This window comes from Xenophilus arseniciresistens (assembly GCF_028023875.1).
Classification (GTDB): Bacteria; Pseudomonadota; Gammaproteobacteria; order Burkholderiales; family Burkholderiaceae_C; genus Xenophilus; species Xenophilus arseniciresistens.
The window spans coordinates 615265-671202 of record NZ_JAQIPB010000002.1 but is presented as its reverse complement, the minus strand read 5'-3'; the positions used below and the strand labels follow the sequence as shown (position 1 = coordinate 671202).

The window sequence follows — 55938 nt, the reverse complement described above, 5'->3', positions numbered from 1 at the left end:
ATGACGTTGAAGCGCTGCTCGGTCCAGAGGTCGCGCAGGATGCACCACAGCTCCTCGCGCGTGAAGGCGTCGAGCGCGCCGAAGGGCTCGTCCAGCAGCAGCATCTTGGGCTCGTGGATGAGCGCGCGGCAGATGCTGGCGCGCTGCTGCATGCCGCCCGAAAGCTGCCAGGGGAACTTGTCCTCGTAGCCGCCCAGGCCCACCTTCTGCAGCAGGCGGCGCGCGCGTTCCTCGTATTCCTTGCGCTTTTGCTTGAAGGTGGAGCGGTAGGGCTCGACGATCTCCAGCGGCAGCAGCACGTTGTCGACGGTGGTGCGCCAGGGCAGCAGCGAGGGCGCCTGGAAGGCCATGCCCGAGATCTTCAGCGGCCCCGTGACGGGCTTCCCGTCGATCAGGATCTTGCCCATCGAGGGCATGCGCAAGCCCGTGGTGAGCTTCATGAAGGTGGACTTGCCACAGCCCGAAGGCCCGACGATGGCGATGAATTCGCCCTGCCGGACCTTCAGGTCGATGGCCTCCACGGCGAAGTGGTTCGCTCGCAGCAGTTCTTCGTTGTAGGCCAGCCAGACGTCGCGGAAGTCGACGAAGTAGCCGGTGTCAGTGGGGGGAGCCGTCATGGAATGGGGTTCCTCTTTTTTCTTTCGTGATGTCAGCGCTTGGGCAGCACGTCCAGCTCGGCCGCGCCGGGCAGGAAGCTGCCGTTCCACACCGCGTTGGCGGGCACCGGGTTCTTGGTGGCGTAGGCCTTGGCCACCTGCTCGGCCATGCGCTGCAGGCGTTCGGCGCGCAGCTGGCCGAAGCCTTCGGCGCGCGCGCCCGCGCCGTCCACGGCCGTCTCGATGGTCAGCTTCAGCCGCTTGACTTCCAGCGGCACGTTCACCAGGCCGTCCTTGGCCTTGAGCGAGGCGATGGCCGCCTCGGGATTGGCGATGGCCTCCTTCGTGCCCTTGGCAAAAGCCTTCAGGAAGGCGCGCACGGCTTCGGGCTTCTCGGCGATCAGCTTCGGGCTGGCGATGATCACGTTGCCATAGAGCTGCACGCCATGCGTGGCATAGGGCAGCACCACGATGTCCTCGCGCTTGACGCCGCGCGCTTCCAGGTTCAGTAGGCTGGTGAAGGTGTAGCCGGTCACGGCATCCACGTCGCCGCGCACCAGCATGGTCTCGCGCAGCGGCGGGTCCATGGTGGTCCACTGCACCTCGCCCACGCCATTGGCCTGGGCAAAGATGGGGAAGGTGCGGCGGCCCGCGTCGAAGATGGGCGCGCCCATCTTCTTGCCGGCCAGGTCGGTGGCCTTGGTGATGCCCGACTTCTTGAGCGCCATCACCGAGGCCGGCGTGGTGTTGTAGATCACCATGACCGCCACCGGCTTGATCGGCGCGTCGGGGTTGTTGGCATGGAACTCCATCAGCGCCGCCAGGTCGGCGAAGCCCAGGTCGTGCGTGCCGGAGGCCACGCGCTGGATGGCGCCGGCGCCGCTGGCGGCTTCCACGCTCACGTCCAGCCTCACTTCCTTGAAGTAGCCCTTCTGCTCCGGATGCACGAAGAAGGCGGCCGGGCCTTCGAAGCGCCAGTCGAGCTGGAACTTCAGCGGCGTCAGCGATTGGGCAAGGCTCCAGGAGGAAGCGGTGAGGGCCAGCGCAGCGGTGGCGGCTTGGAGGAAGGCGCGTTTGTTCACGGGAGTCGGCGGAGAAAAAGGGGGCGATGAGGGCGGGCGAGAGGCAGCCCCCGCGCGGCCAGGGCTGCGCGAGGACGGGGGCAGCGTGCTGCTGTGTGCGCTTTACTTCCTGGGCAGGATGTCCAGCTCCGCCTTGGTGGGCAGGAAGCTGCCGTTCCACACGGCTTCGGGGTTCACGCGGGTCTTGGTGCCGAAGGCGTCGGACACCTGCGAAGCCATCAGCGACAGGCGGGCCGGATCGACCTGGCCGAAGCCTTCGGCGCGCGCGTTGGGGCTGGCCACCACCGTGTCGATGGCCAGCTTGAGGCGGCGCGTCTCGAGCGTGGTGTTGATGATCCCGTCGCGCGCCTTGACGTGCTCGATGGCGGCGGCCGGGTTGGCGATGACTTCCCTGGCGCCCTTGGCGAAGGCCGCGAGGAAGGCCTTCACGGCTGCCGGGTTCTCCTTGACCATCTTGGGCGAGGCGATGACCACGTTGCCATACAGCTTCACGCCGTATTGCGGGTAGGGCAGGATCACCACGTCTTCGGTCTTGGCGCCGCGCGCCTCGAGGTTCAGCAGCGAGGTGAAGGTGAAGCCCGTGATGGCGTCGATGTCGCCGCGCACCAGCATGGTTTCGCGCAGCGGCGGGTCCATCGCGGTCCAGGCCACGTTGCTCACGTTGTTGGCCTTGGCAAAGATCGGGAAGGCGCGGCGGCCGGCGTCGAAGACCGGAGCGCCGAGCTTCTTGCCAGACAGGTCGGCCGGCGTCTTGATGCCGCTCTTCTTGAGCGCCATCACCGAGGCCGGCGTGTCGTTGTAGACCATCATCACGGCCACGGGCTTGTTGGGCGCGTCGGGGTTGTTGGCGTGGAACTCCATCAGCGCGGCCAGATCGGCGAAGCCCATGTCGTAGGCACCCGAAGCCACGCGCGTGACGGTGCCGCCGGAGCCGTTGCCGGCGTCGATGCTCACATCCAGCCCGGCGGCCTTGAAGTAGCCCTTGGCCGCAGGTTGCAGGAACAGGGCCGCGGGGCCTTCAAAGCGCCAGTCCAGCTGGAACTTGATCGGCGTGGTGGCCTGGGCATGGGCGCCGCCGCCCAGACCGAAGCTCAGGGCCGACGCGGCAAGAAGAGACTGGATCAGCTGTCTTTTGTTCATGTTTGCTCCTGCGGAATGTGATGAGTTTCCAAGTGTGAGCAAAAATGGGGCCGCCCCGAGTCGGTGCAAACGCGGGCGGTTCTGCGCGCATGGATGGGCGATGGCGCCCGCTTTTTGGGTGTTTCGCACTAAAGAAGCGCGTGCCTGGGGCAGTGGATGCATGGATGTGGTGCGGGTCGGCCGCCCGGCCGTTGGGCAGCCAGCTGAAGATGCTGCGTGCGGCGGCATGCGGCTTGCGTGCCGGGTGCGCACGGCCCACGCCTTGTTGCATGCGCCTTCCTGCCCGCTTTTTTTCTGCCTTCATGACCGAGATCGACTTTTCAGAACTGGACACCCATGCGCGCTACAAGCTCATGGCCAGTCTCATCGTGCCCCGTCCCATCGCGCTGATCACCACGCTGGCGCCCGACGGGGCCATCAACGCCGCGCCCTTCAGCATGTTCAACATGCTGGGCGAAGACCCGCCGGTGCTGATGGTCAGCATCAACAAGCTCGACAAGGGCCAGCTCAAGGACACGGCCGCGCACATCCTGCGCACGGGCGAATTCGTGGTCCACATCGCCGACGAGCCCATTGCCGCCGCGATGCACCGCTGCGGCGACCGCCTGCCCGTCACGCAGAGCGAGCTGGCCTACACGGGCCTGACGGCCGTGCCCTCGCGCACCGTGGCGCCGCCGCGCATTGCGCAAGCGCCCGTGGCCTTCGAATGCGTGCTGCACGAAACGATGCAGACCGCCAGCCGCTATGTCTTCATCGGCCGCGTGAAGTGGCTGGCCGTGCGCGAAGGGCTGGTGGACACTGAACGCTGGCGCGTGCGGCTGCAGGAGTTCTTCCCCGTGGGCCGCTTCGGCGCCAGCTTCTATGTGGATTGCCGCAACCGCTTTGCCATCGAGGCCGATGAAGGGCTGGCGGTGGAGAAGCGCGGGGGGGCGAGTACCTCGATTGATGAGATGTGAGCTTGTTGGTTGAAGCTCTTTGGGTTGCCTGTGGGCTGGGGGCGGGATTGCCCGCCCCCGCAACGTGACATTTGCTGACGCATCGGTGCAATAAAGCGCCATGCGCGCCCACTATGCTCGCCTGCACGCCCGGGGCGAAAGGCCCCGGATTCCTGACCGTTTCAAAGGAAGATCCGAGGCATGCGTCGTTTCGAGTTGATCGAGGGCAACTCCAGCAAGTTCTGGGAGATCGAGCAGGCAGACAAGGAACTGAACATCCGCTGGGGCCGCATCGGCACCGCGGGGCAGAGTCAGACCAAGTCCTTCGACGACGCCGCCAAGGCCCAGACGGCCATGGGCAAGCTGGTCACTGAAAAGACCGGCAAAGGCTACAAGGAGGCCGGCGTGGCAGCCGATGCGAGCATCGGCAAGACAGAGGCCAAGCCCAAGGCCGCGGCCCCTGCTGCTGCCGCCGCGGCCGCGCCTGCAACCGCCGCAACGGCCGGCAGCGAGGCACCGGCCGCACCCGAGGCTGGCCCCGCCACCGAAAGCCTGGATGCGCAATGCGAGCGCGTCTTCGAAGCCGTGCGCGCGCAGATCGCCGATGGCGCGCTCAAGCTCGGCGACAAGCTGTCGGCCGCAGTCCTGAAGCGCCAGCATGGCGTGAGCGAGCAGGGCGCCGCCATGGCCTTTGACCGGCTCAAGTCTGGCGGGCTCATCTACGGCTGGGGCAGTACGGCTCAGGTGCAGGACCGGGCCCAGGCCTATGCCAAGGCACTGGGCGAACGCGCCGCCGCCGCCCCGCTGGCCGCGCAGGCCAGCACGTCGGCCGAACCCGTGCCCGAAGGCACGCCGCCCTGGCTGGCCCAGGGCGAGCCCCTGCGCCTGACGCCGCAGATGCAGGGCCTGATCTATGCCTCGCGCCGCTTTCCGCAACCCGTTCTGAAGACCAGCGTCAGCGCCGCCTGGCTGCTGGTCAGGCAGAAGGCCGAACTGTCCATCGACCTGAGCGCCAGCGATGCCGCCCTGCGCCCCGCGGCCGAGCGCATGCTCGCGCGCAGCCAGCAGATCGAGCCGGCCGAGGACCCCGAAGCCGACGCGCTGCTGCTCACCCTGGCCCTGCACACCACCGGCTACTACGGTGAAAGCGAGCCCGGCGAAGCCGTGGTCGACTACCTGGTGGCGCGCTACGGCCTGCCGCAGGCCGTGGACGTATGGCTGGCCGCGCAGCGCGTGCAGGTCGTCACGCACTACGACCACAAGACCAGGAGCCGCAGCAGCAGCTTCCAGGCCCAGGTCACCCATGCCGTGAGCAACGGCTGGCGCGGCCCGCTGGGCCAGGGCGAAGCGGCGCTGCGCCGCCACCTGGCCGCGGCCAGCGAGGACGACTGGCGCGCCAGCGCCGAGCGCATCGAAGCCGGGATGCCCCAGCTTCTGCCAGCCCGCCAGCCCGTGTTGGCGCTGCTGCTGCCCGACCGGCCCGAGCTGTCGAACGCGCTGGCCCTGCGCCTGGGCGCTGAGAAGGACACGCCCGAGACCCTGCACTGGCTGCTGCTCACGGCCACCGAGCCCTCCGCGCTGGCGCAGGCGGCCAAGGTGCGCATCAGCTATTCCACCGGCTTCTGGGGCCACAGCCAGATGGTCGCCACCGCCGTGCGCGAGCGCGGCATGCAGGCCGTGGCGGTGCTCGAAAAAGGCGCCGCTGCCGACGAGGCCGGCGAGGCGCTCGCTGCCATCGGCACGCCCGAGGCCGTGACCGCGCTGGCCAAGGTGGCCAGCGCCTCCAAGGGTGCGCTCGCGCGGCTGTCGCTGGCGGTGGACCGCTGGCCGCAGGCCGCACTGGTGGCGCTCTCCAGGCTCGTGGCCGCAGGCGGCAAGGACGCCGGCCTGCTCACGCCCAGCCTCACGCGCCTGCTGCGCGCGCATGGCAGCGCGGTCGACGCGCTGCGGCCCTGGCTGGACGCCGGCGCGCAGGGCGCCATCGACCGGCAACTGGCCCTGCTGGCCGGGCCCAGCGAGGTGGCCGATGCGGTCGAGCTGCCCGGCGTGCTCGCCGCGCCGCCCTGGCTAGCCAAGGTGCAGAAGAAAGCGGCCGGCACGCTGGCCCTGGAACCGCTGGCCCTGGCGGCCGTGGAGCAATGGCCGGAGGGCGCGCGCGAGCAGGCGCAGCGCCCGGCGTCGAGCTGGCAGCAAAACCGCTATGCCTCGGCGCGCAACGATGTGGAAGTCATGCTCAAGGAGCTGGGCTTCGAGAGCAAGGCCAGCAAGCTCGCGCAGGAGGAACAGCAGAAGCTGCTGCAGGCCGCCTTCGAGCAGGGCAACTACGACCCGGCGCTGATCGAAGACATCCAGACGCGCAGCGAGGCGCGCGAGAAGGAGTTGCTCGCCACGCTGAAGGACCCGATCCGCGACACCGCGCGCCAGGGCATCCAGAACGGCGATGCTTCCAAGCTCATCGCCGCCTGGCGCGCCATGCTGGCGGCGCGCAAGAAGGAGCGCTACTACTTCTTCTGGTTCGACGCGAGCTACACCGCGCAACTGCCGCCCGCCCTGGGCGTGCCGCTGTGGAACGCCATCGCGGGCGAGGCCGAGACCCAGGGCGCCGAGTACGTCATGGCGCACTTCGGCCTGCCTGCGCTGGCGGGCCTGCAGTCGGTGGTGCGGGCCAAGCCGGGCGACAACCTGCGCGTGGCACTGAACTACGGCGCCGTCGAGCTGGCGGCCCCCGCCGCGCGCGCCTTTGCCAAGCTCAAGACGGTGCGGCAACTGGGCCGCGAATGGCTGCTCAAGTTCCCCGAGCACGCCGCCTGCGGCCTGATCGCGCCGGCGCTGGGCAAGGCCGGCGAGGTGCGCGATGCCGCCGGCGCGGCCCTGCGCCTGCTGCAGGCCGAAGGGCATGGGGCTCTGCTGCTCGAAGTGGCCGGCCGCTACGACAACCCTGCAGTGGTCGACGCCCTGCGCGCCGTGCTCGACGAAAGCCCGCTCGACCGCTTCCCCACCAAGCGCGTCAAGTTGCCCGAGTGGTGGCAGCCGCGCGGCTGGCGCCGGCCCGAACTGCTCAATGGCAAGGCGCTGCCCGACGAGGCGCTCGATGCGCTGGGCCAGATGCTCACCTTCCCGACCAACGAGGAGGTCTACGGCGGCATCGCCGTCGTGAAGGAGGCCTGCCGGCCGGCCAGCCTGGCCGACTTCGGCTGGGACGCCTTCAGCGCCTGGCTCGAGGCCGGCGCCGTGGGCAAGGAGAACTGGGCGCTGACGGCACTGGGCTTTCTCGGCAGCGACGACACGGCGCGCAAGCTCACGCCGCTGATCCGCGAATGGCCGGGCGAGGCGGCCCATGCGCGCGCCGTCACCGGGCTGGACGTGCTGGCCGGCATCGGCTCCGACGTCGCGCTGATGCTGCTCAACGGCGTGGCGCAGAAGGTCAAGTTCAAGGGCCTGCAGGACAAGGCGCGCGAGAAGATCGACGCCATTGCGCAGGCGCGCGGCCTCTCGACCGAGGAACTCGAAGACCGCCTGGCGCCCGACCTGGGCCTGGACGAGCAGGGCACGATGGTGCTGGACTTCGGGCCGCGGGCCTTCAAGGTGGGCTTCGACGAAACGCTCAAGCCCTATGTGCGCGAAGTCGATGCCACCGGCACGCCCGGCGCGCGCCTGCCCGATCTGCCCAAACCCAAGAAGACCGACGACGCGGCCCTGTCCAAGGAGGCCACCGAGCGCTTCAAGCTGCTCAAGAAGGACGCCCGCACCATCGCCAGCCAGCAGCTGCTGCGCCTGGAAGTGGCCATGTGCGCGCGCCGTCGCTGGACGCCCGAGGTGTTCCGCCTGTTCCTGGTCGAGCATCCGCTGGTGCGCCACCTGGTGCAGCGGCTGATCTGGGGCGTGTACCAAGTCAGCGGCGACAGCAGCTACGGCGGCGAGCTCGAGGCCTGCTTTCGCGTGGCCGAAGACGGCAGCTTCACCACGGCCGAGGACGACCCCTTCGAGCTGCCCGAAGGCGAGCACGTCCGCATCGGCGTGCCCCATGCGCTGGAGCTGCCGGCCGCCGACGCCGCGGCCTTCGGCCAGGTTTTTGCCGACTACGAATTGCTGCAGCCCTTTGCGCAGATCGGTCGCGACACCTACACCCTGACCGAAGCCGAGCAGAAGGCCGACAAGCTCGAGCGCTGGAAGGGCGCCAAGGTGCCCACGGGCCGCGTGCTGGGCCTGGTGAACAAGGGCTGGCGCCGGGGCCAGGCGCAGGACGGCGGCGGCATCTGGTACTTCCTCAAGCCCCTGGGCGCGAGCAAGGTGATCGAGCTGTACCTGGACCCGGGCATCATCGTCGGCATGGTGGACGAATACCCCGAGCAGGAACTGGGCGAGATCAAGGTCGGCCCGCCCGGCAGCTGGGGCGAGATCCAGGCGCCCGAAGCCTTCAGCGCGCTTGATGCGATCTCGGCCAGCGAACTGATCCGCGACCTGGAGGCGCTGCGCGCATGAGGCGCGAGCCGCCTCTCCAGAAAAAGCCCAACTGATTCGAAGGAAGAACCCGCCCATGGCGTCTTCACGCAAACCCGGTGCTGATGCGGCTGCCGCCGCGCTGCAGCGCCCACCGGCCGAAATCCTGCATGCGCAGCAACTCGCGCAACTGAAGGCGCAGGACGGCGCCAACCCGCGCCCGCCGGGCTGGCAGCTGAGCCTGAAGGCGGCGCGCAGCTTCATCCTGGGTGATGCGGCGCTGGGCATCGCGCCCAAGATCGTCGCGCCAGTGGCCAGCATCGAGCGCATGCTGGTTACCCTGGCCACGGGCCGCGGCCTCATGCTGGTGGGCGAGCCCGGCACGGCCAAGTCCCTGCTGTCGGAGCTGCTGGCCGCCGCCATCAGCGGCAGTTCCACGCTCACCATCCAGGGTGGCGCCTCCATCACCGAGGACCAGATCAAGTACGGCTGGAACTACGCGCTGCTGATCAACGAAGGCCCGAGCCCGCGCGCGCTGGTGCCCGCGCCGCTGTACCAGGGCATGCACGCCGGCCAGGTGGTGCGCTTCGAGGAGATCACGCGCGCGCCGCTGGAGGTGCAGGACTGCCTGCTGGGCATGCTGTCCGACCGTGTGATGGCCGTCCCCGAGCTGGCCGGCGAGCACGGCATGCTCTATGCCCGCGAGGGCTTCAACATCATCGCCACCGCCAACACGCGCGACCGGGGCGTCAACGAGATGAGCGCCGCGCTCAAGCGCCGCTTCGACTTCGAGACCGTCTTCCCCATCATGGACTTCGAGCGAGAGCTGTCGCTGGTGCAGGAGTCTTCCGCCCGGCTGCTGGCCCAGAGCGGCATCCCCAGGACCGTGCCGCAGCCGGTGCTGGAGCTGCTGGTCACCACCTTCCGCGACCTGCGCGGCGCGGCCGAGCACAAGGGCGCCGCCGCGGGCAGCGATGGCGCGATGGACCGCCTGACGGCCGTGATGTCCACCGCAGAGGCCGTCAACGTGGCCCATGCCGTGGGCGTGCGCGCCTGGTTCCTGGAGCAGCGCGAAGGCTCGCCGCAGGACCTGGTCGATTGCATTGCCGGCACCGTGGTGAAGGACAACGCCGACGACCGCGCCAAGCTGCGCCGCTACTTCGAGCAGAAGGCCGCCAAGCGCGAGGGCGCGCACTGGCGCGCCTACTACGAAGCGCGCCACCGGCTGCCCTGAACCCGGAGCCGACCGATGCTGCCCCACATCATCGGCGTGCGCCACCACAGCCCGGCCTGCGCGCGGCGCGTGGCCCAGCGCATCCGTGCGCTCAGGCCGGCCTACGTGCTGATCGAGGGCCCCGCCGATTTCAATGCGCGCCTGGACGAGCTGGCCTTGCCGCACCGTCTGCCGGTCGCGATCTACAGCTACCTCAGTGCAGACGAAACGCACCGCGGATCATGGTCGCCGCTGGCCGAGCATTCGCCCGAATGGCAGGCACTGGCCGTGGGCCGCGAGGTGGGCGCGCAACTGCGCTTCATCGACCTGCCGGCCTGGCACGAAGCCTTCTCGCATACGGAGAACCGCTACGCCGACGTGGCCGACGCCGAGCATGAACGGCGCGCTGAGGCCTACGAAGAGGCGCTGACCGAGGCGCTGTCGGTGCAGGGCCGCGACGCGCTGTGGGACCACCTGTTCGAGGACGGCACCGAGGGCGAGGCGCTGGACCAGCGTCTTGACACCTACTTCGATCACCTGCGCCCGGCCGGCGATCCGGGCTCGCTGGGCAATCAGGCGCGCGAGCAGATGATGGCGCGCTGGATCGCCTGGGCCATGGCGCAGCGCCGGGGGCCGGTGCTGGTGGTCTGCGGCGGCTACCACGCGCCGGCACTCGCGCGCCTGTGGCAGGGCCTGCCCGGCGAGCTGCCGGACACGCCGCAGCCGCAGTTGCCCTCATCGTCCTCGCCGGACCAACCCGCGCAGGCGCCGCTGCGCTTTGGCTCCTACCTCGTGCCCTACACCTTCAAGCGCCTGGACGCCTTCGCGGGCTACGCCTCGGGCATGCCTTCGCCGGCCTACTACCAGTGGGTGTGGGCGCATGGCGCCCAAGGCGCTGCGGCCCTGGCGCTGGCGCGCGTGATGCAGCGCCTGCGCGAGAAAAAACTGCCCGCTTCCACCGCCGACCTGATGGCCGTGCACCTGCGCGCGCAAGGCCTGGCGCGGCTGCGCGGCCATGCCCAGCCCTTGCGCTGCGACTGGCTCGACGGCCTGGCCGGCGCGCTGGTGAAGACCGCGCTCGATGCGCCGCTGCCCTGGACCTACCGCGGCCCCATGCGTCCCGGCACCGACCCGGTGCTGGTGCAGGCCATGGACGTGCTGGCCGGCGACGTGGTGGGCCAGCTGGCGCCCGGCACGCCGCAGCCGCCGCTGGTGCAGGCCGTGCGCACCGAGCTGGAAGCCATGGACATCACGCTGCGCGGGGCGCTGCAGCTGGACCTGCTGCAGGACACCGACCGCGCCAGGAGCCGCGTGCTGCATCGCCTGCGCATCCTGGGCCTGCCGGGCATCACGCGCAGCCGCGGGCCGAAGCAGGCGCTTTCCGGCGAGCGCACCGAAGTCTGGCAGCTGGGCGAGCCCTTTGAACAGCAGGCAGCCTTGATCGAAGCCGGTGCCTGGGGCGCCACCTTGGTCGATGCCGCGCGTGCCAGGCTCGAAGACGATTTGCGCCGCGCCAATGGCCGCATCTTGCCGCTGGCCGAAGGGCTGAACCAGGCCGCCTGGGCCGGCCTGGCCGCACTGAGCGACCGGCTGCTGCGCGAGCTGCAATCGGCCATTGCGCGCGAGCCGCACTTCGAAGCCTTGGCCCCCGCGCTGGGGCTGCTGCACACCTTGCTGCGCCATGGCCAGATGCTGGGCATGGCCGATGCGCCCGTGCTGCGCGTGGTCATCGAGGCGGGCTTCGACCGCGCGCTGTGGCTGCTGGAGCCCGCGGCCGCCATCGCGCCCGCCGACGTCGACGAGCATCTGCAGGGCCACATCGCGCTGCGCCGCATCGTGGCCGACACCGTGGCCGCGCTGGCCGACGGCACAGGCGATGCGCCCTTGAACATCGAACCCGCCCGCGCGCTGGCCGTGTGGCAACGCAAGGCCGCTGACCCGGGCGCAGCCCCGGTCAGCCGCGGCGCGGCCTTGGGTGCTTCGATGAGCCTCTCCTCACTCCTTGCACCGCTGGGGGCGGGCCGGGCTGGGGGCCCGCACACCCCCAGCATCGAAGACGCCATGCACCTGCTCCGGGCCATGCCCGCCCCCGTGCTCGGCGATGCGCTCACCGGCCTGCTGGCCCTCGCCCGCGAAACCCTCTCATCCGAACCCGCCTTTGCAGCGGGCATGGACCGCCTCGTGCAGGCGCTGGACAACGCCGACTTCGTGCAGGCCCTGCCCAGCCTGCGCGCCGCCTTTGCCTGGCTGCCGCCGCAGGAGCGCGGCGCGCTGGCCGATCAGGTGCTGGTGCTGCACGACGCCACGACGCTGTCGCGACGCGCCCTGACCCAGCAGTTCACGGCCCAGACTTCGTCTGAAGAATGGGCGGCTGCGAATGCGGCAGAGACGGCGGCGCTGGAGGTCTTGCGGGCCTGGGGCATCGCGCTGGAGCCCGAAGATCCAGGTTCACTCAAAACGCATTGAATGGACTGAAAAAAGACTATATTTAGTCTCTCAAGGATTCTCCCCCATGCAGTACTCCACCCAAGTCAAGCCCATCAGCTACCTCAAGGCCAATGCTGCCGAGGTGTTGACTCAGATCGCCGAGGCGCGTGAGCCTCTGGTCATCACGCAGAACGGCGAAGCCAAGGCTGTGCTGCAGGACGTTGCCAGCTACGAAGAGACGCAGCAGACGCTGGCGCTCTTGAAAGTGCTGGCGCTGGGTCAGCAGGATGTGGAGGCCGGCCGCGTCAAGCCCGTGGCTGATGTGGTCAAGCGCTTGCGCGCCAAGCGCTCCGAAGGCTGATGCCAGGCTCCGCCCGCCACGAGGTGCTGCTCACGGCCGGTGCCGAACAGGATCTCGAATCCATCCACAGCTACATCGCCGAGTTCGACTGCGAAGAAAACGCCGGCCGCGTGCTCGACCAACTGATGGACGTCGTGGAGCGTCTGGCGCAATTCCCCGAACGCGGCAGCTATCCGAAAGAGTTGATTGCATTGGGCATCCGGGACTACCGCCAGACCCACTTCAAGCCCTGGCGCGTGATCTACCGCGTCATGGAGCGGCGCGTGGTCATCTACCTGATCGTCGATGGCCGGCGCGACATGGCCTCGGTGCTGGCGCGCAGGCTGCTGGGCCATTGAGCCGCGCCACATCGTTTTTTTCAAGGCATGCGCAGCTCCCTCGACTTCAGCGCCCGGTCCGGCACTGTCACCACCTGGCCGGGCCTGATCCTGATCTTGCTCGAAGTTGCCCCTTCGCATGGCAGGCCGCGGGGCCGCGCCAGCGCGGGGGGCTGAAACACATGGCGCTGGACATTCCCTCCCCCCTGCAACGCTGGCGCCTGCTGCTGGGCGAGCCGGCCGAGCCCGCCTGCGGGGCACTGAGCGCCGAATGCCAGGCCGCCGACGCGGCGCTGGAGTGGCTCTATGGCCGCGACGGCGACCGCGCCGCGCGCGGCGAGCGCAGGGCGGGCCTGGGGCCTTCGGCGCTGAGCACGCCGGACTGGATCAACACCATCCACGAACTCTTTCCCAAGGAAGTGATCGAGCGGCTGGAGCAGGACGCGGTGGAGCGCTTCGGCATCGACGAGGTGGTGACCAACCTCGAGGTGCTCGAGCGCATCGAGCCTTCGGAATCGCTGCTGCGCGCCGTGCTGCACACCAAGCATTTGATGAACCCCGAGGTGCTGGCCGCGGCGCGCAAGCTGGTGGCCGAGGTGGTGCGCCGCATCATGGAAAAGATGGCCACCGAAGTGCGGCAGGCCTTCAGCGGCACGCGCGACCGGCGCCGGCGCTCGCGCATGAAGATCGCGCGCAACTTCGACTTCAAGCGCACCATCGCGAGCAACCTGCACCGCTACGACCCGGCGCGCAGGCGGCTGTATCTGGAATCGCCCATCTTCAACAGCCGCACGCGGCGCCATCTGGAGCCCTGGGACATCATCCTGCTGATCGACCAGAGCGGCTCGATGGTCGATTCGGTGATCCACAGCGCCGTGATGGCGGCCTGCCTGTGGCAGTTGCCGGGCATGCGCACGCGGCTCGTGGCCTTCGACACGGCGGTGGTGGACCTGACGGCCGACGTGTCCGACCCCGTCGAGCTGCTGATGAAGGTGCAGTTGGGCGGCGGCACCGACATCGCCAAGGCCGTGGCCTATGCGCAGTCGCTCGTCGCCAACCCGGGCCGCAGCGTGGTGGTGCTGGTCAGCGACTTTTATGAAGGCGGCAGCGGAGGCGAGCTGGTGCGGCGCGTGAAGGCGCTGGTGGAATCCGGCGCCAAGGTGCTGGGCCTGGCCGCGCTCGACTCCAGGGCCGAGCCGGCCTTCGACCGCGAGATGGCGGCGCGCCTGGTCCGCGAAGGTGCGCAGATCGGCGCAATGACCCCGGGCCAGCTGGCCGGCTGGCTGGCCGATGTGATTCAGGCCTGAGCGTTCCAGAAAAGATGCCCCGCCAAGACCTGCTCGAACTGACGCCCGAAGCGCTCACGGCGCTGGCCAATGCAGGCTTCGTCAAGCGTGCGCAGAAGGATGTGGCCGCAGGCCTGCTGCCGCGTTTGGAAGAAGCCGCGGACGGCACGGTGACGGCGCACTTCGACGATGGCGTGCTCACGCGGCTGGCGCCGGGGCGCACGCTGCGCGATGCGGCCTGCAGTTGCCCGGCCAGCAGCATGTGTCGCCACCGCGTGATGCTGGTGCTGGCCTATCAGGCGCAGGTCGGCGATTTTGCACCGCCGTCCGCCGAAGACGCGCCCGCCGAACCAGCCGCGCCCGCAGGCTGGAGCCCTGCGCAGTTCGACGATGCCGCGCTGGCGGCCAGCTTCGCGCCTTCGGTACTGGAGCAGGCGCTGCGCCTGGCTGCGGCAAGGCCCGTGATCGCCGTGCAGGCCGGGCAGGGCGCCGATGGCGCGCCCGTGGCGCGGCTGCCCATGTGCAGCGTTCGCTTCTTCTCGCGCAGTTCGCTGGTGCATGCGCGCTGCGACTGCAGCCAGGGCAGTGGTTGCGCGCACGTGGTGCTGGCCGTCTGGGCCTTCCGCGAGGCCGGCGCGCTGCCGCGTGCCGATGGGGGGGGCGGCGAGCGCATGGTGGCCCTCGCGCCTCGCAGCGCCGAAGGCCAGGCCGCTGCGCACGACGCTGCGCCCCGCTGGCTGGCCGGCGAGCCGGCACAGGCCGCGCGCGCCCAGCTCGACGCGCTGCTGCTGGCGCTGTGGCTCGATGGCTCGGGCCAGGCCCTGCTGGCGCTGACGGCGCGCGTCGAGGCGCTGCGCGCGCAGGTGCAGGCGCTGGGGTGGCGCTGGGTCGATGACGGCATCGACGAACTCTGGATGCTGCTGCAGGCCCAGCACGCGCGCAGCAGCCGCTTCGACGCGCGCCGCCTGCTGGCCGTGACGGCCGAGCTGTGGGCCCGGCTGCAGGCGGCCGCGCATGTGGAATCACCTCCGGCTGAATCCACGTCGCCGCCGCCGCTGCACGGCAGCCAGATCCTGGGCCTGGGCGTGAAGGGCGAGGTGGCGCTGGACCATCTGCGGCTGGTGTCGCTGGGCGCCGTGCTGTGGTCCGACGACGACGGCGAAGGCGCCGACGTGCTGCTGGCCGACCCCGACACGCAGACCGTGATGGTGCTCGAGCGCAACTGGCCGCGCACGGCCGATGCCGCGGCGGGCGGCACGCCGGCAACGCTGGCGAGCCGACGCGTGGCCGGCTTTCCGCTGCGCCAGGTGGCGGCCGGCCAGGTCCTCACCAAGACCGCCTCGCGCCGCGCCAATGGCCGCATCGAGATCACTGCCGGCGCGCGGCAGACCGGCGTGATGCCGCTGTCACCCAGTGCGTGGGACGAGCTGCGCGCGCCGCTGCGCCAGGCCTCGGTGCGTGGCCTGATTGCGCAGCTGCAGGCCAGGCTGCCCGAGTTCGTGCTGCCGCGCCAGGCTGCCAGCGGGGCGGCGGCGGGCTCGGCCGGCGCGCTGCACGTGCTGGCCTGCGACGAGGGCCTTCAGGTGCAGGGCAGCCATTGGGATGCGGCGGCGCAGGTGCTGCATGGGCAGCTGCATTGCGGCGGCGATGAAGCGGCCCAGGACCCGCCGCTGTGGCTGGCCCTGTCGCACCGCGCTGCCGCGCCGGGCGCTGTGGACGCGCTGGCCCGTGCGCTGGGGGGCGAGTGGGGCGCGCTGCGCGCCGTGGCCGGCACCGTGCGGCTCGAGGACGGGCAGGCCCGGATGGCGCCGCTGGCCCTGCTGACGACGCAGCGCGCCGTGGTGTTGCAGGTGGAGCCACCGCTGCCGCAGGCCCTGGCCCTGCAGGCCGGGCCCGCGCCCCGTTCGGCCCGCAGCGGCCTGGTGCAGGACACGCAGGCCCTGCTGGGCCAATGGCTGCGACAGGGGCTGCGCCACCAGGGCGGCGGCATGGCCGCGCGCGCGCAGGCGCAGGCTACGGTGCTGCGCGAGGCCGGGCTGGGCCGCTGTGCGGCGCTGCTGGAGGCCGTGCCGCAGCAGCTGCGCAGCGCTGACCGCAGCGCGCTGCTGCCGCGGCTGAGCACCCTGGGCCTGTTGCTCGACGGCGTGGCGCAGTAGGCCTTGGGCCTTGGGTCCGATGTGTCTTTTGACATTGACTGACATTTCATAATCCCGCTGGCGCCGCCGACCCGACGGCGCCATCCCGCAGCAGATGGCGGGCCGGAGGGAACTCGAGTGGCGCAGCACATGGACGACATGGACGACAGGGGTGACATCGACCGGCAGCTGGAGCTGGTGGCCGGCATCCCGGCCATCACGGCCATCCTGCGGCTGCTGCGCGAGCAGACGGGCATGCGCTTCATCGGGATCGCGCGGGTCACGCCCGAGCGCTGGGTGATGTGCGCCGTGCTGGACGAAGCGGGTTTCGGCCTGGTGCCCGGCGATCAGCTGGACGTCAACACCACCGTGTGCCGGGCCCAGATCGACAGGCCCGACACCATTGCCTTCGACGATGCGCTGGCCCATCCGCTGTACAGCCAGCATCCCGGGCCCGCGCTCTACGGCTTTCGCAGCCACATGTCCGTGGCCATCCATGTGCGCGGCGCCTATTTCGGCTCGCTGTGCGCGCTGGACCCTGAGCCCGCGGCCATCAGCAACGAGCGCGTGATCGGCATGATGGAGGGCATGGCGGCGCTGATCGGACGCCTGATCGAGGAAGCCCTGTCCCACGGCAACACGCTGCAGGCGCTGGTGGACGAGCGCGCGACCAGCGTCTCGCGCGAGCAGTTCCTGGCCGTGGTGGCGCACGACATCCGCAACCCGCTGAGCACCATGCGCACGGCCAGCGAGATCCTGGCGCGCAGCGCTGACCCGATGGTGGGCCGCGTGGGCATGCGTCTGCGTTCCAGCGCGCAGCGCATGAGTGCGCTGATCGACGATCTGGTCGATTTCGCGCGCGGCCGCGCCGGCTCGGCCATGCCCGTGAGGCTGGAGGCGCAGCAGAACATCGACGGCCTGCTCGAGGATGTGGTGCAGGAGGCGCGCGACGCCCAGCCCGCGCACGAGATCCGCGCCCACATCCGCATGGGCTGCCCGGTGCGCTGCGACCCCGCGCGTCTGCAGCAGCTGCTGTCCAACCTGATCGGCAATGCCATTGCCTACGGGGCTGCCGACAAGCCCATCGTGGTCGAGGCCTTCGAGCGCGATGGCGTGGCGCGCATCGTGGTGACCAACTGGGGCGAGCCGATCCTGCAGGGGCAGATCGAGCAGATCTTTTCTGCCTATGCGCGCGCCAGCACGGCGCGCGCCGATGCGGGCATGGGCCTGGGGCTGCACATCTGCCAGCTCATCGCCCGGGCGCACGAGGGCACGCTGAGCGTCAGCTCCGACGCGCAGTCGGGCACGCGCTTCGAGATGGCCTGGCCCTCGGCCTGCGAGGGCTGAGCGGCCCGTAAACCCGCGCTGAAGTCAGCAGCCTCCTACCTCAAGGCAGGGCCCGCAGCGGCATCCCGCTGCATCGGGGCTGCCTGAAATGGGCGCAAGGAGTTCACCATGGCCAGCCCGCACGCCTTTCTGATCGAAGACAACCCGACCATCCGCGACAACCTCATTCCCACGCTGGCCGAGATTGCAGGGGTGGAAGTGGTGGGCACAGCCGAAGGCCAGCGCGAGGCCATGGCCTGGCTGCGCCACCATGGCCGCGATGCCGACTTCGTGATCCTGGATCTGTTCCTGGCCGAAGGCTCGGGCATCGGCGTGCTTGAACAGCTGGGCGCGATGGGCTGCGCCCTGCCCGTGGTCGTGCTGACCAACTACGCCACGCCCGATATCCGGCAGCGCTGCCTGGCGCTGGGCGCGGCCGCCTTGTTCGACAAGTCCAAGGAGATCGAGGCCTTCTTCGACTACTGCGAACGCGGCCTGCCGCCGCGCCAGCTGCAGCACTGAGCGGCCGGGCCCGGCTCGGGCCCCGCTTCAGAGTTCGTAGAACTTCTCGATCGCGCGCCAGGCGTCTTCGGGCGTGTCCACGTAGTGGAAGAGATGGATGTCCTCGGGCGAAATCATGCCTTCGTCCACCAGCAGCTCGAAGTTGATGAGCTGGCGCCAGTAGTCGCTGCCGAAGAGCACGATGGGCACCTGCTTGGACTTGCGCGTCTGCACCAAGGTCACCACTTCGAACAGTTCGTCCAGCGTGCCGAAGCCGCCCGGGAAGGTCACCAGCGCCTTGGCCCGCATCATGAAGTGCATCTTGCGGATGGCGAAGTAGTGGAACTTGAAGGACAGGGCGGGCGTGATGTAGGGGTTGGCCGCCTCTTCCATCGGCAGCGCGATGGACAGGCCCACCGACAGGCCGCCGGCCTCGTGGGCGCCGCGGTTGGCCGCCTGCATGATGCCGGGGCCGCCGCCCGTGCAGACGAAGACCTTGTCGGCCGGATCCTTGTCGGCGCTGTACTGGGCCACCAGCTTGCCGAAGGCGCGCGCCTGCTCGTAGTAGTGGCTGCCGCGCGCCAGTCGGCGCAGCCGCTCGGCCAGCTTGTCGTTGCCGGCGGCTTCGGCCTGCGCGATCTGGGCCGTCATCTCTTCCTGGCTGCGCAGGCGCGCACTGCCGAAGACCACGATGGTGTTCTCGATGCCGTGGGCGCGCATCTCCAGGTCGGGCTTCATCAGCTCCAGCTGCATGCGCAGCCCGCGCGTCTCGCGGCGCAGCAGGAATTCGGGGTCGGCAAAGGCGATGCGGGACGGGTCCGGATCCAGCGGCAGGCCCTGGTCCGCATGGGATTGCAGGGTGGCCCAGGCATCGGCCAGGCGCTTGTCGTGAATGTCGTGCGTGTTGTTGGGGCTCATGCGAAACGGGGGATTCAGGTCCGGAAGGAAGTACCGAATTGTGCGCCCGGCCCATGGAGGGTCGGGGCCGGGCCGGCGGACCTTTTGCTCAGAAGCGGCCGTGTCGCCCCGCGCCCTGCGCAAAGCGCGCCGCGCCGGCCGCGCCTTCGGCCGCCACCATGGGCACGCCGCGCCGGCCTTCCTCGCGCAGGGCCTGCGCCAGCGGCAGATCCCACTGGCCATAGGCGCTCGCGCGGTCGGTGAGCATGCATTGCTGCGGGAAGGCCGCGATCTCGCGCGCCAGCGCCTCGGCCGCCGCGCGGGCCTGGCCCCGCGGCACCACGCGGTTGACCAGGCCCATGGCCAGCGCCTCCCGGGCAGGCACGGGGCGGCCCGTGAGGATCAGGTCCAGCGCCCGGCCCATGCCCACGATGCGCGGCAGCCGCACCGTGCCGCCGTCGATCAGCGGCACGCCCCAGCGGCGGCAGAACACGCCGAGCACGGCGTCTTCCTCGGCCACGCGCAGATCGGCCAGCAGCGCCAGCTCCAGCCCGCCTGCCACGGCATGGCCGGCGATGGCGGCGATCAGCGGCTTGGCCAGCGCCATGCGCGTGGGCCCCATGGGGGCGCTGGCGCCGCCTTGCGGGTCCAGCGCGTTGCGGCGCGCGGGGTCGGCCACGGCCTTGAGGTCGGCGCCCGCGCAGAACTGGCCATGCTCGCCCCAGAGCACGGCCACGCGCTGGCTGTCGTCGGCCTCGAATCGTTCGAAGGCTTCGCGCAGCAGCGTGGCCGTCGGGCCGTCCACCGCGTTGCGCGCGTCGGGGCGGCTCAGGATGAGGGTGCTGACGGGGCCGGCGGTTTCGGTGCGCACGGCGGGCTGGGCGAGGGGGGCTGGGCTCATGGGCACCAGCCTACGCAAAAAAGAAAAGGCTCCCAAGGGAGCCTTCACCGATGCGCGAAGCGCCAGCGCTCAGACGCGCTTGCGGTATTCGCCGGTGCGGGTGTCGATTTCGATGCGGTCGCCTTGCGAGACGAACAGCGGCACGGGGATCTCGAAGCCGGTGGCGATCTTGGCGGGCTTGAGCACCTTGCCCGAGGTGTCGCCCTTGACGGCGGGTTCGGTCCAGGTGATTTCGCGCTCGACGCTGGTGGGCAGTTCGACCGAGATGGCCTTGCCGTCATAGAACACCACTTCCACGGCCATGCCGTCTTCGAGGTAGTTCAGCGCGTCGCCCATGTTCTCGGCTTCGACTTCGTACTGGTTGTACTCGCTGTCCATGCAGACGTACATCGGGTCGGCGAAGTAGGAGTAGGTGCACTCCTTCTTGTCCAGCACGATCTGCTCCATCTTGTCGTCGGCCTTGAACACGACTTCGGTGCCGAAGTTGGCGATCAGGCTCTTGAGCTTCATGCGCACGGTGGCGCTGTTGCGGCCGCCGCGGCTGTATTCGGTCTTGAGCACGACCATGGGGTCCTTGCCGTGCATGATCACGTTGCCGGCGCGGATTTCTTGAGCGATTTTCATGAGTGTGTGTCCTTGTGCGGACGTTGGCCGCTCGGTGCAGGTGGCCTGATCTGCCAGCAGCGCCTGGGTCTCCAGGGCCGGTGTGGCAATCCAGCAGCTGCGCTGCGAACCCGCGGCGGGTTGGGCGAAAACCGGATTGGCCCGGTTTCCGCAAAGCCCGCCATTCTAGCTTTTTTGCTTGACGAAAGCCTGCAGCTGCGTGAGCAGGTCCGGCTGCGCCAGCAGGCGCGCGCGGGCCGCATCGAGGCAACTGCGCCAGGCGCCCAGGGTGGCCGGGTCGGCCAGCGCATCGACGGCGCGCAAGGCCGCATCGGCCTGGCCGACGCCGTTCCACGCGCGGTGGAAGGCGCGCAGCGAGTTTGGCGCCTGCAGCCAGTCCAGCCAGGCCTGCAGCTTGGCGTGGTGCGCGTCGTCCTCGTCCTGCGGGTAGATGTGCCACACAAGCGGCGCGGCGGCCCAGTGGGCGCGCACGAAGGAGTCCTCGCCGCGCACGAAGTTCAGGTCGCAGGCCCAGAGCAGTTCGTCGTAGCCGGCCTGGGGCAGCGCGGGCAGGAACTGCAGCGTGAGCCAGCCCCATGCCTGTTCGTGCGGGCCTGCCGCGGGCCCGCCGGGCGTCTGCGCAGCCAGCACCTGCCGCACGGCCGCCGCGGCGCGGCCGGGCGTGACCAGCAGGCGCGTGGGCTGCGGGCCCTGCGCCAGTTGCGCCAGCAGTGCGCCCAGCGCGGGCGGCTCGTAGCAAAAGAGCGAGAACAGCCGCTCCTGCGGCCCGGGCGCGATGCCGTGCCGGGCCAGCCAGGCCGCGCGGTCGAAGCGGGCCTGGCGCTGCGCCAGGTCGGCTTCGCGCAGCAGCCCGCCCGTGCCGGGCGTGAAGCCGGGGTAGAAGAAGTGTTTCTTCAACCCTGCGCCAGGGCCGCTGAAGACCAGCGAGGGCAGGCCATGCAGCCGCTCCACCACCGGCTCGGCCGAAAGATATTCGAGGTTGATCCAGGCATGGGGCGCGGCCCCCTCGGCCTGGGCCGCCTGCGCGAAGTGCGCCACCAGGGCCGGCGCGGGGTCGCAGCCGAAGGCCTCGATCAGCACTTCGGGTGCCGGCCGCGCCAGCGCCTGCGCCTCGGCTTGCGCGTCGCCCCAGCGCACGAGCTGCACCGCGCCGGTGCCGCCAGGCGCCATCCAGGCCAGCGCCTGCGCGTCGTCCACCCACAGGCGCACCGATTCGCCCTTGGCCGCCAGCTGGCGCGCGAGCCGCCAGCACACGCCCAGGTCGCCGTGGTTGTCGATCACCCGGCAGAAGATGTCCCACTTCATGGCGCGGCCTCGCGGTGCGCCTGCAGATGCTCGACCAGCAGCCGGGTTGCGCCGCTGGGCGCCTCGCCGGCCCGCAGCGCCAGCATCAAATGCCTCTGCGCCCATGGCTCGTCCAGCGTGACCAGCCGGATGTCCAGCGCGCGCTGGTAGAGCCGGGCGCTGCCGCGCGGCAGCACCCCCAGGCCCAGCCCGGCCGCCACCATCAGGCACAGGGCGTCGTAGCTGGTCACCTGCATGCGCAGCTTGAGCGGCAGGCCCGCATCGGCGGCCGCGCGCAGCAGCTGGTGGTGGATGGCGCTGCCGGGGTGCGTGCTCACCAGGTCGTGCGGCAGGGCGTCTGACAGGCGCACGCGGCGGCGCCGCGCCAGCGCATGCCCGGCCGGCACGGCCAGCACCAGCTCGTCCTCGCGGTAGGGCAGCAGCAGCAGTTGCTCGCCGTAGTGGCCGTCGTTGAGGATGCCGACGTCGGCCGCGTTCTCGGCCACGCTGCGCGCGATGGCCGAGCTGATCTGCTCCTGAAGGCGCACGTGGACCTTTGGATGGCGCGCCATGAAGCTTTGAAGCTCGCCCGGCAGGAACTGCGTGATGGCCGAGATGTTGGCCACCAGGCGCACCTGGCCGCGCACGCCGCTGCCGTAGTCGCGCATCTGCAGCGCGATGCCGTCCATCTCGTTGAGCACGCCGCGCGCCAGGTGCAGCAGCGCCTGCGCGGCCTCGGTGGCGCGCATGCCCCGGTTGCTGCGCGCGAACAGCTCTACGCCCAGCTGCTGCTCCAGCTCGGCCAGGCGGCGGCTGGCCGCCGAGGGCGCGATGTGCTCGCGCGCGGCGGCCCGCGCGATGGCGCTTTCCTCCATCACGGCCACGAAGAGGCGCAGGGAGACCGGATCCAGCTTCATGGCCGCGATGCTAACGGCGTCCCGGCTGGCCATGCCGAAATGCGATGGCAGCCTCGCGCATGGGCGTTTTGCGCTGCGGGCGGGCGTCGGCATGATTCGCGCCATTCGCCGTTGGGCCGGCGCAAGGAGACAAGGATTTGATGCACACACAGGACAACACGCCGCTGCCGCTGGACGGCGTCCGCGTGGTCGAGATGGGCCAGCTGATCGCCGGTCCCTTCTGCGGCAAGACGCTGGCCGACTTCGGCGCCGAGGTGATCAAGATCGAGGCGCCGGCCGGCGGCGACCCGCTGCGCAACTGGCGCCTGCTGAAGAACGGCACTTCCGTGTGGTGGCAGGTGCAGTCGCGCAACAAGCGCTCGCTGGCGCTGGACCTGCGCCAGAGCGAGGGGCAGGAGATCGCGCGCCAGCTGATCGCCGAGGCGGACGTGCTGATCGAGAACTTCCGCCCTGGCACGCTGGAGGGCTGGGGCATGGGGCCCGAGGCCCTGCATGCGCGCAACCCGGGCCTGGTGATGCTGCGCATCTCCGGCTACGGCCAGACCGGCCCCTACCGCGACCGGCCCGGCTTCGGCGTGGTGGGCGAGGCGATGGGCGGCCTGCGCCACCTGACCGGCGAGCCGGGGCGCGTGCCGGTGCGCTGCGGCATCTCCATCGGCGACACGCTGGCCGCGCTGCACGGCGCCATCGGCGTGCTGATGGCGCTGTACCACCGCAAGGCGCATGGCGGCCCGGGCCAGGTGATCGACGTGGCGCTGCACGAGGCGGTCTTCAACTGCATGGAAAGCCTGCTGCCCGAGTACGACGCCTTCGGCGCGGTGCGCGAGGCGGCCGGCAGCGCGCTGCCCGGCATCGCGCCCAGCAACGCCTATGCCTGCACCGACGGCTGGGTGCTGGTGGCGGGCAACGGCGACAGCATCTTCAAGCGGCTGATGGCGGCCATCGGCCGCGAGGACCTGGGCGCGGCGCCCGACCTGGCCGACAACGCGGGCCGCGTGGCGCGCGTGGCCGAGATCGACGCGGCCATCGGCGCCTGGACCGCGCCGCTCACGGTGCAGGCGGTGCTGGACCGGCTCGAGGCCGCGCGCGTGCCCGCAGGGCGGGTCTACACCGCGCGCGACATCGCGCAGGACCCGCACTACCGCGCACGCGACATGCTGTTGACGCAGCACACCCGCGATGGCGACCAGCTGCTGGTGCCCGGCGTGGTGCCCAAGCTGTCGGCCACGCCCGGGCGCGTGCGCAGCAGTGCGCCGCGGCTGGGCGACGACACCGATGCGGTGCTGGCCGAGGCCGGCCTGCGTGATGACCAGATCGCGCTGCTGCGCGCCAGGGGAGTGATCGCATGAGCGACGCAAACGACACGAATGACACGAACGACAGCATCTGGCAGGGCGCGGGCCGCCGCATCCACATCCAGGAGGTGGGCCTGCGCGACGGCCTGCAGATGGAGGCCGCGTTCGTGCCCACGGCCGACAAGATCGCGCTGGCCGATGCGCTGTCCGAGGCCGGGCTGGCGAAGATCGAAGTCACCTCCTTCGTGTCGCCCAGCGCCATCCCGGTGCTGCGCGATGCGGAAATCGTGATGCGCGAGATCGCCCGCCGCCCCGGCGTGGTCTACACCGCCCTGGTGCCGAACGTGCGCGGCGCCGAGCGCGCCATCGAGGCGCGGACCGACGAACTGAACCTCGTCATGTCGGCCAGCGCCACCCACAACCTGGCCAACCTGCGCATGACGCAGGCGCAATCCTTCGCCGCGCTGGCGCAGGTGATCGCCACGGCGCAGGCCGCCGGGGTGCCGGTCAACGTGTCGCTGTCCTGCGTCTTCGGCTGCCCGATGGAGGGCGACATCGCGCAGCACGCGGTTTTCGACTGGGTGCAGCGCTTCGTCGACCTGGGCGTGCAGGGCCTCACGCTGTGCGACACCACGGGCATGGCCTATCCCACGCAGGTGCGGGCCCTGGCGGCCGCCGCACGTCAGCGCTGGCCGCGCATCGCCTTCACGCTGCACTTCCACAACACGCGTGGCATGGGCCTGGCCAACGTGCTGGCCGGCATCGCGGCCGGCGTGGACCGCTTCGACACCTCGCTGGGCGGGATGGGCGGCTGCCCCTACGCGCCCGGAGCGTCGGGCAATGTGTGCAGCGAGGAGATCGTGCATGCGCTGGCGCTGATGGGCTACGACACCGGCGTGGACCTGGACCGGCTGGTGGCGGCCGCGGCGCGTCTGCCGGCGCTGATCGGCCACGCGCCGCCGGGGCAGATCGTCCAGGCCGGCCGCCGGCTGGACCTGCACCCGGTGCCGCCCGATTTCGAGGCCACGCGCGCCCGGGCGCTGGCACGCGCCTGATGAGCCCTGCGGCCACCGCGCGCGCCCACCAAACATACAACGCAAGGAGACATGCCATGAGTGTTCAAGCCTTCACCCGCCGGCCCCTGCTGCTGGCCGCCCTGGGCGCCGCTGCCTTCGGCGCACGCGCCCAAGGCGGCTACCCGACCAAGCCGATCACGCTGGTCGTGCCGCAGGCCGCCGGCGGCGCCAATGACGCCATCGCGCGGGTGCTGGCGCAGCGCCTGTCCGAGCAACTGGGCCAGAGCGTGGTGGTGGACAACCGGCCCGGCGCGGGCGGCACGCTGGCCACCGCGGCCACGGCACGCGCGCGGCCGGACGGCTACACGCTGCTGGTGACGGCCGACAGCGCCCACGTGATCGGGCCGGCGCTCTACAAGAGCCCGGGCTTCGATCCGGTCAAGGACTTCACGCCGGTGGCGCCGGTGGCCACCGCGGGCTACACGCTGGTCGCCAACCCCTCGTTTCCGGCCGGCAACGTGGCCGAGCTGGTGGCGCTGGCCAAGGCCGCGCCGGGCCAGTACAGCTACGCCTCGGCCGGCAACGGCACGCTGAACCACCTGATCGGCGAGATGCTGCAGAAAGCCGCGGGCATCCGGCTGCAGCACGTGCCCTACAAGGGCTCCGCCGCGGCGGCGGCGGACGTGGCCGGCGGCCAGGTGCCGCTGTCCGTGCAGAGCCTGCCTTCGGTGATCGGGCTGATCAGGACCGGCAAGCTCAAGGTGCTGGGCGTGGTCAACGCCCAGCGCGTGGCCGCGCTGCCCGACGTGCCCACCATCGGCGAGACCCTCAAGGGCTTCGGGCAGGCGCCGTGGTACGCGATGTTCGCGCCGGCCGGCACGCCGCCCGCCGTGGTTGCCCGGCTGCAGGCGGCTGTGGCCAGCGCGCTGGACCAGAAGGAGACCGTGGACCGGCTGGCCGGCGTGGGCTGCGAGCCTTTCAAGGGCACGGCCGATCAGCTGGCTGCGCTGGTCAAGACCGATCTGCCCAAGTGGGCGCGCGTGGTTCGCGAGACCGGCGCGCAGGTGGACTGAGCGCGCGGGGCCGATCCGCGTCCACTGACATTCAAGCATTCACAACAGGAGACAAGTTTTCATGCGTCCTTTCCCCAAATACCTGAGCGCGCTCGCGCTTCTTGGCGCAGTTGCGGGCTTCACCGGGCCGGTTGTCGCGCAGAGCCCGGCCTACCCGAGCCGCCCCGTGACGCTGGTGGTGCCCACCGCCACCGGCGGCACCACCGACCTGTCGGCCCGCATGCTGGCGCAGGCGCTCGCGCCGGTGCTGGGCCAGTCGGTGGTGGTCGACAACAAGGGCGGCGCCAACGGCGCGATCGCGGCCGGCGTGGTCAAGCGTGCGCCGGCCGACGGCTACACGCTGCTGATGCAGTACTCGGGCTACCACGTCATCTCGCCCCACCTGACCCGCGCGCCGGCCTGGGAGCAGGCCGACTTCCAGCCGGTGGCCAACGTGATCTCGGCACCGCAGATCATCGTGGTGCGCGAGGGCCTGCCCGTGAAGACGCTGCCCGAACTCATCGCCTATGCCAAGGCCCATCCGGGCAAGCTCAACTACGCCTCGTCGGGCAACGGCTCGCTGCAGCACGTGACGGGCGCCATGCTGGAGCAGCAGGGCGGCATCAAGATGGTCCATGTGCCGTACAAGGGCACGGGCCCCGCGCTGCAGGATCTGCTGGGCGCGCAGGTGGACCTGACCTTCGGCACCGCGCCCCCCTTCATGCCGCATATCCAGGCCGGCAAGCTGCGCGTGCTGGCCGTGACGGGCAAAGAGCGCCTGCCCAGCTTGCCCGACGTGCCGACCACCGCCGAGGCCGGTTATCCGCGCGTGGACGCAACCTCCTGGTTCGCGTTGTTCGCGCCGGCCGCCGCGCCCAAGGCCGTGGTCGACCGGCTGGTTGCCGACGCGCGCACCGTGGTGCAGAGCGAGGACTTCCGCCGCAAGGCGCTGGAGCAGGGCGCGACGGCGGACTTCCAGGACCCCGCGCAACTGGGCGCACGCGTGAAGGCGGATTTGGGCAACTGGGCCGGCGTGGTGCGCAGCGCGCGCATCGAGGCCGAATGAGGCGCTGAGCAGCAGGGCGGCTGGCGGCGAGCGCGCCTTGCGCGCGGCCACAATAGCCGCCATGTCTGACGTGCATTCCGATCAACTGCTGGCCGAGGTGGCGGCGCTGCCGCCGCTGCCGGGCGTGTACCGCTATTTCGACGCGGCCGGCGGTGTGCTTTATGTGGGCAAGGCGCGCAACCTCAAGCGGCGCGTGGCCAGCTACTTCCAGAAGAACCATGGCGGCACGCGCATCGGCCACATGGTGGGCAAGATCGTGCGCATGGAAACGACGGTGGTGCGCTCCGAGGCCGAGGCGCTGCTGCTCGAGAACAACCTGATCAAGACGCTCAAGCCGCGCTACAACATCCTGTTTCGCGACGACAAGAGCTACCCCTACTTGAAGATCACCGGCACCCGCGAGCAGAACATGGAGGCGCGCGAGCGCGACGGCAAGGGCCTGCATGGCGCGCTGGACGCCGACAGCGTGCCCCGCCTGGCCTACTACCGCGGCGCCACCGACCGGCGCCACCGCTACTTCGGTCCCTACCCGAGCGCCTGGGCCGTCAAGGAAACGATCCAGCTGCTGCAGAAGGTGTTCCGCCTGCGCACCTGCGAAGACACGGTCTATGCCAACCGCACGCGGCCCTGCCTGCTCTACCAGATCAAGCGCTGCACGGCGCCCTGCGTGGGCCACATCGACGCGCCGGCCTACGCGGCCGACGTGGCCGACGCCGAAGCCTTCCTGCGCGGCGACACGCAGCAGGTGCTGCAGGAGCTGGAGGCGCGCATGATGGCGCATGCCGAGAAGCTGGAGTTCGAGCAGGCGGCCGAGCTGCGCAACCGCATGTCGGCGCTGTCCAAGGTGCTGCACCAGCAGTCGGTGGAAATCGCCTCCGACAAGGACGTGGACATCCTGGCCGTGAAGGTGCATGGCGGCAAGGCCTGCGTGAACCTGGCCATGGTGCGCGGCGGCCGGCACCTGGGCGACCGGCCCTATTTCCCCGCGCATGTGGAAGACGCCGCACTGGTGGCGCAGGCCGAATCGGAAGGCGAGGCCGCCACGGCCGATGCGCCTGATGCTGCGTCAGCCGAGGCGCCTGCCTCCATCGAGCGGCAGGTGCTCGAGGCCTTCGTGGCCCAGCACTACATCGACGTGCCCGCGCCGCCCACGCTGGTGCTGGGCGAGGTGGTGGACCGCGAGCTGGTGGCCGCCATCGCACAGCAGGCGGGCCAGCGCGTGACGGCCGTGTTCCAGCCCCGGGCGCAGCGCCGGCTGTGGCTGGAGATGGCGCAGAAGAACGCCGACATCCAACTGGCCCGACTGCTGGCCGAAGAGGGCTCGCAGCAGGCGCGCACGCGCGCGCTGGTCGATGCGCTGGAACTGGCGCCCGACGACCTGGACCGCCTGCGCATCGAGTGCTTCGACATTTCGCACACGGCGGGCGAGGCCACGCAGGCCTCGTGCGTGGTCTTCGAGCAGCACGCGATGCAGAACCGCGAGTACCGCCGCTACAACATCGAAGGCATCACGCCGGGCGACGACTATGCCGCCATGCGCCAGGTGCTCACGCGGCGCTACGGCAAGATCGCCGAAGCCATGGCCGCCGAGGCCGAGGCACCACCGCCGGGCGATGCCGCAGGCGCGGGTGCCGACGCCGCGCCCGGCACGGTGGGCGCGCGCATGCCCGATCTGGTGCTGGTCGATGGCGGCAAGGGCCAGGTCTCGATGGCGCGCGAGGTCTTCAACGAACTGGGCCTGCCGCTGTCGCTGATCGTGGGCGTGGAAAAGGGCGAGGGCCGCAAGGTGGGGCTCGAGGAACTGGTCTTCGCGGACGGGCGCGAGAAGGTCTACCTGGGCCGCGACTCGGCCGCGCTGATGCTGGTGGCGCAGATCCGCGACGAGGCGCACCGCTTCGCCATCACGGGCATGCGCGCCAAGCGCGCCAAGGTGCGCGTGGGCGGCAGCCAGCTCGAGGACATCCCGGGCGTGGGCCCCAAGCGCCGCGCGCGCCTGCTGCAGCGCTTTGGCGGCATCCGCGGCGTGGCGGCCGCAAGCGTGGATGACATCGCATCGGTCGATGGCATCGCGCATGAGCTGGCCGAGCAGATCTACCGCGCGTTGCACTGAGGCGGCCCGGCCTTCATGCGCGTGGGCCATGCTGCGCGCGAAGGCCGCGCCATGCCTGAAGCGTGCATGCGCACATGCCACAATCACCGCCATGTTCTGGACCCTGCCCACCCTGATGACCTGGACGCGCATCGTCGCGATTCCCCTGATCGTGGGCGTGTTCTACCTGCCGCTGGCCGAGCCGGTGCGCAACCTGATCGCCACCGTGATGTTCATCGTCTTCGCGGCCACCGACTGGCTCGACGGCTTCCTGGCGCGCAAGCTCAACCAGACCTCGGCCTTCGGCGCCTTCCTCGATCCGGTGGCCGACAAGTTCCTGGTCTGCGCGTCGCTGCTGGTGCTGGTGCACCTGAACCGCTGCGACGTCTTCGTGGCGCTGATCATCATCGGCCGCGAAATTGCCATCTCGGCCCTGCGCGAGTGGATGGCCACCATCGGCGCCGGCAAGAGCGTGGCGGTCCACATGATCGGCAAGCTCAAGACCACCGTGCAGATGGTGGCCATTCCCTTCCTGCTCTACAACGGCCTGCTGTTCGGCGTGATCGACACGGGCTACTGGGGGCTGTGGCTGATCTGGGCCTCGGCCGTGCTGACCGTCTGGTCCATGGTCTATTACCTGCAAAAGGCCATCCCCGAGATCCGCGCGCGGGCGCGATGAAGGCCCCGGCGCAGGGCTGGCTGCAGGCCATGCCCATCGTCTTCGTGCTGATCTGGAGCACCGGCTTCATCGTGGCGCGCTATGCCATGCCGCATGCGCCGCCGCTGCACTTCCTGTGCGTGCGCTACGCGCTCTCGGCCGTCGCGCTGGCCCTGTGGACCTGGGGCAGTTCCGCGGCCTGGCCGCGCTCGCGCGCGCAGCTTGCGCATCTTTGCGTGGTGGGCGTGCTGATCCAGGCCGGCTACCTGGGCGGCGTCTGGGCCGCCGTCAAGGCGGGCATGGGCTCGGGCCTGATCGCGCTGATGGTGGGGCTGCAGCCCGTGCTCACCGCGCTGTGGCTGTCCGCGCGCGGCGGCCGCGTCGCGGCGCTGCAATGGGCCGGGCTGCTGCTGGGCTTCGCCGGGCTGGCGCTGGTGGTCTGGCGCAAGCTGGGGCAGGGCAGCGAAGTGAGCCTGCTCACGATGTCGCTGGCGCTGCTGGCGCTGGTGTCCATCACCGCAGGCACGCTCTACCAGAAGCGCTTCGTCGAGCCCTGTGACGTGCGCAGCGCCAGTGCCGTGCAACAGATGGCGGCGCTGGCCGTCACGCTGCCCTTTGCGCTGATGCTGGAAACGCAGGCCATCGTCTGGAACGCCGAGTCCATCGGCGCCATGGCGTGGTCGGTGCTCGTGCTCACGCTAGGCGGCAATTCGCTGCTGTACCTGCTGATCCAGCGCGGCTCGGCCACGGCCGTCACCAGCCTGCTCTATCTGGTGCCGCCCTGCACGGCCGTGATGGCCTGGCTGCTCTTTGGCGAACCGATCACGCTGCTGACGATCGCGGGCATCGCGCTCACGGCGATGGGCGTGGGGCTGGTGCTGCGGGTGCGCGGCTGAAGGTCTGCGCTCTGCGGGCGCCTTTCAGGCGCTCGGGTCCTGCGCGGCGCTTTGCCAGGGCTCGCTCCTGAAGCGCGCGGCCAGTGCATCGACCAGCAGCTTCATGCGCCGCGGCGTGCGCGGCTGCCAGGGCGCGATCCAGTGGATGTCGGCATCGGTCATCGCGTATTGCGGCAGCACGCGCACCAGCGCGCCCGAGGCCAGTTGCGGCCCGATGTCCCACAGGCTGCGCAGCATGATGCCCTGGCCGGCCAGGCACCAGTCGCGCACCACCTCGCCCGCATTGCTGGTCAGCGGGCCGTGCACGCGCACGCGGTGCAGCGTGCCCTCGCGCAGGTGGCGCAGGGTCCACCAGTGGTGGCCGGGGGCGGGCGCGGCGTGGGGGCGGTCCTCGTTCTCCTGCACGCACAGGCAGGCGTGCTGGGCGAGATCCGCAAGCGTGCGCGGCAGGCCATGCGCCTGCACATAGCCCGGCGCGGCCACCAGCACGCGCTGGTTGCGCGCCAGCCGGCGCGTGGCCCAGTCCGCGCGGTGCCGCGCGGGCACCGACCACAGCCACACGGCGCCGTCGTAGCCTTCGGCCGCCAGCTCGGGCAGGCGCTCGCCCAGTTGCAGCTCGATCTGCAGGCCCGGGTGGGCGCGCTGGAAATCCACCAGCGCCGGCGCCAGCCAGCGGCGGCCGAAGCCGAAGGTGGCCGCCAGCCGGATCGTGCCTTGCAGGTCGGTCTGGCGTTCGCGCAGCTCGGCCTCCAGCCGCGAAAAGCCCTCCAGCAGCGTGCGCGCATGGGCGCACACGGCCTCGCCCTCGCGGGTGGGCACCAGCCGGCGCGTGGTGCGCTCGAAAAGGCGCTGGCCCAGCCGCGCTTCCAGCGCCGCCAGCCGTTTGCTCACCACCGAGGGCACGACACCCAGGGCTGCCGCCGCAGCGGCCAGGCTGCCGCCTTCGCGCACCTGCAGCACCAGATCCAGATCCGCACGCTCCATCTCATCCGTCCTTTCTGATTCGTGCAAAAAAGGCACGAGTCGATTCGCTGATTGTTGCTTGAGGCAAGGCGGCGCGCCACGCAGAATGCGGCCTGTGCTCAACACCTTCCAGACCTTCGAACTGCAGCGCGACGGCGTGCGCGTGCATGGCCGCATCGGCGGGCGGGGCACGCCCCTGCTGATGCTGCACGGCCACCCGCAGACCCACGCCATGTGGCACCGCGTGGCCCCGCAACTGGCCGCGCATTTCACGCTGGTGATGGTGGACCTGCGCGGCTATGGCGATTCGGGGCGTCCCCCGGCCGATGCCGATCACCACAACTACAGCAAGCGCGCCATGGCGCAGGACGCGCTGGCGGCGATGGCGCACCATGGCTTTGGCCGTTTCGGCGTGCTGGCGCACGACCGCGGCGCGCGCGTGGCCCATCGGCTGGCCATGGACCATCCCGAGGCCGTGTCGCGCCTGCTGCTGCTGGACATCGCACCCACGCTGGCCATGTACGCGCAGACCAGCGATGCCTTTGCGCGCGCGTACTGGCACTGGTTCTTCCTGATCCAGCCGCCACCATTGCCCGAAGCGCTGATCGAGGCCGATCCCGCGCGCTACGTGCGCAGCGTGATGGGCGCGCGCCATGCGGGACTGGCGCCCTTCGCGCCCGGGGCGCTGGCCGAGTACGAACGCTGCGCGGCGCTGCCCGGCACGGCGACCGGCATCTGCGAGGACTACCGGGCGTCGGCCACCATCGACCTGGTGCATGACCGCGAGGACATCGCGGCCGGCCGCCGGCTGACGCAGCCGCTGTGCGTGCTGTGGGGCGAGCACGGCGCGGTGGGGCGCTGCTTCGACGTGCCGGCCCTGTGGCGCGAGCGCGCGCTGCAGGTGCAGGGCCACAGCCTGCCCTGCGGTCACTACATTGCCGAGGAAGCGCCCGAAGCCCTTCTTCGCGAATCCCTTCCCTTCTTTCTTCAGGAGACCCGTTCATGAGCAGCAGCACCACCCATCCCAAGAGCAGCGGCAAGAAGCGCATCGCCGTCATCGCCGGCGACGGCATCGGCAAGGAAGTGATGCCCGAAGGCCTGCGCGTGCTGGACGCAGCAGCCCGCAAGTTCAACATCGACCTGCATTTCGACCACTTTGACTTCTCGAGCTGGGACTATTGCGAGAAGCACGGCAAGATGCTGCCCGACAACTGGAAGGACCAGATCGGCGGCCATGACGCCATCTACTTCGGCGCGGTGGGCTGGCCCGAGAAGATCGCCGATCACGTGTCGCTGTGGGGTTCGCTGCTGCTCTTCAGGCGCGAGTTCGACCAGTACATCAACCTGCGCCCGGCGCGGCTGATGCCCGGCATCACGGCGCCCGTGGTGCGCCGCGACGGCAGCCCGCGCCAGCCCGGCGAGATCGACATGTACATCGTGCGCGAGAACACCGAGGGCGAGTACTCTTCCATCGGCGGGCGCATGTACGAAGGCACGCCGCGCGAGATCGTGGTGCAGGAGACCGTGATGTCGCGCCATGGCGTGGACCGCGTGCTGAAGTTCGCCTTCGAGCTTGCGCAATCGCGCCCCAAGAAGCACCTGACCAGCGCCACCAAGAGCAACGGCATCTCTATCACCATGCCCTACTGGGACGAGCGCGTGGCGGCCATGGCCAGGCACTACCCGGAACTCACGCTCGACAAGTTCCACATCGACATCCTCACCGCGCACTTCGTGCAGCGCCCGGACTTCTTCGACGTGGTGGTGGCGAGCAACCTCTTCGGCGACATCCTGTCCGACCTGGGCCCGGCCTGCACCGGCACCATCGGCATCGCGCCCAGCGCCAACCTCAACCCGGAACGCACCACGCCTTCGCTGTTCGAGCCCGTGCACGGCTCGGCCCCTGACATCGCGGGGCAGGGCATCGCCAATCCCATCGGCCAGATCTGGTGCGGCGCGATGATGCTGGAGTTCCTGGGCCACAAGGAGGCGCATGACGCCATCCTGGCGGCCATCGAACGCGTGCTGGCGCCGGGCAGCGGTGCCCCGCGCACGCGCGATATCGGCGGCACGGCAGGCACCAGCGATCTGGGCCGCGCCATCGCCGAAGTCCTCTGAGCACGGGGCCCGGGAAAGTCAAGTCTTCCTGATGAGATGTTTCAGACGTAGTGTCTTGCGCACTCTCGTCTGTGGGCCCGTGAATCGTTGCTTAGAATCGCGCCCTTCGCGAGAAGGGGGCCAGCTTGTCTTGACACCCCCTGAACGCGTGGCTTTAATGGCCGACGGCAGCGAGCTGCCTCCGCAGTCGGCCAAGGCCCCCATGTTCCTGTCTGGAATTCAGACTGCCACCGGAAGTCACCGGCTGGCTGGGGCAGGCCAGGCGCGCATCGATCAACCACCTATTCCGTGACAAGAGGCCCTTGTGAACAAGACCGAACTCATCGAGCACATCGCAACGAACGCAGACATTTCGAAGGCCGCCGCCACGCGCGCGCTGGAGTCCACCATCGACGCGGTGAAGAAGACCCTGAAAAAGGGCGGCTCGGTCTCCCTCGTGGGTTTCGGCACTTTTGCCGTGGGCAAGCGCGAAGCGCGCACGGGCCGCAACCCGCGCACGGGCGCTGCGATTAAAATCAAGGCGGCCAAGATTCCCAAGTTCCGTCCCGGCAAGGCGCTCAAGGATGCGCTGAACTGAGAGGGAACTTCCGGTGGGGTGCTTAGCTCAGCTGGTAGAGCGGCGCCCTTACAAGGCGTAGGTCGGGGGTTCGAACCCCTCAGCACCCACCACCACCCGTAGAAAAAGGCGAACAACGGTTCGCCTTTTTTGTTGGTCCCGTCCCTTGACCGTCTGCCCGTTGCGCAGGCTTTACTCGGAAATGTCCCGGCATGTTTGATTTCTTCCGCAAGCACACCAAGTTCCTGATGGTGATCCTGTTCCTGCTGGTGATCCCGTCCTTCGTGCTCTTCGGGCTGGAGCAGTACAGCGACGGCAGCCGCACGCGCGGGGAAGAAGTGGCCGTCGTCGATGGCAAGACCATCAGCCGGCCCGAGTGGGATGCGCGGCACCGCGTGGAGACGGACCGCATGCGCGAACAGCAGCGCAACATCGATCCAGCGCTGCTGGACTCGGAGGAAGCGCGCTACGCCACGCTGGAGCGCATGGTGCGCGAACGCGTGCTGCTGGCCGCTGCGGCCAAGGCCAACATGACCGTGAGCGACGACCGCCTCGCACGCATGTTTGCCGAAGACCCGGGCATCGCCAGCTTCCGCGATGCCGAAGGCAAGTTCGACCGCCAGCGTTTCATCCTCACCACCGGCACCACCCCCGAGCAGTACGAAGCCGGCATCCGTAGCCAGTTGTCCATGCAGCAGCTCGTGGCCGGCGTGAGCGGCACGCCGCTGTCGGCCAAGACGCAGGCCGACCTCACGCTCAACGCCATCTACGACGGCCGCGAGATCCAGGTGGCACGCTTTGCCCCGCAGGACTTCAGCGCCAAGGTCTCGCTCACCGACGATGATCTGCAGAGCCACTTCAAGAGCCATGCCTCGCGCTACCAGGCACAGGAGGCCGCGAGCATCCAGTACCTTCTGCTCGACATGGATTCGGTCAAGAAGAACGTGAGCGTGAGCGACGCCGAACTGCAGAGCTACTACGAGCAGAACCAGGGCCGCTTTGGCAGCGGCGAAGAGCGCCAGGCCAGCCACATCCTGATCACGGCCGCCAAGGACGCACCGCAGGCCGAGCGCGACAAGGCGCGTGCCCGTGCGCAGGAACTGCTGGCGCAGGTGCGCAAGACACCTGCCACCTTCGCCGAACTGGCGCGCAAGAATTCGCAGGATCCGGGCTCGGCCGAACGTGGCGGCCAGCTCGACATGGCGCCGCGCGGCGCCATGGTGAAGCCTTTCGAAGACGCGATGTTCGCGCTCAAGAAGGGTGAGATCAGCGACGTGGTCGAAAGCGATTTCGGTTATCACATCATCCGGCTGGACGACATCAAGGCCGCCGTGGTGCCGCCGCTGGCGCAGGTGCGCGCCCAGGTGGAAAACGAAGTGCGCACGCAGAAGGCGGCGCAGGACTTTGCCAAGGCCGCCGAGACGCTGACCGAGCTCGCCTACCAGAACCCCGAGAGCCTGCAGCCGGCGGCTGATGCGCTCAAGCTGCAGATCCAGACGGCCAGCGGCGTGGCGCGCACAGCCGCTGCGGGCGCGCAGGGCCCGCTGGGGAACCGCAACTTCGTGGCCGCCGTCTATGCGCCCGAAGTGCTGGACCGCAAGCAGAACACCGAAGCCATCGACCTCGGCTCGAACCAGGTTGCGGTGGCGCGCGTCACGCAGTACACGCAGGCCCGGGCGCAGACCTTCGACGAGGTCAAGGAGCAGGTCGGGCGTGACCTCACGGCCGAGCGCGCAGCGGCACTGGCCAAGGAAGAAGGGCGGGCTCGCCTGGCGGCCTGGGAGAAGGACACCGCATCGGCCAAGCTGGGCAACGTGCTCAAGGCTTCGCGCGTCGACCCGCAGGGCCAGCCGCTGCCGGTGATCGAGGCCGCGCTGCGTACGGATGCCGGCAAGCTGCCGGCCTGGACGGGTGTTGATCTGGGTGCAGAGGGCTTTGCCGTGGTGCGCGTGCTCAAGGACCTGCCGCGCCAGCCCTCTGATGCAGCGCTGCAGACCCAGGAGCGTGCCCAGATGGGCCAGGCGCTGGCGGCTGCTGAAGCAGAGGCTTATTACAAGCTGCTGAGTGACCGCCTGAAGGCGCGAATTTTGGTGAACAAACCGAAAACTGCGGCCGTTACTGGCTGAAGTGACTGATTTTCACAGTACAATCTCATCTCTTTGGTGGCTGTAGCTCAGTTGGTAGAGTCCCAGGTTGTGATCCTGGTTGTCGTGGGTTCGAGTCCCATCAGCCACCCCAAAGAATCTTGAAGAAACGGGCCTCTCGAGGCCCGTTTTCTTTTTTGGTGGCGCCCCTTTTGCGCCTGGCGGCCCGCGGGGCGCCAGGTGCTCTTGCACTCAGACGTGCTGCGCCAACTGGCTCTGCGATGAGCGTTGGGTGGCCTCTTGCTGCAAGGCCCGCAGCAGGGTCTCGGGTTCGGTGCCGGTGCGCACCAGCCCCATCTGCCATTCGCCCATCAGGCCAGCCTGCACGCTGCCGGCCAGGAAGTCCAGCATCTTGTCGTAGTAGCCTGCACAGTTGAGGATGCCCACGGGCTTGTCGTGGTAGCCCAGCTGCCGCCAGGTCCAGATCTCGAAGAGTTCCTCGAAGGTGCCGATGCCGCCGGGCAGGGCGATGAAGACCTGGGCGCGCTCGCCCATCATGGCTTTGCGCTCATGCATGGTCTGCACCACGTGCAGCTCGTCGCACAGCGTGTTGGCGACTTCTCGGTCCACCAGCGCCTGCGGAATGATGCCGACCACGCGGCCACCCGCCTCACGCGTGGCTTCGGCCACGGTGCCCATCAGACCGGTGCGGCCGCCGCCGTAGACCAGTTGGCCGCCTTGGCGGCCGATCCAGCGGCCCACCGCCACGGCGGCTTCGGCATAGGCCGGGAGTTCGCCAGGGCGCGAGCCGCAGTAAACGCATACAGAAAAAGGAGCAGAGACAGTCATTGGAATCCGGCCTTGTCAGGCGATGAAGCGCTCGTACGCTGCGGCCAGCCAGAGGCTGCCGCCCAACAGGCTGGCCAGCAGCACGGCGGCGCTGCCCATGTCCTTGGCGCGCTTGGAGAGGTCATGCCATTCGGGGCCGATGCGGTCGATGGCGGCTTCCACTGCTGTATTCAGCAGCTCCACGATCATCACCAGCACCACGCTGCCGGCCAGCAGGGCAACCTGGACCCAGGTCTGGCCGAGCCAGAAGGCCAGCGGGATCAGCACGATGGCCATCTGCGCTTCGAGCCGGAAGGCGGGCTCGCCCCAGCCCGCGCGCAGGCCGTTGAGCGAATAGCCGGTGGCGTGCCAGAGGCGGTTCAGGCCGGTGCGCGATTTCTGCGGGTTGACGGGGTCCTGGGCGGTGCTGCCAGGCAGGCGGGGTGTGGGAGAGCTCATCGCGGACGGGTGGATATGAGTCGGGTGCCAGCCCAGGCGTCGTGCCAGAACTGGCGTTCAGGGTGGAAGCGGGCCAGGACGGCCCAGATGGCGACCCAGCCGAAGAGCAGCACGCTGACCTCGGCACCGGAAACCTGGAACGGCAGGGCCCAGGCCAGCACCAGTGGCGGCAGAAACCAGAGCCAGGCCAGCACGTAGCGAAGCAGCGCGCGCCATTGGGAGACGGGGCGTCCGTCGCGGCCGACCAGGCGCAGCCCCCAGGTCTTCATGGCCAGCGTCTGGCCGCGCGACCAGAACCAGACGAAATAGATGCCGAAGACCACGAAGAGGAAGGCCTGCAGCAGGACGCGGCGATCGTCGAGGGCATGGCGCATCTGGCTCAGTGCGCTGAACAGCCATCCGGCGACAAAGACCACGGCGAACAGCAGCATGCCCTCGTAAAGCCAGGCGGCCATGCGGCGAGGGATGCCCGGCGGCGCGAACGGTGCGACGGAGGGCCCGGGCCCGACGGCCTGCGAGGAAGGGGGCGGCGACGACATAGCCGCACATTCTCCCGTACCCGCAAGACGGTTCAGGGAGCGGCGGGACGTTCGTTGGGGGAAAAGTCCGTCGCGGGAGGCAGGTCGGTGACAGCGGGCTCGGCAGCAGGGGGCTCCTGCGCATGCGGCGAAGCCACCAGTCCGTGGACGGGCGCCGAAAGCGCTGCCGGCTCGGTCGCCGAACTGGGTGCGAGCATGGTCGCGCGCGCCGGGTTCGGCGCTGCGGGTGTCAGCGCAATGCGGGGTCCGCCGTGTCCGTTCTGCAGCGCGGCGGCTGGCAGTGGCGCCAGGCGATCGCGCTGGATGGGGCGCACGGGCAGCGCCGTGCCGCGTGGCGTGACGGCCCGATCGGCCAGGGCGCGGCGCTCTTCTTCGCTGAGCGCCTGATAGGCGTCCCACTTGGCCTTGCGCTCGGCTTCCGGTGCAAGGCGCTGCACTTCGGCGAAGTTGAGCCGGGCGCGCACGCGCTCGCGCGGGCTCAGCAGCGCCCATTCGGTCATGCGGCTGTGCAGCGTGCTTTGCTCCTGCGGGCCCATGCTGTCGAAATTGCGAGCCAGCGCCATCCACTTGCGCCGATGCGCTTCATCCAGTTTGTCCCACTCGGCAGCCAAAGGCTGCAATGCCTTCTTCTGGCTGGTGGGCAGCCGCACCCAGCGCGCAGCGCCTTCCGCAACATTGCTGGCGCGGGATGAGGAAGCAGGATTCGTCATGCCCTCCTGCGCGGCCGCGGGCGCGGCCACGGCGCCTGTCAAGGCGACGGACAGCACGAGCAGGGACAGCAAGGTCATGAGAAGCGAAGAGCGATGCGCAGCAATGAGAGGGGGCGATCAGCGGTCGGCGGCGCTTTCGCGCTGCAGGAACTGCTTGAAGCCTGGGTCGGTGTAGGCGGCCGTCGGCAGTTCGTCGGTCAGCAGGGCGGCGTCGACTTCGGCGATGGCGTCGGCGCGTTCTTCTGCCTGCCATTGGGCAATGCTGATCAGCCCGACCACCAGCACGGCCAGCGGCAGCAGGCTGGAGCCCCAGGACCACCAGCGCGACGCCTGGCCCAGCGTGGCCTCACCCCCACGGGTCTGCACGATCAGCGGCGTGGCTTCCATCTTGCGGCGCGCCAGCGCCTGCTGCCGAGCCACCCGCAGGCGCTCACCGATGTCGGGGTGCAGGCGGGCCTGCCCTTGCGAGAGCCGGGCGGCCACAGCGCGACCGAAGCGGTCCTCCGCTCGATTGGATGCAGTGGTTGATGAGAAAGTGTTCATAAATGAATTCCCTTGGACTGCAAGGCCTGGCTCAGAGCGCGCACCGCGCGCGAGCAGTGCGTCTTGACGCTGCCCTCCGAGCAGCCCATGGCCGCGGCGGTTTCTGCGACGTCCATTTCTTCCCAGTAACGCAGCAAAAAAGCCTCGCGTTGACGCGCCGGCAGCGCCTGCACCTCGGTTTCGATGGCCTGGAAGATCTGCGCGCGTCGCACCGTGTCCTCGGCGCTTTCGGTCTCGCGCGTGTCCACCTCGACTTCCATCGAGGAAAGAATGTCGAAGCCGGCGCCATCCTCGTTGTCCGGCTCGAAGTCGGTCAGGCTGGAGAAAAGGGCGCGCCGCGTCTTCTGGCGCCGGAACCAGTCCAGCACGCAGTTCGACAGGATGCGCTGGAACAGCATTGGCAGCTCGGCAGGCGGCTTGTCGCCGTAGTGTTCTGCCAGCTTCATCATGCTGTCCTGCACGATGTCCAGCGCCGCTTCCTCGTCGCGCACCTGGTAAAGCGCCCGTTTGAACGCCCGCAATTCGACGCTCTTGAGGAATTCGGACAGTTCGAGTTCGGAAGCCAAACGTGGGGCGGAGCTGGATTGGAAGGGGCTGGCCGCGCGTGAATGCGGCATTCCTGTTGACTTTTGATTATGGCAGCGCTCGCCCACGGGCCGGGTAGTGCCATAATCGCCGGCTGTCAGTCAAAAAGGCAAACGGGTCAAGGTCCGGCGCAATCCAGACGCCCATGGCTTTGGCCTCAAGTCCCGACGCGACCTCACAAGGGTTGGCAAGGGGCACCCAAAGGTTTTTCGTTCCCGAAAACGCTAAAGGTTGATCATCATGGAAATCTCCAAGGCAGAACTCGCCAGCGCCGCTGCGGCCACCGGCGAAGCTCCCCAAGAACTCATGGGCTCCGAGGTGCTGGTCAAGGCCCTCCAGGCCGAAGCCGTCAAGTACATCTGGGGCTACCCAGGCGGCGCAGTTCTCTATATCTACGACGCGCTCTACAAGCAGGACACCATCCAGCACGTGCTGGTGCGCCATGAACAGGCGGCCGTACATGCGGCAGACGGCTATGCGCGCGCGACGGGCGATGTGGGCGTGGCCCTCGTGACCTCGGGCCCTGGCCTGACCAACGCGGTGACCGGCATCGCGACGGCCTACATGGATTCGATCCCCATGGTGATCATCTCGGGACAGGTGCCCACGCCCGCCATCGGGCTGGATGCCTTCCAGGAGTGCGACACCGTCGGCATCACGCGTCCGATCGTGAAGCACAATTTCCTGGTCAAGGATGTCAAGGACATCGCCTCGACCATGAAGAAGGCCTTCCATATCGCGCGCAGCGGCAGGCCCGGCCCGGTGGTGGTGGACATCCCGAAGGACGTCTCCTTCAAGAAGACCTCGTACAGCGGCTACCCCGACAAGGTGGAGATGCGCTCGTACAACCCGGTCAAGCGCGGCCATGGTGGGCAGATCCGCAAGGCGCTGCAGTTGCTGCTGGCCGCCAAGCGCCCGTACATCTACACGGGCGGTGGCGTGCTGCTGGGCAACGCCACGAACGAGCTGCGCACGCTGGTGGACATGCTGGGCTACCCCGTCACCAACACACTGATGGGCCTGGGCGCCTATCCGGCCAGCGACCGCAAATTCCTCGGCATGCTGGGCATGCACGGCACCATCGAGGCCAACAACGCCATGCAGAACTGCGACGTGCTGCTGGCGGTGGGTGCGCGCTTCGACGACCGCGTGATCGGCAACCCCAAGCACTTCGCGCAGAACGAGCGCAAGATCATCCACATCGACATCGATCCCTCGTCGATCTCCAAGCGCGTGAAGGTCGACATCCCGATCGTTGGCGATGTGAAGGACGTGTTGACCGAGCTGATCTCGATGATTCGGGAAAGCTCGACCAAGCCCGATGCCGGTGCACTGGCCGACTGGTGGAAGACCATCGAAGCCTGGCGCAGCCGCGACTGCCTCAAGTACGACCGCGGCAACACCGAAGTGATCAAGCCGCAGTTCGTGGTCGAGACCCTTTGGAACATGACCAAGGACACGGAGACCTACATCACCTCCGACGTCGGTCAGCACCAGATGTGGGCCGCGCAGTACTACCGCTTCGATGAGCCGCGCCGCTGGATCAACTCCGGCGGCCTGGGCACCATGGGCGTTGGCATTCCCTACGCCATGGGCATCAAGCTGGCCAAACCCGAGGCAGAAGTGTTCACCATTACGGGCGAAGGCTCGGTGCAGATGTGCATCCAGGAACTGTCCACCTGCCTGCAGTACAACACGCCGATCAAGATCTGCTCGCTGAACAACCGCTACCTGGGCATGGTGCGCCAGTGGCAGGAGATCGAATACTCCGGCCGCTATAGCCACAGCTACATGGACGCGCTGCCCAATTTCGTGAAGCTGGCCGAGGCCTATGGCCACGTCGGCATGCTGATCGAGCGACCGCAGGATGTGGAGCCCGCATTGCGCGAGGCCCGCAAGCTCAAGGATCGCACCGTGTTCCTGGACTTCCGCACCGACCCCACCGAGAACGTGTTCCCGATGGTGCAGGCCGGCAAGGGCATCACCGAGATGCTGCTGGGCAGCGAAGATCTTTGAACCTGGCGTTGGGCGTGCAGCGTTGAGCGTTTTTGGCGTGGCCCTTCCACGCAAAACGCCAGACGCCCAACCCCCAACCTTCCCTTAGACGAATCTATTGCCCGCCAAGTCCGCGCATTACCGTGCGCGGAGGAGGGCGGCGAAAAGAGGAATCGCACATCATGAAGCACATCATTGCCGTGCTGCTCGAGAACGAGCCCGGCGCACTCTCCCGCGTGGTGGGCCTGTTCTCGGCCCGCGGCTACAACATCGAGTCGCTGACCGTGGCGCCGACGGAAGACCCGTCGCTGTCGCGCATGACCATCCAGACCGCAGGCTCGGATGACGTGATCGAGCAGATCACCAAGCACCTGAACCGCCTGATCGAGGTCGTGAAGGTCGTGGACCTCACTGAAGGCGCCTACACCGAGCGCGAGCTCATGATGGTGAAGGTGCGCGCGGTGGGCAAGGAGCGCGAGGAGATGAAGCGCATGGCTGACATCTTCCGCGGCCGCATCATCGACGTGACCGACAAGAGCTACACCATCGAGCTCACGGGCGACCACGGTAAGAACGACGCCTTCCTCGACGCCATCGACCGCAGTGCCATCCTCGAGACGGTGCGCACGGGCCCGAGCGGCATCGGCCGTGGCGAGCGCATCCTGCGCGTCTGACGCGCGTCGCACCCAGGCAATGAGAAATCGGGGCTCGGTCCTTGTCCGTCCGGACCGAGTCTGTCGAAGCCCTGCGGGTCATTTTTTGTGATCCACAGGACTGGAATGAGCCCTTCGACAGGCTCAGAACGGACGGCATTCAACCCTCGCAACTGAATCATCCAACCGGAGAGAAGACATGAAAGTTTTTTACGACAAGGACTGTGATCTGAGCCTGATCAAGGGCAAGACCGTCGCGATCATCGGCTACGGCTCGCAAGGCCACGCGCATGCGCAGAACCTGAACGACAGCGGCGTGAAGGTCGTGGTCGGCCTGCGCAAGGGCGGCGCCTCGTGGGACAAGGTTGGCAAGGCCGGCCTGAACGTGCTGGAAGTCAACGATGCCGTGAAGGCCGCTGACGTGGTCATGATCCTTCTGCCCGACGAGCAGATCGCCGAGGTCTACACGAACAACGTGGCGCCCAACATCAAGCAAGGCGCTTCGCTGGCCTTCGCGCACGGCTTCAACGTCCACTACAACCAGGTCGTGCCCCGCGCCGATCTGGACGTGTGGATGGTGGCTCCCAAGGCGCCCGGCCACACCGTGCGCAACACCTACACCCAGGGCGGCGGCGTGCCCCACCTCGTGGCCGTGCACCAGGACAAGAGCGGCAAGGCCCGCGACCTGGCCCTGTCGTACGCCATGGCCAACGGTGGCGGCAAGGCCGGCATCATCGAGACCAACTTCAAGGAAGAGACCGAAACCGACCTGTTCGGCGAGCAGGCCGTGCTGTGCGGTGGCGCCGTCGAGCTGATCAAGATGGGCTACGAGACGCTGGTGGAAGCCGGCTACGCGCCCGAGATGGCCTACTTCGAATGCCTGCACGAGCTCAAGCTCATCGTGGACCTGATCTACGAAGGCGGCATCGCCAACATGAACTACTCGATCTCGAACAATGCCGAGTTCGGCGAGTACGTGACGGGCCCCGAGGTCATCAACGAAGAGTCGCGCAAGGCCATGCGCAACGCGCTCAAGCGCATCCAGAACGGCGACTACGCCAAGATGTTCATCCAGGAAGGCCGCCTGAACTACCCGAGCATGACGGCTCGCCGCCGCAACACGGCCGACCACAGCATCGAAGTGGTGGGCTCGCAACTGCGCGCCATGATGCCCTGGATCGCCAAGAACAAGCTGGTCGACCAGAGCCGCAACTAAGAAAACCTTGCACGCTGCGCCTATGCGCAGCGAGGCAATGTTCGAGGCCGCCTCACAAGGGCGGCCTTTTTTGTTTTGCGCGCGCAGGGGCGGCGCGCGGCGATGCAGGCCTGCCGGTCGTGATGACGCCGGGGATGCGGGCAATGAGGGGAAGGGCGCCGAATGGCCTGCCCGGAGGGACTCGAACCCCCGACCTGCTGCTTAGAAGGCAGCTGCTCTATCCAGTTGAGCTACGGGCAGTTTGCGAGGCCCAGAGAGTGGGCCGGCAAGGGGCTGGTCAAGAAGAAAAAAATGGTCGGAGCGGCGGGATTCGAACTCGCGACCCTCTGCTCCCAAAGCAGATGCGCTACCAGGCTGCGCTACGCTCCGACAAGCCGAGCATTCTAGCGTGTTTGATACTGCGTTTTGCCGAAAAGAACTTCGCGCGACTTGTGGTCCGTGATCGGTTTGCGACGCTCGGCCAGCGTCTGCACGGCGCGCTGCACCGCAGGGCGCGCATCGATGCTTTCGAACCAGGCCTTCAGATGCGGAAAGTCGTCGAGCACCACGCCCTGGTTCTGCCAGCTGCGCAACCACGGAAAGATGGCGATGTCGGCAATGCTGTAGCTGTCGCAGCCCACGAAGGCGGATTGCGCCAGCCGCTTGTTGATCACGCCATAGATGCGTCGCGCTTCCTGCGTGTAGCGTTCGATGGCGTAGGGCAGCTTCTCGAGGGCATACAGGCGGAAGTGATGCGCCTGGCCGAGCATGGGGCCCACGCTGCCCATCTGGAACATCAGCCATTGCAGCACCTGCCAGCGGCCCGATTCGTCGGCGGGCAGAAAGCGGCCGGTCTTGTTGGCCAGGTACAGGAGGATGGCGCCGGATTCGAAGAGCGAGATCGGCTGGCCGTGCGGGCCTTCGGGGTCGGTGATGGCGGGGATCTTGTTGTTCGGGCTGATGGCCAGGAAGTCGGGCTTGAACTGGTCGCCTGCCCCGATGTCGACGGCGTGCGCACGCCACGGCAGTCCGCATTCCTCCAGCATGATGTGGACCTTGTGGCCGTTTGGCGTGGGCCAGGTGTAGACATCGATGGAGGCGGGCGTCTGGGCGGGCATGGGATCTCCAGGGAAGGTTTTTTGCGGATGCGAGGCCGCCGCAGGATAGCGAAGTGCAGCGCCTTGTGCTGAGCGCTTCGCAAGGGCCTGCCGTTGATGGGGTCGCAAGCCCTGGCCGGCGTCATGCAATTGCCTTGAATTTGACATGGACGCTTCATGGCCGCCTTTGAGACTCGCGCCGAGACAGCCTCAGGAGGCCCTGCCGTGAAAGATCTGCCCATTCCAACACTTGCTCTGGCAAGCCTCGGCCTGCGCAACACGCTCTGGCCGGTGCCCGCCGCGCGCCCGCTGCCCCAACCCGAAGCCGCTGTGCCCAATGCGGCGCGCGGCCTCTCGGTGAGCTGGGCCCGCCACCTCGACGAAGTTCGCGAGGCGCAGCGCCTGCGCTACGACGTGTTCGTCAACGAAATGGGCGCCCGCCTGCGCACGCCGCTGGCTGGCCACGACATCGACCTGTTCGATGATTTCTGCGAGCACCTGCTGGTGCGCGAGGAAAGCACCCGCATGGTCATTGGCACCTACCGCGTGCTGACGCCCGTGCAGGCCCGGCGCCTGGGCGGCACCTACACCGATGGCGAGTTTGACCTGACGCGCCTGCGCAGCCTGCGCTCGCGCATGGTGGAGCTGGGTCGCAGCTGCGTGCATGCCGACCATCGCCAGGGCGGCGTGATCCTGGCGCTGTGGGGCGCGCTGGGGGACTTCATGCATCGCAACCAGCTGGACACGATGGTGGGTTGCGCCAGCATTCCCATGAGCGCCCAGGGCGGCGTGGCCAGCGGCGACGTGGCCGCCAGCATCTGGCGCAAGGTGTCGGCCACCCACATGGCGCCCATCCAGTACCAGGTGCATCCGCGCCTGCCGCTGCCGGTGGACGAGCTGGACGGCTCGCTGAACGTGGAGCCGCCGGCGCTGATCAAGGGCTATCTGCGCATGGGCGCGCGCGTGCTGGGCGCACCGGCTTGGGACCCCGACTTCAACACGGCCGATCTGCCGATGCTGCTGCGCATCCAGGACCTGCCGGCGCGCTACCGGCGCCACTTCCTCGGCGACTGATCACAGGCGAGTCAGGGCAGGCGGGTCACGCATTCGTCTGTCATGATGCTGTCACGATGTTGTATGACACTTGCATGACAGATGTCATCAGATCAGAACAACGCCTCCACGCCGTCACAGCCCTCCCTTGACCGCCCCGTGGCGGCGGTGGAATCGCTGCCCGACGAACTGGCGTCGCCCGCGCTGCTGGACCGTGACCACAGCATCCTGGCCTTCAATCGGCGCGTGCTGAACTGGGCCGAGCGGCCTGAAGTGCCGCTGCTGGAGCGGCTGCGCTACCTGTGCATCGTGTCATCCAACCTCGACGAGTTCTTCGAGGTGCGCTCCGCGCCCCATCTGCAGGCATGGATGGCGGGCGACACGCGTGGCAACTACACCGTGGAGTCCTTCGAGGGGCTCTCCAGGGCCGCTCACGAGTTGGTGGAGCGGCAGTACGCGCTGTACGACGCGGCCTTGCTGCCGGCCTTTGCCGAGCAGGGCATCCAGCTCATCTCGCACGGCAAGCGCAATGCCATTCAGCGCAAATGGGTGCAGGACTATTTCGAGCGCGAGGTCCGGCCGCTGCTCATTCCCGTGGGGCTGGATCCGGCGCATCCCTTTCCGCAGGTCGCCAACAAGTCGCTGAACTTCATCGTGCGACTGTCGGGCAAGGATGCCTTCGGGCGCGAGAACCCCATCGCCATCCTGAAGGTGCCGCGCGTGCTGCCGCGCCTGATCCGCATGCCGGCCAAGGTGTCGGGCGGCAAGACGCTGGTGGTGGCGCTGTCGAGCATCGTGCGCGCGCATCTGCACACCATGTTCCCCGGCCGTGAGGTGGGCGAGTTTTCGCAGTTCCGCGTCACGCGCCATTCCGATCTGGCTGTGGACGAGGAAGACGTGAAGAACCTGCGCACCGCGCTGCGCCAGGGCCTCCAGCATCGCAACTACGGACAGGCCGTGCGGCTGGAGGTGTCCTCCACCTGCGCGCCTTCGCTGGCCAGCTTCCTGCTTGCGCAGTTCAACCTGCCCGAAGGTGCGCTGTACCGCGTGCAGGGGCCGGTGAATCTGGCGCGCTTCGCGCAGCTCATCGACCTGGTGGACGACCCGCAGTTCCGCCCGCTGCGCTTTGCGCCCTACCAGGCCTCGTACCCGTTGCGGCTGTCGCCGGGGCAGTCCTTCTTCGAGCGGCTGCAGCGCGGCGATGTGCTGATCCACCAGCCCTTCGAAAGCTTCGATGGCGTGCTGGCCTTCCTGCGCGAGGCCGTGAGCGACCCGCAGGTACTGGCGATCAAGCAGACCATCTACCGCACCGGCGCCGATTCCGAACTGATGGACCTGCTGCGCGAGGCGGTGCGACGCGGCAAGGAAGTCACGGTGGTGGTCGAGCTGAAGGCGCGCTTCGACGAAGAAGCCAACATCAACGTGGCCGAGGTGCTGGAGTCCATCGGCGCCCAGGTGGTGTATGGCGTGGTGGGCCTGAAGACGCACGCCAAGATGCTGCTGGTCACGCGCCGCGAGGGCAAGAAGCTGGTGCGTTACGGCCATCTGTCGACTGGCAACTACAACCCGCGCACGGCGCGGCTGTACACCGACATCAGCCACCTCACGGCCGATGCGCTGCTGACGGCCGACATGGAAGCCGTGTTCGTGCATCTGGCCAGCCAGAGTCGCCTGCCCAGGCTCCATCGCATGTGGCTGGCGCCTTTCGATCTGCACCGCAACCTGGTGGCGCGCATCGATGCGCTGGGTGCCGCCGCGGCGGCGGGGCAGGAGACGCGCATCGTCGCCAAGATGAATGCGCTGACCGACCAGGGGCTGATCGTGGCGCTGCTGCGCGCGGGCGCGCGCGGCGTGAAGATCGACCTGATCGTGCGCGGCGCCTGCACGCTCGCGGCCCAGGTGCCGGGCCACAGCGAGAACATTCGCGTGCGCTCCATCATCGGCCGCTTCCTGGAGCATTCGCGCGTCTTCTACTTCCGCCAGGGCGAAGACGAGTCGCTCTACCTGTCCAGCGCCGACTGGATGAACCGCAACATGATGCGGCGCGTGGAGCTGGCCTGGCCCGTGACCGACCCGGTGCTGCGCCAGCGCCTGATCGACGAATGCCTGGTGGCCTATCTGCACGACGGGCGCGACGCCTGGGAATTGCAGGCCGACGGCCAGTACTTGCGCCTGCATCAGGACAGCCACGCGGGCGAAGACGGCGCCTCGCGCCGGATCGAGGTGCACGGCGCCCAGCAGGCGTTGATGGACCGCTATGCCTTCCGCGGGCGTTCACGCCTGGGGCTGGGCGGCTGAGCGCCCGGCAGGCAGGGGCCCACCCAAGTTTCACCAACGTTCTCACGACCATGGATCTCATCCTCTGGCGCCACGCCGAAGCGGAAGACTGGACCGAAGGCTGCAACGACCTGGAACGCTCGCTCACCGTGCGTGGCGAGAAGCAGGCCAAGCGCATGGCCGCCTGGCTGGACCGCCAGTTGCCCGACGGCACGCGCGTGCTCAGCAGCCCCGCGCGCCGCTGCGAGCAGACCGTGCTGGCGCTGGGCCGCAAGTACAAGGTGCGGCCCGAGCTGGCGCCCGACGCGACGGCCGAGGCGCTGCTGGAGACCGCTGGCTGGCCCAACGGCAAATCGGTGGTGCTGGTGGTGGGGCATCAGCCCACGCTCGGGCAGGCCGTCGCGCGGCTGATGGGCCTGAAGCAGGACAGCTGCGCCGTGCGAAAGGGCGCCGTCTGGTGGTTTCGCACGCGCGAGCGCGACGCCGAAGAGCAGACCGTGATGGTCACGGTGCAGTCGCCCGAGCTCCTGTAAGTCTCTTTCCTCTTCGCGGCTGACCGGGGCCCCTGGCGGACCTGGGCACGAAGGCTCTCAGCCGATGCGCAGCGTCAGCTGCACATTGGCCTTCTGCCAGGCCAGCACTTCCTCGTGCAGCAGATGGGCCGATTGCGGAAAGCGCTCGGCCCAGTCGGCGCTGACCCGCAGATCGAACTGCAGCGGCCCGCTGCGCGACAGCTTGAGGGCACCCGTCTCCGGGTCGCGGCGGGCATGGCACAGCAGCACCGCCAGGCGCAGCGCCAGCAGCTGGGCCGAGAAGACCTCGTCGTCCAGCGGAATCTCCAGCTTGCGCAGCTTGCCGCGATGGCCCAGCACCAGCTGGCTCAGCACATGCAGCTCGTTGGTGGCGAAGCCGGGCGCTTCCACGTTGTCGAGGATGTAGGCGCCGTGCTTGTGCGAATCGCTGTGGGCGATGTGGTTGCCGATCTCGTGCAGCGCCGCGGCCCAGCGCAGCTTGCGCAGGGCGCGGCCGGCGCTGTGGCTGCTGTCGGCACCGCGCGAGCCGGGCATCAGCTGCACGAACAGCGCGCCCGCGGTTTCGCCCACGCGCCGGGCCTGGGCCGAATCGACCGCGAAACGGGTGGCCAGCCGGGCCACCGTGGTCGCGCGCATGTCGGCCACGGCCTCGTCGCGCTCCAGCAGTTCGTACAGCACGCCATGGCGCAGCGCGCCTTGCGCCACGCGCATCTGGTCGATGTCCAGCAGGCTGAAGATGGCGCGCAGCACGGCCAGACCGCCGCCGATGACGGGCTTGCGGTCCTCGCGGATGCCCTCCATGCGCAGCTTGTCGGAATGCCCGGCCTTGATCAGCCGGTCCAGCAGCCAATCCAGGCCGTCACGCGTGACCACGCCGGGCGTGTGCCCTGCCGCGGCCAGCACATCGCCCACGGCGCCGATGGTGCCGGAAGAGCCATAGGCCACATCCCACTGGTCGCGGCTGCAGTAGCTCAGCGCATCGTCCAGCACGGCCTTGGCCGCGATCTCCGCGATGCGGAAGGCCGAAGCGGTGAAATGGCCTTCGGGGAAGTGCTTCATCGACCACGCGACGCTGCCCACGCGGTAGGACTCGGTGGCCAGGGCCTCGAAGCGCTGGCCCACGATCAACTCGGTGGAGCGGCCGCCGATGTCCACCACCAGCCGGCGCTCGCGCTCGCCGCCGTCGAACTGGGGCAGGGTGTGGGCCACGCCCTGGTAGATCAGGCGGGCCTCCTCGCGGCCCGGTATCACGTCGATGCCGAAGCCCAGCACGGTGCGCGCGCGCAAAAGGAATTCATCGCGGTTGCGGGCCTCGCGCAGCGTCTGCGTGGCCACCGCGCGCACCTGCCCGGGCTTGAAACCGGCCAGGCGCTCGCCAAAACGGGCCAGGGCGGCCCAGCCGCGCTGCATGGCTTCGAGCGTGAGATTGCGATTGGCGTCCAGGCCGTTGCCCAGGCGGACGGTTTCCTTCAGGTATTCGGCGCGCTGGATCTGACCGTGGTCGACCTGCCCGATTTCGAGTCGAAAACTGTTGGAGCCGAGATCGACCGCGGCAAGGCGGGTTCCGTTTTGCATGAAGTGGTGGCAGCGAGCAGGCGAGCCCGCATGGTAACGGCGGGCCCCGAAGGGGTGGATCAGTGTGGCGAAGCGCTGTGACGATTTGATGACTTTCGTGGCCCCGCAAGGTGTCTCCAGGGGTAAATGTGTTTATGACAGAGTGTCATGTCACTGTCACATGGGATTTCTACAGTCGCGGCAAGCCCGATCCGCGGGCCCAGCCATCTACGAAAGGATGACCATGAAAACCTCGTTCCAATTCATCGCTGCCGGCGTTGCCGCTGCCGCTTTTGTCTCGTTCCCCGCCATGGCTCAGGAAGCAACCGGCGCAGGCGCCAGCTTCCCGGCCCCCCTGTACTCCAAGTGGGCTGCAGACTTCAACAAGGCCACCGGCGTCAAGATCAACTACCAGTCCGTGGGCTCCGGCGCCGGCCTGAAGCAGATCGAAGCCAAGACCGTGGACTTCGGCGCTTCCGACGCGCCCCTGAAGGACGAGGATCTGGCGGCCAAGGGCATGATCCAGTTCCCCACCGTCATCGGTGGCGTGATCCCCGTGGTGAACATCCAGGGCATCAAGGCTGGCGAACTCAAGCTCAACGGCCAGGTGCTGGGCGACATCTACCTGGGCAAGATCACCAAGTGGAACGACCCCGCGATCAAGGCCCTGAACGCTTCGCTGAACCTGCCTGACGCCGCCATCGCTCCCGTGCGCCGCGCCGACGGCTCGGGCACCAGCTTCCTGTTCACCAACTACCTGAGCAAGGTCAACGCCGAGTGGAAGTCGAAGGTCGGCGAAGGCACGGCCGTGAACTGGCCCACCGGTGCAGGTGGCAAGGGCAACGAAGGCGTGGCCGCATTCGTCGGTCGCCTGCCCAACTCGATCGGCTACGTCGAGTACGCCTACGTGAAGCAGAACAAGATGACCTACGCTCTGCTGCAAAACGCCGCCGGCAAGTTCCCCCAGCCTGAAGAAGACGCTTTCAAGGCTGCTGCTGCCAACGCACAGTGGGACAAGAGCTTCTACCAGATCCTGACGAACCAGCAAGGCGATGGCGCATGGCCCATCACCGGCGCGACCTTCATCCTGATGCACAAGACCCAGGACAAGCCCGCCCAGGCCGCCACCGTGCTGCGTTTCTTCGACTGGGCCTACAAGAACGGCGACAAGACCTCTTCTGACCTGGACTACGTGCCCATGCCCGCCAGCGTGAAGACGGCCATCACCAAGCAATGGGCCGCCAGCGTCAAGGACAGCGCCGGCAAGGCCATCGCCGTCGAGTAATCCCGGCTTCTCTTCTCGATACCAATAAGAAATGAAAAGGGCGCGTCGCTGCAGTTGAAAAGCTGCGCACGCGCCCGATCCACCATGGAGCGACCTGTGTCATCCACCCTCACTGCCGGCGGCGCACCGCTGGACATGGCGCAGCAGGCCGAGCGCACCGTCTCGCCGCCTCCTGTCAAGAGCACCCGTTCCGGCCCCATGGCGGATCGCCTCTTTGGCTGGGCAGCCATGGGCGCCGCACTGCTGACGCTGGCGCTGCTCATCGGCATCTTGTTGTCCCTCATCGCTGGCGCCTGGCCAGCCATCACCAAGTACGGGCTGGGTTTTCTGACCAGCAGCGTCTGGGATCCCGTCCGCGACGAATACGGCGGACTCGTCATGATTTACGGCACGCTGATGACCTCGCTGATCGCGCTGGTCATCGCCGTGCCCGTGAGCTTCGGCATCGCGCTGTTCCTGACCGAACTGGCACCTGCCTGGCTCAAGCGCCCGCTGGGCACCGCGATCGAACTGCTGGCTGCCGTGCCTTCCATCGTGTACGGCATGTGGGGCCTGCTGGTGTTCGGCCCCATCCTGTCCACCTATGTGCAGCAGCCGCTGCAGCGCCTGGTCGGCGACGTGCCCTACCTGGGCGCGCTGGTGTCGGGCCCGCCCGTGGGCATCGGCATCCTGTCGGCCGGCATCATCCTGGCCATCATGATCATCCCCTTCATCGCGTCGGTGATGCGTGACGTGTTCGAAGTCACGCCGCCGCTGCTGAAGGAATCTGCCTATGGCCTGGGCTCGACCACCTGGGAGGTCGTCTCCAAGGTCGTGCTTCCCTACACCAAGGCCGGCGTCATCGGCGGCATCATGCTCGGCCTGGGCCGCGCGCTGGGCGAGACCATGGCCGTCACCTTCGTGATCGGCAACATGAACCAGCTCAATTCGCTGTCGATGTTCGAGGCCGCCAACAGCATCACCTCGGCCCTGGCCAACGAGTTCGCCGAAGCCGGCGCCGGCCTGCACCAGGCCGCCCTGATGTACCTGGGCCTGGTGCTGTTCTTCATCACCTTCGTCGTGCTGTCGCTGTCCAAGCTGCTGCTGGCACGCATGGCCAAGAGCGAGGGCAAGAAATCGTGAGCACCGCCAACGCACTCATCGAAGCGCAGAAGCTGGCCGCCGCGCGGCAGGCCAAGTTCTCGCGCCGCAGCGCCGTGAACAAGGTGGCGCTGACCCTGTCGCTGGCGGCCATGGCCTTCGGCGTGTTCTGGCTGATCTGGATCCTGTGGGAAACGCTGCGCCTGGGCATCTCGGGCCTGACGGTGGCGACCTTCACCCAGATGACGCCGCCGCCCAACGAAGAGGGCGGCATCCTGAACGCCATCTTCGGCTCGGTGGTGATGGTCGGCCTGGCCACCTTCATCGGCACGCCCATCGGCATCATGGCCGGCATCTACCTGGCAGAGTACAACCCCAAGGGCCTGCTGGCTTCGGTGACCCGCTTCGTCAACGACATTCTGCTGTCGGCGCCGTCCATCGTGATCGGCCTGTTCGTGTACGCCGTGGCGGTGGCCTACTTCCGCGGCTTCTCGGGCATCGCCGGTGCGCTGGCCCTGGCGCTGATCACCATCCCCGTGGTGATCCGCACGACCGAGAACATGCTGCAGCTGGTGCCCCCGGGCCTGCGCGAAGCCGCCTACGCCCTGGGCACGCCCAAGTGGAAGGTCATCCTTTCCATCACGCTGCGCGCGGCCCGCGCGGGTGTGGTCACCGGCATCCTGCTGGCCATTGCCCGCATCGCCGGCGAAACCGCGCCGCTGCTGTTCACGGCCCTGAACAACCAGTTCTGGACTTCCGACATCACGCAGCCGATGGCCAGCCTGCCCGTGACCATCTTCAAGTTCGCGATGAGCCCGTACGAGAACTGGCAGCACCTGGCCTGGGCCGGCGTGTTCCTGATCACCGTCGCCGTGCTTGCCCTCAACATCCTTGCGCGGGTCCTGACGCGCAGCAAACTCTGAGTACACAAAAATGGTTGCTACCGTTGCTACCGTTGCTTCCTCTGCGCCCGCGCGCGCCAAGATCGCCGTCAAGGACCTGAACTTCTACTACGGCAAGTTCCACGCCCTGAAGAACATCAACCTGGAGATTCCCGAGAACAAGGTCACGGCCTTCATCGGTCCCTCGGGTTGCGGCAAGTCCACCCTGCTGCGCACCTTCAACCGCATGTTCGAGCTCTATCCCGAGCAGCGCGCCGAAGGCACCATTGCCCTGGACGGCGAGAACCTGCTGACCAGCAAGCAGGACGTGGCGCTGATCCGCGCCAAGGTCGGCATGGTGTTCCAGAAGCCCACGCCCTTCCCGATGTCGATCTACGACAACATCGCCTTCGGCGTGAAGCTGTTCGAGAACCTGTCGGCCTCCGAGATGGACGACCGCGTGGAATGGGCCCTGAAGAAGGCCGCACTCTGGACCGAGGTGCGCGACAAGCTGCAGCAAAGCGGCTCGGGCCTCTCGGGCGGCCAGCAGCAGCGCCTGTGCATCGCACGCGGCATTGCCATCAAGCCCGAAGTGCTGCTGCTCGACGAGCCCTGCTCGGCCCTGGACCCCATCTCCACGGCCAAGATCGAGGAGCTGATCGCCGAGCTGAAGAACGAGTACACGGTGGTGATCGTGACCCACAACATGCAGCAGGCCGCTCGCTGCAGCGACTACACGGCCTACATGTACCTGGGCGACCTGATCGAGTTCGGCGCCACCGAGCAGATGTTCTTCAAGCCCCAGCGCAAGGAAACGGAAGACTACATCACCGGCCGCTTCGGCTGATCGTTGACTTCTTCGGAGGCAAGAAATGACGGAAAAACACCTCTCAAGCCAGTTCGACAGCGAACTCAACGGCGTGTCTTCGCGCGTGATGGAACTGGGCGGCCTGGCCGAATCGCAGATTCGCCTGGCCATCTATGCGCTGCTGCAGTTCGACGTGGAGTCTGCCGATCGCGTGATCGCGACCGAAGACAGCCTCAACGCGATGGAAGTGGAAATCGACCGCGAGCTGTCCAGCATCATCGCGCGGCGCCAGCCCACGGCACGCGACCTGCGCCTCTTGATCGCGATCTCCAAGGCCACGGCCAATCTGGAGCGCGTGGGCGACGAAGCCCACCGCATCGCGCGCATGGTCAAGTCGATCATCGAAAGCGGCTCCTCGCGCCAGCTGCCCACCACCGAGCTGCGCATCGCCGCAGAGCTGGCCTCGGGCCTGCTGCGCAAGGCGCTGGATTCGTTCGCCCGTCTGGACACCGCGGCCGCGCTGTCGATCCTCAAGGAAGACGATCTGATCGACCAGGAGTTCGACGGCTTCGTGCGCAAGCTGGTCACCTACATGATGGAAGACCCGCGCACGATCTCTCCCAGCCTGGACCTGGTGTTCGTGGCCAAGGCCATCGAGCGCATTGGCGACCATGCCAAGAACATCGCCGAGTTCGTGATCTACATCGTCAAGGGTGCCGATGTGCGGCACACTCCGATGAAGGAAATCGAGTCCGCCGTGCAGTGAGCGCTGCGCAACTGATGCATCCATGAAGAAACCCCGCGTACTGATCGTCGAGGACGAATCCTCCATTGCTGAATTGCTGGCGGTGAACCTGCGGCACAACGGCTTCGAGCCCATCTGGGCCGAGGACGGTGTGTCTGCGCAGCGCGAGATCGACGCCGTGCTGCCCGACCTGATTCTGCTGGACTGGATGTTGCCGGGGCACAGTGGCTTGCAGCTGGCGCGCCAGTGGCGCAAGGAGGCGCGGACCAAGACCGTGCCGATCCTGATGCTCACGGCGCGCGGCGACGAACCCGACAAGGTGGCCGGTCTGGACGCCGGCGCGGACGACTACATCACCAAACCCTTCTCCACGCAGGAGATGCTGGCGCGCATCCGCGCCGTGCTGCGCCGCCGCGCCCCCGAGGCCGCTGCCGAGCGCCTGGAGGTGGGCGATCTGATGCTGGACACCGCCACGCATCGCGTGAGCTGGCAGGGCAATCCGCTGAAGATGGGCCCCACCGAGTTCAAGCTGTTGGCCTACCTGATGCAGAACGCCGAGCGCGTGCACAGCCGCTCGCAGCTGCTCGACAAGGTGTGGGGCGACCATGTCTTCATCGAGGAGCGCACGGTGGACGTGCACGTCAAACGCCTGCGCGAAGCGCTGGGCGCGGCCTCCACCATGGTCGAGACCGTGCGCGGCGCAGGCTACCGTTTCACGGCGCAGGCCACGGTCTGAAGCGAAACACCCCCCAGGCCGCTTAGCGGCTTCCCCCTCTCCTTCGGGAGGAGGGCGCACCCGGTGGCCGGACAAAGCTCGTTCCACGGGCGCCCTGAGAGCTTCGCTGCGCCTGCCTCGTGGCGGGCTGGTGCCCGGCGCCCGGCGACTCCTGATAATTCACCATGCCCTTTCGCATCGCGCTTTTTCTCATCGCCTCCCTGGGCG

51 protein-coding genes and 4 tRNA genes (2 of these 55 cut by a window edge) are annotated in these 55938 nt (G+C 68.5%); 36 read left to right on the top strand and 19 right to left on the bottom strand.

Features of this window, described 5'->3' with window-relative positions; genetic code table 11:
• The 3 genes from PGB34_RS07745 to PGB34_RS07735 form a co-directional block, all read right to left on the bottom strand.
• Window positions 1–617, bottom strand: partial view of an ABC transporter ATP-binding protein gene (locus PGB34_RS07745; RefSeq protein ID WP_271427480.1) — the 5' portion only. 217 nt of this gene lie to the left of the window's left edge; 617 of the gene's 834 nt are visible here — the first part of the coding sequence; the start codon lies at window positions 615–617; its stop codon lies beyond the left edge, outside the window.
• A gap of 32 nt (window positions 618–649) precedes the next feature.
• Window positions 650–1678: an ABC transporter substrate-binding protein gene (locus tag PGB34_RS07740; protein WP_271427479.1), complete on the bottom strand. Its 1029-nt coding sequence runs from the start codon at window positions 1676–1678 to the stop codon at window positions 650–652.
• 102 nt (window positions 1679–1780) lie between these two features.
• Window positions 1781–2818 (bottom strand): ABC transporter substrate-binding protein, encoded by a 1038-nt coding sequence (locus PGB34_RS07735; RefSeq protein WP_271427478.1) that lies wholly within the window; start codon window positions 2816–2818, stop codon window positions 1781–1783.
• Window positions 2819–3120: 302 nt separating this feature from the next.
• On the opposite strand from PGB34_RS07735, the gene PGB34_RS07730 reads away from it, so the two are divergent.
• From PGB34_RS07730 to PGB34_RS07685, 10 genes are all read left to right on the top strand, one after another.
• Complete coding sequence (locus PGB34_RS07730; protein WP_271427477.1) at window positions 3121–3774, top strand: flavin reductase family protein; 654 nt, start codon at window positions 3121–3123, stop codon at window positions 3772–3774.
• Between the two features lie 180 nt (window positions 3775–3954).
• The gene (locus PGB34_RS07725) at window positions 3955–8235 is read left to right on the top strand and encodes a WGR and DUF4132 domain-containing protein (RefSeq protein WP_271427476.1); all 4281 of its coding nucleotides are present in this window, start codon (window positions 3955–3957) and stop codon (window positions 8233–8235) included.
• Between the two features lie 55 nt (window positions 8236–8290).
• Window positions 8291–9427 carry an ATP-binding protein gene (locus tag PGB34_RS07720; RefSeq protein ID WP_271427475.1) on the top strand — a complete coding sequence of 379 codons (1137 nt, stop codon included), beginning with the start codon at window positions 8291–8293 and terminating at the stop codon, window positions 9425–9427.
• Between the two features lie 15 nt (window positions 9428–9442).
• Window positions 9443–11872, top strand: coding sequence for a DUF5682 family protein (locus PGB34_RS07715; RefSeq protein WP_271427474.1), 2430 nt, complete (start codon window positions 9443–9445; stop codon window positions 11870–11872).
• Between the two features lie 46 nt (window positions 11873–11918).
• On the top strand, window positions 11919–12194 hold the full coding sequence (locus PGB34_RS07710) for a type II toxin-antitoxin system Phd/YefM family antitoxin (RefSeq protein WP_271427473.1): 276 nt from the start codon (window positions 11919–11921) through the stop codon (window positions 12192–12194).
• Complete coding sequence (locus PGB34_RS07705; RefSeq protein ID WP_271427472.1) at window positions 12194–12532, top strand: type II toxin-antitoxin system RelE/ParE family toxin; 339 nt, start codon at window positions 12194–12196, stop codon at window positions 12530–12532. Before PGB34_RS07710 ends, PGB34_RS07705 begins: the two co-directional genes overlap by 1 nt.
• A 161-nt stretch (window positions 12533–12693) precedes the next feature.
• Window positions 12694–13818 (top strand): VWA domain-containing protein, encoded by a 1125-nt coding sequence (locus PGB34_RS07700; RefSeq protein WP_271427471.1) that lies wholly within the window; start codon window positions 12694–12696, stop codon window positions 13816–13818.
• A gap of 14 nt (window positions 13819–13832) precedes the next feature.
• Complete coding sequence (locus PGB34_RS07695) at window positions 13833–15953, top strand: SWIM zinc finger family protein (protein WP_271427470.1); 2121 nt, start codon at window positions 13833–13835, stop codon at window positions 15951–15953.
• A gap of 129 nt (window positions 15954–16082) precedes the next feature.
• Window positions 16083–17279 (top strand): GAF domain-containing sensor histidine kinase, encoded by a 1197-nt coding sequence (locus PGB34_RS07690; protein WP_271427469.1) that lies wholly within the window; start codon window positions 16083–16085, stop codon window positions 17277–17279.
• A gap of 108 nt (window positions 17280–17387) precedes the next feature.
• Entirely contained in the window at window positions 17388–17780 is a 393-nt protein-coding gene (locus PGB34_RS07685) for a response regulator (RefSeq protein ID WP_271427468.1), read from the top strand.
• 27 nt (window positions 17781–17807) lie between these two features.
• Here the strand turns inward: PGB34_RS07685 and PGB34_RS07680 are convergent, their stop codons facing one another.
• From PGB34_RS07680 to PGB34_RS07660, 5 genes are all read right to left on the bottom strand, one after another.
• Complete coding sequence (locus PGB34_RS07680) at window positions 17808–18677, bottom strand: LOG family protein (protein ID WP_271427467.1); 870 nt, start codon at window positions 18675–18677, stop codon at window positions 17808–17810.
• 88 nt (window positions 18678–18765) lie between these two features.
• Complete coding sequence (locus tag PGB34_RS07675; protein ID WP_271427466.1) at window positions 18766–19557, bottom strand: crotonase/enoyl-CoA hydratase family protein; 792 nt, start codon at window positions 19555–19557, stop codon at window positions 18766–18768.
• 69 nt (window positions 19558–19626) lie between these two features.
• Window positions 19627–20181 (bottom strand): elongation factor P, encoded by a 555-nt coding sequence (gene efp / locus PGB34_RS07670; RefSeq protein WP_271427465.1) that lies wholly within the window; start codon window positions 20179–20181, stop codon window positions 19627–19629.
• A gap of 165 nt (window positions 20182–20346) precedes the next feature.
• Window positions 20347–21486, bottom strand: a complete 1140-nt coding sequence (gene earP / locus PGB34_RS07665; protein ID WP_271427464.1) for an elongation factor P maturation arginine rhamnosyltransferase EarP — start codon at window positions 21484–21486, stop codon at window positions 20347–20349.
• Window positions 21483–22382: a LysR family transcriptional regulator gene (locus tag PGB34_RS07660; protein WP_271427463.1), complete on the bottom strand. Its 900-nt coding sequence runs from the start codon at window positions 22380–22382 to the stop codon at window positions 21483–21485. The genes earP and PGB34_RS07660 overlap by 4 nt, the downstream gene beginning before the upstream one ends.
• A 140-nt stretch (window positions 22383–22522) precedes the next feature.
• Between PGB34_RS07660 and PGB34_RS07655 the strand changes: the two genes are divergently transcribed.
• From PGB34_RS07655 to PGB34_RS07625, 7 genes are all read left to right on the top strand, one after another.
• The gene (locus PGB34_RS07655; protein ID WP_271427462.1) at window positions 22523–23731 is read left to right on the top strand and encodes a CaiB/BaiF CoA transferase family protein; all 1209 of its coding nucleotides are present in this window, start codon (window positions 22523–22525) and stop codon (window positions 23729–23731) included.
• A complete protein-coding gene (locus tag PGB34_RS07650) occupies window positions 23728–24732 on the top strand; it encodes a hydroxymethylglutaryl-CoA lyase (RefSeq protein ID WP_271427461.1) in 1005 nt (334 codons plus the stop codon). Before PGB34_RS07655 ends, PGB34_RS07650 begins: the two co-directional genes overlap by 4 nt.
• Before the next feature lie 56 nt (window positions 24733–24788).
• A complete protein-coding gene (locus tag PGB34_RS07645; RefSeq protein WP_271427460.1) occupies window positions 24789–25766 on the top strand; it encodes a tripartite tricarboxylate transporter substrate binding protein in 978 nt (325 codons plus the stop codon).
• A gap of 61 nt (window positions 25767–25827) precedes the next feature.
• Window positions 25828–26811, top strand: coding sequence for a Bug family tripartite tricarboxylate transporter substrate binding protein (locus PGB34_RS07640; RefSeq protein WP_271427459.1), 984 nt, complete (start codon window positions 25828–25830; stop codon window positions 26809–26811).
• A gap of 61 nt (window positions 26812–26872) precedes the next feature.
• Window positions 26873–28921 (top strand): excinuclease ABC subunit UvrC, encoded by a 2049-nt coding sequence (uvrC, locus tag PGB34_RS07635; RefSeq protein ID WP_271427458.1) that lies wholly within the window; start codon window positions 26873–26875, stop codon window positions 28919–28921.
• Window positions 28922–29012: 91 nt separating this feature from the next.
• Window positions 29013–29579 carry a CDP-diacylglycerol--glycerol-3-phosphate 3-phosphatidyltransferase gene (pgsA, locus tag PGB34_RS07630; protein WP_271427457.1) on the top strand — a complete coding sequence of 189 codons (567 nt, stop codon included), beginning with the start codon at window positions 29013–29015 and terminating at the stop codon, window positions 29577–29579.
• Entirely contained in the window at window positions 29576–30454 is an 879-nt protein-coding gene (locus PGB34_RS07625) for a DMT family transporter (protein WP_271427456.1), read from the top strand. Before pgsA ends, PGB34_RS07625 begins: the two co-directional genes overlap by 4 nt.
• Window positions 30455–30478: 24 nt before the next feature.
• Here the strand turns inward: PGB34_RS07625 and PGB34_RS07620 are convergent, their stop codons facing one another.
• Window positions 30479–31438: a LysR family transcriptional regulator gene (locus PGB34_RS07620; protein WP_271427455.1), complete on the bottom strand. Its 960-nt coding sequence runs from the start codon at window positions 31436–31438 to the stop codon at window positions 30479–30481.
• A gap of 85 nt (window positions 31439–31523) precedes the next feature.
• Between PGB34_RS07620 and PGB34_RS07615 the strand changes: the two genes are divergently transcribed.
• The 6 genes from PGB34_RS07615 to PGB34_RS07590 all read left to right on the top strand — a co-directional run bounded on the left by PGB34_RS07615 (window position 31524) and on the right by PGB34_RS07590 (window position 36329).
• The gene (locus tag PGB34_RS07615; RefSeq protein ID WP_271427454.1) at window positions 31524–32423 is read left to right on the top strand and encodes an alpha/beta fold hydrolase; all 900 of its coding nucleotides are present in this window, start codon (window positions 31524–31526) and stop codon (window positions 32421–32423) included.
• Window positions 32420–33535, top strand: coding sequence for a tartrate dehydrogenase (locus tag PGB34_RS07610; RefSeq protein WP_271427453.1), 1116 nt, complete (start codon window positions 32420–32422; stop codon window positions 33533–33535). Before PGB34_RS07615 ends, PGB34_RS07610 begins: the two co-directional genes overlap by 4 nt.
• Window positions 33536–33839: 304 nt before the next feature.
• Window positions 33840–34112: an HU family DNA-binding protein gene (locus PGB34_RS07605; RefSeq protein WP_271427452.1), complete on the top strand. Its 273-nt coding sequence runs from the start codon at window positions 33840–33842 to the stop codon at window positions 34110–34112.
• A gap of 16 nt (window positions 34113–34128) precedes the next feature.
• Window positions 34129–34204 (top strand) — tRNA-Val (locus tag PGB34_RS07600).
• Between the two features lie 99 nt (window positions 34205–34303).
• Window positions 34304–36217 (top strand): SurA N-terminal domain-containing protein, encoded by a 1914-nt coding sequence (locus PGB34_RS07595; RefSeq protein ID WP_271427451.1) that lies wholly within the window; start codon window positions 34304–34306, stop codon window positions 36215–36217.
• A 36-nt stretch (window positions 36218–36253) separates the two neighbouring features.
• Window positions 36254–36329, top strand: a tRNA-His gene (locus tag PGB34_RS07590).
• Window positions 36330–36427: 98 nt separating this feature from the next.
• On the opposite strand, the gene PGB34_RS07585 is transcribed toward PGB34_RS07590, so the two are convergent.
• Genes PGB34_RS07585 through PGB34_RS07560 form a run of 6 tightly spaced genes read right to left on the bottom strand, consistent with a single transcriptional unit; the run spans window position 36428 to window position 39871 of the window.
• Entirely contained in the window at window positions 36428–37024 is a 597-nt protein-coding gene (locus PGB34_RS07585; RefSeq protein WP_271427450.1) for an LOG family protein, read from the bottom strand.
• A 15-nt stretch (window positions 37025–37039) separates the two neighbouring features.
• Window positions 37040–37462, bottom strand: coding sequence for a diacylglycerol kinase (locus tag PGB34_RS07580; RefSeq protein WP_271427449.1), 423 nt, complete (start codon window positions 37460–37462; stop codon window positions 37040–37042).
• On the bottom strand, window positions 37459–38001 hold the full coding sequence (locus PGB34_RS07575; protein WP_271427448.1) for an RDD family protein: 543 nt from the start codon (window positions 37999–38001) through the stop codon (window positions 37459–37461). The genes PGB34_RS07580 and PGB34_RS07575 overlap by 4 nt, the downstream gene beginning before the upstream one ends.
• 32 nt (window positions 38002–38033) lie before the next feature.
• Window positions 38034–38789, bottom strand: a complete 756-nt coding sequence (locus tag PGB34_RS07570) for a DUF3106 domain-containing protein (protein ID WP_271427447.1) — start codon at window positions 38787–38789, stop codon at window positions 38034–38036.
• Window positions 38790–38828: 39 nt separating this feature from the next.
• The gene (locus tag PGB34_RS07565; RefSeq protein ID WP_271427446.1) at window positions 38829–39254 is read right to left on the bottom strand and encodes a DUF3619 family protein; all 426 of its coding nucleotides are present in this window, start codon (window positions 39252–39254) and stop codon (window positions 38829–38831) included.
• A complete protein-coding gene (locus PGB34_RS07560; protein WP_271427683.1) occupies window positions 39251–39871 on the bottom strand; it encodes an RNA polymerase sigma factor in 621 nt (206 codons plus the stop codon). Before PGB34_RS07560 ends, PGB34_RS07565 begins: the two co-directional genes overlap by 4 nt.
• Window positions 39872–40079: 208 nt before the next feature.
• Between PGB34_RS07560 and PGB34_RS07555 the strand changes: the two genes are divergently transcribed.
• The 3 genes from PGB34_RS07555 (at window position 40080) to ilvC (ending at window position 43703) form a co-directional block, all read left to right on the top strand.
• A complete protein-coding gene (locus PGB34_RS07555) occupies window positions 40080–41855 on the top strand; it encodes an acetolactate synthase 3 catalytic subunit (protein ID WP_271427445.1) in 1776 nt (591 codons plus the stop codon).
• Window positions 41856–42016: 161 nt separating this feature from the next.
• Window positions 42017–42508, top strand: coding sequence for an acetolactate synthase small subunit (gene ilvN / locus PGB34_RS07550; RefSeq protein ID WP_225783537.1), 492 nt, complete (start codon window positions 42017–42019; stop codon window positions 42506–42508).
• A gap of 178 nt (window positions 42509–42686) precedes the next feature.
• Window positions 42687–43703, top strand: a complete 1017-nt coding sequence (gene ilvC, locus PGB34_RS07545; protein WP_271427444.1) for a ketol-acid reductoisomerase — start codon at window positions 42687–42689, stop codon at window positions 43701–43703.
• Window positions 43704–43866: 163 nt separating this feature from the next.
• Here ilvC and PGB34_RS07540 read toward each other — a convergent pair.
• The 3 genes from PGB34_RS07540 to PGB34_RS07530 form a co-directional block, all read right to left on the bottom strand.
• Window positions 43867–43943 (bottom strand) — tRNA-Arg (locus PGB34_RS07540).
• Window positions 43944–43995: 52 nt separating this feature from the next.
• Window positions 43996–44072: transfer RNA gene (locus PGB34_RS07535), tRNA-Pro, on the bottom strand.
• Window positions 44073–44086: 14 nt separating this feature from the next.
• Window positions 44087–44800, bottom strand: coding sequence for a glutathione S-transferase C-terminal domain-containing protein (locus tag PGB34_RS07530; RefSeq protein ID WP_271427443.1), 714 nt, complete (start codon window positions 44798–44800; stop codon window positions 44087–44089).
• Window positions 44801–45004: 204 nt separating this feature from the next.
• Between PGB34_RS07530 and PGB34_RS07525 the strand changes: the two genes are divergently transcribed.
• The 3 genes from PGB34_RS07525 to PGB34_RS07515 all read left to right on the top strand — a co-directional run bounded on the left by PGB34_RS07525 (window position 45005) and on the right by PGB34_RS07515 (window position 48642).
• On the top strand, window positions 45005–45853 hold the full coding sequence (locus tag PGB34_RS07525; RefSeq protein ID WP_271427442.1) for a GNAT family N-acetyltransferase: 849 nt from the start codon (window positions 45005–45007) through the stop codon (window positions 45851–45853).
• 81 nt (window positions 45854–45934) lie between these two features.
• Window positions 45935–48130 (top strand): polyphosphate kinase 1, encoded by a 2196-nt coding sequence (gene ppk1 / locus PGB34_RS07520; protein ID WP_271427441.1) that lies wholly within the window; start codon window positions 45935–45937, stop codon window positions 48128–48130.
• A gap of 50 nt (window positions 48131–48180) precedes the next feature.
• Window positions 48181–48642 (top strand): SixA phosphatase family protein, encoded by a 462-nt coding sequence (locus PGB34_RS07515; protein WP_271427440.1) that lies wholly within the window; start codon window positions 48181–48183, stop codon window positions 48640–48642.
• Between the two features lie 57 nt (window positions 48643–48699).
• On the opposite strand, the gene PGB34_RS07510 is transcribed toward PGB34_RS07515, so the two are convergent.
• Window positions 48700–50217, bottom strand: a complete 1518-nt coding sequence (locus PGB34_RS07510; protein WP_271427439.1) for a Ppx/GppA phosphatase family protein — start codon at window positions 50215–50217, stop codon at window positions 48700–48702.
• Window positions 50218–50440: 223 nt separating this feature from the next.
• Here PGB34_RS07510 and pstS point away from each other — a divergent pair, with 223 nt between their 5' ends.
• The 7 genes from pstS to phoR all read left to right on the top strand — a co-directional run.
• Window positions 50441–51481 (top strand): phosphate ABC transporter substrate-binding protein PstS, encoded by a 1041-nt coding sequence (gene pstS, locus PGB34_RS07505; protein WP_271427438.1) that lies wholly within the window; start codon window positions 50441–50443, stop codon window positions 51479–51481.
• 135 nt (window positions 51482–51616) lie between these two features.
• Window positions 51617–52603, top strand: a complete 987-nt coding sequence (gene pstC / locus PGB34_RS07500) for a phosphate ABC transporter permease subunit PstC (protein ID WP_271427682.1) — start codon at window positions 51617–51619, stop codon at window positions 52601–52603.
• Window positions 52600–53484, top strand: coding sequence for a phosphate ABC transporter permease PstA (gene pstA / locus PGB34_RS07495; protein ID WP_271427437.1), 885 nt, complete (start codon window positions 52600–52602; stop codon window positions 53482–53484). Before pstC ends, pstA begins: the two co-directional genes overlap by 4 nt.
• Before the next feature lie 10 nt (window positions 53485–53494).
• Window positions 53495–54289 carry a phosphate ABC transporter ATP-binding protein PstB gene (gene pstB, locus PGB34_RS07490; RefSeq protein ID WP_271427436.1) on the top strand — a complete coding sequence of 265 codons (795 nt, stop codon included), beginning with the start codon at window positions 53495–53497 and terminating at the stop codon, window positions 54287–54289.
• Between the two features lie 25 nt (window positions 54290–54314).
• On the top strand, window positions 54315–55016 hold the full coding sequence (gene phoU / locus PGB34_RS07485) for a phosphate signaling complex protein PhoU (RefSeq protein WP_271427435.1): 702 nt from the start codon (window positions 54315–54317) through the stop codon (window positions 55014–55016).
• 22 nt (window positions 55017–55038) lie between these two features.
• Entirely contained in the window at window positions 55039–55731 is a 693-nt protein-coding gene (gene phoB / locus PGB34_RS07480) for a phosphate regulon transcriptional regulator PhoB (RefSeq protein WP_271427434.1), read from the top strand.
• Window positions 55732–55895: 164 nt separating this feature from the next.
• Window positions 55896–55938, top strand: partial view of a phosphate regulon sensor histidine kinase PhoR gene (gene phoR / locus PGB34_RS07475; RefSeq protein WP_271427433.1) — the start only. The gene runs 1298 nt beyond the window's last position; the window shows 43 of its 1341 coding nt (coding positions 1–43); it begins with the start codon at window positions 55896–55898; the stop codon falls past the right edge of the window.

Coding starts and splice junctions, on each gene's coding strand:
- PGB34_RS07735 (WP_271427478.1), bottom strand. CDS start 2,818: ATGAACAAAAGACAGCTGATCCAGTCTCTTCTTGCCGCGTCGGCCCTG.
- PGB34_RS07730 (WP_271427477.1), top strand. CDS start 3,121: ATGACCGAGATCGACTTTTCAGAACTGGACACCCATGCGCGCTACAAG.
- PGB34_RS07725 (WP_271427476.1), top strand. CDS start 3,955: ATGCGTCGTTTCGAGTTGATCGAGGGCAACTCCAGCAAGTTCTGGGAG.
- PGB34_RS07720 (WP_271427475.1), top strand. CDS start 8,291: ATGGCGTCTTCACGCAAACCCGGTGCTGATGCGGCTGCCGCCGCGCTG.
- PGB34_RS07715 (WP_271427474.1), top strand. CDS start 9,443: ATGCTGCCCCACATCATCGGCGTGCGCCACCACAGCCCGGCCTGCGCG.
- PGB34_RS07710 (WP_271427473.1), top strand. CDS start 11,919: ATGCAGTACTCCACCCAAGTCAAGCCCATCAGCTACCTCAAGGCCAAT.
- PGB34_RS07705 (WP_271427472.1), top strand. CDS start 12,194: ATGCCAGGCTCCGCCCGCCACGAGGTGCTGCTCACGGCCGGTGCCGAA.
- PGB34_RS07700 (WP_271427471.1), top strand. CDS start 12,694: ATGGCGCTGGACATTCCCTCCCCCCTGCAACGCTGGCGCCTGCTGCTG.
- PGB34_RS07695 (WP_271427470.1), top strand. CDS start 13,833: ATGCCCCGCCAAGACCTGCTCGAACTGACGCCCGAAGCGCTCACGGCG.
- PGB34_RS07690 (WP_271427469.1), top strand. CDS start 16,083: ATGGACGACATGGACGACAGGGGTGACATCGACCGGCAGCTGGAGCTG.
- PGB34_RS07685 (WP_271427468.1), top strand. CDS start 17,388: ATGGCCAGCCCGCACGCCTTTCTGATCGAAGACAACCCGACCATCCGC.
- PGB34_RS07680 (WP_271427467.1), bottom strand. CDS start 18,677: ATGAGCCCCAACAACACGCACGACATTCACGACAAGCGCCTGGCCGAT.
- PGB34_RS07675 (WP_271427466.1), bottom strand. CDS start 19,557: ATGAGCCCAGCCCCCCTCGCCCAGCCCGCCGTGCGCACCGAAACCGCC.
- efp (WP_271427465.1), bottom strand. CDS start 20,181: ATGAAAATCGCTCAAGAAATCCGCGCCGGCAACGTGATCATGCACGGC.
- earP (WP_271427464.1), bottom strand. CDS start 21,486: ATGAAGTGGGACATCTTCTGCCGGGTGATCGACAACCACGGCGACCTG.
- PGB34_RS07660 (WP_271427463.1), bottom strand. CDS start 22,382: ATGAAGCTGGATCCGGTCTCCCTGCGCCTCTTCGTGGCCGTGATGGAG.
- PGB34_RS07655 (WP_271427462.1), top strand. CDS start 22,523: ATGCACACACAGGACAACACGCCGCTGCCGCTGGACGGCGTCCGCGTG.
- PGB34_RS07650 (WP_271427461.1), top strand. CDS start 23,728: ATGAGCGACGCAAACGACACGAATGACACGAACGACAGCATCTGGCAG.
- PGB34_RS07645 (WP_271427460.1), top strand. CDS start 24,789: ATGAGTGTTCAAGCCTTCACCCGCCGGCCCCTGCTGCTGGCCGCCCTG.
- PGB34_RS07640 (WP_271427459.1), top strand. CDS start 25,828: ATGCGTCCTTTCCCCAAATACCTGAGCGCGCTCGCGCTTCTTGGCGCA.
- uvrC (WP_271427458.1), top strand. CDS start 26,873: ATGTCTGACGTGCATTCCGATCAACTGCTGGCCGAGGTGGCGGCGCTG.
- pgsA (WP_271427457.1), top strand. CDS start 29,013: ATGTTCTGGACCCTGCCCACCCTGATGACCTGGACGCGCATCGTCGCG.
- PGB34_RS07625 (WP_271427456.1), top strand. CDS start 29,576: ATGAAGGCCCCGGCGCAGGGCTGGCTGCAGGCCATGCCCATCGTCTTC.
- PGB34_RS07620 (WP_271427455.1), bottom strand. CDS start 31,438: ATGGAGCGTGCGGATCTGGATCTGGTGCTGCAGGTGCGCGAAGGCGGC.
- PGB34_RS07615 (WP_271427454.1), top strand. CDS start 31,524: ATGCGGCCTGTGCTCAACACCTTCCAGACCTTCGAACTGCAGCGCGAC.
- PGB34_RS07610 (WP_271427453.1), top strand. CDS start 32,420: ATGAGCAGCAGCACCACCCATCCCAAGAGCAGCGGCAAGAAGCGCATC.
- PGB34_RS07595 (WP_271427451.1), top strand. CDS start 34,304: ATGTTTGATTTCTTCCGCAAGCACACCAAGTTCCTGATGGTGATCCTG.
- PGB34_RS07585 (WP_271427450.1), bottom strand. CDS start 37,024: ATGACTGTCTCTGCTCCTTTTTCTGTATGCGTTTACTGCGGCTCGCGC.
- PGB34_RS07580 (WP_271427449.1), bottom strand. CDS start 37,462: ATGAGCTCTCCCACACCCCGCCTGCCTGGCAGCACCGCCCAGGACCCC.
- PGB34_RS07575 (WP_271427448.1), bottom strand. CDS start 38,001: ATGTCGTCGCCGCCCCCTTCCTCGCAGGCCGTCGGGCCCGGGCCCTCC.
- PGB34_RS07570 (WP_271427447.1), bottom strand. CDS start 38,789: ATGACCTTGCTGTCCCTGCTCGTGCTGTCCGTCGCCTTGACAGGCGCC.
- PGB34_RS07565 (WP_271427446.1), bottom strand. CDS start 39,254: ATGAACACTTTCTCATCAACCACTGCATCCAATCGAGCGGAGGACCGC.
- PGB34_RS07560 (WP_271427683.1), bottom strand. CDS start 39,871: ATGCCGCATTCACGCGCGGCCAGCCCCTTCCAATCCAGCTCCGCCCCA.
- PGB34_RS07555 (WP_271427445.1), top strand. CDS start 40,080: ATGGAAATCTCCAAGGCAGAACTCGCCAGCGCCGCTGCGGCCACCGGC.
- ilvN (WP_225783537.1), top strand. CDS start 42,017: ATGAAGCACATCATTGCCGTGCTGCTCGAGAACGAGCCCGGCGCACTC.
- ilvC (WP_271427444.1), top strand. CDS start 42,687: ATGAAAGTTTTTTACGACAAGGACTGTGATCTGAGCCTGATCAAGGGC.
- PGB34_RS07530 (WP_271427443.1), bottom strand. CDS start 44,800: ATGCCCGCCCAGACGCCCGCCTCCATCGATGTCTACACCTGGCCCACG.
- ppk1 (WP_271427441.1), top strand. CDS start 45,935: ATGTCATCAGATCAGAACAACGCCTCCACGCCGTCACAGCCCTCCCTT.
- PGB34_RS07515 (WP_271427440.1), top strand. CDS start 48,181: ATGGATCTCATCCTCTGGCGCCACGCCGAAGCGGAAGACTGGACCGAA.
- PGB34_RS07510 (WP_271427439.1), bottom strand. CDS start 50,217: ATGCAAAACGGAACCCGCCTTGCCGCGGTCGATCTCGGCTCCAACAGT.
- pstS (WP_271427438.1), top strand. CDS start 50,441: ATGAAAACCTCGTTCCAATTCATCGCTGCCGGCGTTGCCGCTGCCGCT.
- pstC (WP_271427682.1), top strand. CDS start 51,617: ATGGCGCAGCAGGCCGAGCGCACCGTCTCGCCGCCTCCTGTCAAGAGC.
- pstB (WP_271427436.1), top strand. CDS start 53,495: ATGGTTGCTACCGTTGCTACCGTTGCTTCCTCTGCGCCCGCGCGCGCC.
- phoU (WP_271427435.1), top strand. CDS start 54,315: ATGACGGAAAAACACCTCTCAAGCCAGTTCGACAGCGAACTCAACGGC.
- phoB (WP_271427434.1), top strand. CDS start 55,039: ATGAAGAAACCCCGCGTACTGATCGTCGAGGACGAATCCTCCATTGCT.